At 72.5% G+C, this 43,356-nt stretch carries 41 protein-coding genes (1 of these 41 only partly in view); 24 read left to right on the top strand and 17 right to left on the bottom strand.

From position 1 onward, the window contains the following. The first annotated feature begins 170 nt into the window (after positions 1-170). Positions 171-1,823, top strand: coding sequence for a type 2 periplasmic-binding domain-containing protein (locus ACZ4E1_RS01100; RefSeq protein WP_467534628.1), 1,653 nt, complete (start codon positions 171-173; stop codon positions 1,821-1,823). An 87-nt stretch (positions 1,824-1,910) separates the two neighbouring features. Next, positions 1,911-2,981 (top strand): LacI family DNA-binding transcriptional regulator, encoded by a 1,071-nt coding sequence (locus ACZ4E1_RS01095; protein WP_467534626.1) that lies wholly within the window; start codon positions 1,911-1,913, stop codon positions 2,979-2,981. A 1-nt stretch (position 2,982) separates the two neighbouring features. Here ACZ4E1_RS01095 and ACZ4E1_RS01090 read toward each other — a convergent pair whose 3' ends face one another. Continuing rightward, positions 2,983-4,449 carry an APC family permease gene (locus ACZ4E1_RS01090; RefSeq protein WP_467534623.1) on the bottom strand — a complete coding sequence of 489 codons (1,467 nt, stop codon included), beginning with the start codon at positions 4,447-4,449 and terminating at the stop codon, positions 2,983-2,985. Between the two features lie 70 nt (positions 4,450-4,519). Between ACZ4E1_RS01090 and ACZ4E1_RS01085 the strand changes: the two genes are divergently transcribed. Further along, positions 4,520-5,005, top strand: a complete 486-nt coding sequence (locus ACZ4E1_RS01085) for a hypothetical protein (protein WP_467534621.1) — start codon at positions 4,520-4,522, stop codon at positions 5,003-5,005. Between the two features lie 168 nt (positions 5,006-5,173). Continuing rightward, a complete protein-coding gene (locus ACZ4E1_RS01080) occupies positions 5,174-6,844 on the top strand; it encodes a multicopper oxidase family protein (RefSeq protein ID WP_467534619.1) in 1,671 nt (556 codons plus the stop codon). Positions 6,845-6,986: 142 nt separating this feature from the next. On the opposite strand, the gene ACZ4E1_RS01075 is transcribed toward ACZ4E1_RS01080, so the two are convergent. The 4 genes from ACZ4E1_RS01075 to ACZ4E1_RS01060 all read right to left on the bottom strand — a co-directional run bounded on the left by ACZ4E1_RS01075 (position 6,987) and on the right by ACZ4E1_RS01060 (position 12,088). Next, positions 6,987-8,219, bottom strand: a complete 1,233-nt coding sequence (locus tag ACZ4E1_RS01075) for an MFS transporter (protein WP_467534617.1) — start codon at positions 8,217-8,219, stop codon at positions 6,987-6,989. Positions 8,220-8,309: 90 nt separating this feature from the next. Next, complete coding sequence (locus ACZ4E1_RS01070; protein WP_467534615.1) at positions 8,310-9,326, bottom strand: endonuclease/exonuclease/phosphatase family protein; 1,017 nt, start codon at positions 9,324-9,326, stop codon at positions 8,310-8,312. Between the two features lie 199 nt (positions 9,327-9,525). Next, positions 9,526-10,182 (bottom strand): TetR/AcrR family transcriptional regulator, encoded by a 657-nt coding sequence (locus ACZ4E1_RS01065; protein WP_467535388.1) that lies wholly within the window; start codon positions 10,180-10,182, stop codon positions 9,526-9,528. A 310-nt stretch (positions 10,183-10,492) separates the two neighbouring features. After that, positions 10,493-12,088 carry a DHA2 family efflux MFS transporter permease subunit gene (locus ACZ4E1_RS01060; RefSeq protein WP_467534613.1) on the bottom strand — a complete coding sequence of 532 codons (1,596 nt, stop codon included), beginning with the start codon at positions 12,086-12,088 and terminating at the stop codon, positions 10,493-10,495. 183 nt (positions 12,089-12,271) lie between these two features. Between ACZ4E1_RS01060 and panB the strand changes: the two genes are divergently transcribed. The 3 genes from panB to ACZ4E1_RS01045 all read left to right on the top strand — a co-directional run bounded on the left by panB (position 12,272) and on the right by ACZ4E1_RS01045 (position 15,382). After that, the gene (panB, locus tag ACZ4E1_RS01055; RefSeq protein ID WP_467534612.1) at positions 12,272-13,147 is read left to right on the top strand and encodes a 3-methyl-2-oxobutanoate hydroxymethyltransferase; all 876 of its coding nucleotides are present in this window, start codon (positions 12,272-12,274) and stop codon (positions 13,145-13,147) included. 391 nt (positions 13,148-13,538) lie between these two features. Next, positions 13,539-14,561: an ATP-binding cassette domain-containing protein gene (locus ACZ4E1_RS01050; protein WP_467534610.1), complete on the top strand. Its 1,023-nt coding sequence runs from the start codon at positions 13,539-13,541 to the stop codon at positions 14,559-14,561. Then, the gene (locus ACZ4E1_RS01045; RefSeq protein ID WP_467534609.1) at positions 14,558-15,382 is read left to right on the top strand and encodes an ABC transporter permease; all 825 of its coding nucleotides are present in this window, start codon (positions 14,558-14,560) and stop codon (positions 15,380-15,382) included. The genes ACZ4E1_RS01050 and ACZ4E1_RS01045 overlap by 4 nt, the downstream gene beginning before the upstream one ends. A gap of 26 nt (positions 15,383-15,408) precedes the next feature. Here ACZ4E1_RS01045 and ACZ4E1_RS01040 read toward each other — a convergent pair whose 3' ends face one another. Further along, entirely contained in the window at positions 15,409-18,693 is a 3,285-nt protein-coding gene (locus tag ACZ4E1_RS01040; RefSeq protein ID WP_467535386.1) for a BTAD domain-containing putative transcriptional regulator, read from the bottom strand. A 351-nt stretch (positions 18,694-19,044) separates the two neighbouring features. Here ACZ4E1_RS01040 and ACZ4E1_RS01035 point away from each other — a divergent pair, with 351 nt between their 5' ends. Next, the gene (locus tag ACZ4E1_RS01035; RefSeq protein ID WP_467534607.1) at positions 19,045-19,851 is read left to right on the top strand and encodes a site-2 protease family protein; all 807 of its coding nucleotides are present in this window, start codon (positions 19,045-19,047) and stop codon (positions 19,849-19,851) included. Here ACZ4E1_RS01035 and ACZ4E1_RS01030 read toward each other — a convergent pair. Further along, positions 19,835-20,029, bottom strand: a complete 195-nt coding sequence (locus ACZ4E1_RS01030) for a hypothetical protein (RefSeq protein WP_467534606.1) — start codon at positions 20,027-20,029, stop codon at positions 19,835-19,837. The genes ACZ4E1_RS01035 and ACZ4E1_RS01030 overlap by 17 nt on opposite strands. Before the next feature lie 114 nt (positions 20,030-20,143). Further along, positions 20,144-20,863, bottom strand: coding sequence for an NADPH-dependent F420 reductase (npdG, locus tag ACZ4E1_RS01025; protein ID WP_467534604.1), 720 nt, complete (start codon positions 20,861-20,863; stop codon positions 20,144-20,146). A gap of 143 nt (positions 20,864-21,006) precedes the next feature. Here npdG and ACZ4E1_RS01020 point away from each other — a divergent pair, with 143 nt between their 5' ends. After that, the gene (locus tag ACZ4E1_RS01020) at positions 21,007-21,615 is read left to right on the top strand and encodes a hypothetical protein (protein WP_467534603.1); all 609 of its coding nucleotides are present in this window, start codon (positions 21,007-21,009) and stop codon (positions 21,613-21,615) included. An 89-nt stretch (positions 21,616-21,704) separates the two neighbouring features. Further along, entirely contained in the window at positions 21,705-22,991 is a 1,287-nt protein-coding gene (locus tag ACZ4E1_RS01015) for an MFS transporter (protein ID WP_467534601.1), read from the top strand. 19 nt (positions 22,992-23,010) lie between these two features. On the opposite strand, the gene ACZ4E1_RS01010 is transcribed toward ACZ4E1_RS01015, so the two are convergent. Then, entirely contained in the window at positions 23,011-23,253 is a 243-nt protein-coding gene (locus tag ACZ4E1_RS01010) for a hypothetical protein (RefSeq protein ID WP_467534600.1), read from the bottom strand. A gap of 78 nt (positions 23,254-23,331) precedes the next feature. On the opposite strand from ACZ4E1_RS01010, the gene map reads away from it, so the two are divergent. Both map and ACZ4E1_RS01000 read left to right on the top strand, forming a co-directional pair. Further along, complete coding sequence (map, locus tag ACZ4E1_RS01005) at positions 23,332-24,198, top strand: type I methionyl aminopeptidase (RefSeq protein WP_467534598.1); 867 nt, start codon at positions 23,332-23,334, stop codon at positions 24,196-24,198. A gap of 148 nt (positions 24,199-24,346) precedes the next feature. Further along, a complete protein-coding gene (locus ACZ4E1_RS01000) occupies positions 24,347-25,009 on the top strand; it encodes a biliverdin-producing heme oxygenase (RefSeq protein WP_467534597.1) in 663 nt (220 codons plus the stop codon). 54 nt (positions 25,010-25,063) lie between these two features. Here the strand turns inward: ACZ4E1_RS01000 and ACZ4E1_RS00995 are convergent, their stop codons facing one another. After that, positions 25,064-25,732, bottom strand: coding sequence for a PhzF family phenazine biosynthesis protein (locus tag ACZ4E1_RS00995; RefSeq protein WP_467535385.1), 669 nt, complete (start codon positions 25,730-25,732; stop codon positions 25,064-25,066). Between the two features lie 242 nt (positions 25,733-25,974). Between ACZ4E1_RS00995 and efeO the strand changes: the two genes are divergently transcribed. The 4 genes from efeO to ACZ4E1_RS00975 all read left to right on the top strand — a co-directional run bounded on the left by efeO (position 25,975) and on the right by ACZ4E1_RS00975 (position 30,361). After that, positions 25,975-27,135, top strand: a complete 1,161-nt coding sequence (efeO, locus tag ACZ4E1_RS00990) for an iron uptake system protein EfeO (RefSeq protein ID WP_467534596.1) — start codon at positions 25,975-25,977, stop codon at positions 27,133-27,135. Between the two features lie 35 nt (positions 27,136-27,170). Then, positions 27,171-28,457 carry an iron uptake transporter deferrochelatase/peroxidase subunit gene (gene efeB, locus ACZ4E1_RS00985; protein ID WP_467534594.1) on the top strand — a complete coding sequence of 429 codons (1,287 nt, stop codon included), beginning with the start codon at positions 27,171-27,173 and terminating at the stop codon, positions 28,455-28,457. Positions 28,458-28,461: 4 nt separating this feature from the next. Next, the gene (efeU, locus tag ACZ4E1_RS00980) at positions 28,462-29,298 is read left to right on the top strand and encodes an iron uptake transporter permease EfeU (RefSeq protein ID WP_399125835.1); all 837 of its coding nucleotides are present in this window, start codon (positions 28,462-28,464) and stop codon (positions 29,296-29,298) included. A gap of 82 nt (positions 29,299-29,380) precedes the next feature. Further along, the gene (locus ACZ4E1_RS00975; protein ID WP_467534592.1) at positions 29,381-30,361 is read left to right on the top strand and encodes an SCO2278 family lipoprotein; all 981 of its coding nucleotides are present in this window, start codon (positions 29,381-29,383) and stop codon (positions 30,359-30,361) included. Positions 30,362-30,374: 13 nt separating this feature from the next. On the opposite strand, the gene ACZ4E1_RS00970 is transcribed toward ACZ4E1_RS00975, so the two are convergent. Then, a complete protein-coding gene (locus ACZ4E1_RS00970) occupies positions 30,375-31,100 on the bottom strand; it encodes a bifunctional DNA primase/polymerase (protein WP_467534591.1) in 726 nt (241 codons plus the stop codon). Between the two features lie 128 nt (positions 31,101-31,228). Next, a complete protein-coding gene (locus ACZ4E1_RS00965) occupies positions 31,229-31,900 on the bottom strand; it encodes a TetR/AcrR family transcriptional regulator (RefSeq protein WP_467534590.1) in 672 nt (223 codons plus the stop codon). Positions 31,901-32,062: 162 nt separating this feature from the next. Here ACZ4E1_RS00965 and ACZ4E1_RS00960 point away from each other — a divergent pair, with 162 nt between their 5' ends. Further along, positions 32,063-32,248, top strand: a complete 186-nt coding sequence (locus ACZ4E1_RS00960; RefSeq protein ID WP_399125839.1) for a DUF6243 family protein — start codon at positions 32,063-32,065, stop codon at positions 32,246-32,248. A gap of 25 nt (positions 32,249-32,273) precedes the next feature. Here the strand turns inward: ACZ4E1_RS00960 and ACZ4E1_RS00955 are convergent, their stop codons facing one another. Genes ACZ4E1_RS00955 through ACZ4E1_RS00945 form a run of 3 tightly spaced genes read right to left on the bottom strand, consistent with a single transcriptional unit; the run spans position 32,274 to position 35,737 of the window. Further along, the gene (locus tag ACZ4E1_RS00955; protein WP_467534589.1) at positions 32,274-33,284 is read right to left on the bottom strand and encodes a small ribosomal subunit Rsm22 family protein; all 1,011 of its coding nucleotides are present in this window, start codon (positions 33,282-33,284) and stop codon (positions 32,274-32,276) included. A 9-nt stretch (positions 33,285-33,293) separates the two neighbouring features. Beyond that, positions 33,294-34,466 carry a serine hydrolase domain-containing protein gene (locus tag ACZ4E1_RS00950; protein ID WP_467535384.1) on the bottom strand — a complete coding sequence of 391 codons (1,173 nt, stop codon included), beginning with the start codon at positions 34,464-34,466 and terminating at the stop codon, positions 33,294-33,296. Next, positions 34,430-35,737, bottom strand: coding sequence for a multidrug effflux MFS transporter (locus ACZ4E1_RS00945; RefSeq protein ID WP_467534587.1), 1,308 nt, complete (start codon positions 35,735-35,737; stop codon positions 34,430-34,432). The genes ACZ4E1_RS00950 and ACZ4E1_RS00945 overlap by 37 nt, the downstream gene beginning before the upstream one ends. 116 nt (positions 35,738-35,853) lie before the next feature. On the opposite strand from ACZ4E1_RS00945, the gene ACZ4E1_RS00940 reads away from it, so the two are divergent. Next, positions 35,854-36,852, top strand: a complete 999-nt coding sequence (locus tag ACZ4E1_RS00940; RefSeq protein WP_467534586.1) for a Gfo/Idh/MocA family protein — start codon at positions 35,854-35,856, stop codon at positions 36,850-36,852. Positions 36,853-36,947: 95 nt separating this feature from the next. On the opposite strand, the gene ACZ4E1_RS00935 is transcribed toward ACZ4E1_RS00940, so the two are convergent. Continuing rightward, positions 36,948-38,591 (bottom strand): alkaline phosphatase D family protein, encoded by a 1,644-nt coding sequence (locus ACZ4E1_RS00935; RefSeq protein ID WP_467534584.1) that lies wholly within the window; start codon positions 38,589-38,591, stop codon positions 36,948-36,950. Positions 38,592-38,745: 154 nt separating this feature from the next. Here ACZ4E1_RS00935 and ACZ4E1_RS00930 point away from each other — a divergent pair, with 154 nt between their 5' ends. Together ACZ4E1_RS00930 and ACZ4E1_RS00925 are read left to right on the top strand one after the other, a co-directional pair. Beyond that, positions 38,746-39,513 carry an SDR family oxidoreductase gene (locus ACZ4E1_RS00930; RefSeq protein ID WP_467534582.1) on the top strand — a complete coding sequence of 256 codons (768 nt, stop codon included), beginning with the start codon at positions 38,746-38,748 and terminating at the stop codon, positions 39,511-39,513. A 198-nt stretch (positions 39,514-39,711) separates the two neighbouring features. Then, a complete protein-coding gene (locus tag ACZ4E1_RS00925) occupies positions 39,712-40,551 on the top strand; it encodes a PhzF family phenazine biosynthesis protein (protein WP_467534580.1) in 840 nt (279 codons plus the stop codon). Between the two features lie 57 nt (positions 40,552-40,608). On the opposite strand, the gene ACZ4E1_RS00920 is transcribed toward ACZ4E1_RS00925, so the two are convergent. Then, positions 40,609-40,932 carry a nuclear transport factor 2 family protein gene (locus ACZ4E1_RS00920; RefSeq protein WP_467534579.1) on the bottom strand — a complete coding sequence of 108 codons (324 nt, stop codon included), beginning with the start codon at positions 40,930-40,932 and terminating at the stop codon, positions 40,609-40,611. Positions 40,933-41,035: 103 nt separating this feature from the next. Between ACZ4E1_RS00920 and ACZ4E1_RS00915 the strand changes: the two genes are divergently transcribed. The 4 genes from ACZ4E1_RS00915 to ACZ4E1_RS00900 form a co-directional block, all read left to right on the top strand. Further along, on the top strand, positions 41,036-41,602 hold the full coding sequence (locus ACZ4E1_RS00915; protein ID WP_467534577.1) for a DoxX family protein: 567 nt from the start codon (positions 41,036-41,038) through the stop codon (positions 41,600-41,602). Positions 41,603-41,630: 28 nt separating this feature from the next. Continuing rightward, positions 41,631-41,954 carry a MazG-like family protein gene (locus ACZ4E1_RS00910; protein ID WP_467534575.1) on the top strand — a complete coding sequence of 108 codons (324 nt, stop codon included), beginning with the start codon at positions 41,631-41,633 and terminating at the stop codon, positions 41,952-41,954. Positions 41,955-42,014: 60 nt separating this feature from the next. Beyond that, positions 42,015-42,599 (top strand): MOSC domain-containing protein, encoded by a 585-nt coding sequence (locus ACZ4E1_RS00905; protein ID WP_467534574.1) that lies wholly within the window; start codon positions 42,015-42,017, stop codon positions 42,597-42,599. 88 nt (positions 42,600-42,687) lie between these two features. Continuing rightward, positions 42,688-43,356: the 5' portion of a glycosyltransferase family 2 protein gene (locus ACZ4E1_RS00900; RefSeq protein ID WP_467534573.1), read on the top strand. It continues 237 nt past the right edge of the window; the window shows 669 of its 906 coding nt (coding positions 1-669); the start codon lies at positions 42,688-42,690; its stop codon lies beyond the right edge, outside the window.

Raw genomic sequence — 43,356 nt, 5'->3', positions numbered from 1 at the left:
CCCATCCCCCACTTTTAAATACCCACGGGGGGGGCACCCCGCGCCAAAAAACCGTTGGCCTGCAAACCCCCCCCCCCCCCCCCCCACCCACAAAACCCCCCCCCCCCCCCCCCCCCCCCCCCCCCCGCACTTCTCTGTCTCGACCTCCTTGATCCGAAGGGTCCTTCACCATGTCCGCGAACCTCTCCCGCCGCACCCTGCTGCGCTCCATCGCGATCGGCGGCGCCGCGCTCGCCGCCCCCTCCGTGCTCACCGCCTGCTCCTCCGACGGCAGCGGCGGCGGTGGCTCCGTCTCCAACGCGGGCAAGAAGGCGGCGGCCTGGCCCACGTACACCCCGGCCAAGGGCGCGACCCCGGACCTCGCGCCGACCGCCGAGGGCGTGCAGGCCGGCTACACGAAGTACCCGGCCGAGCTGGTGAAGGCGATCGCCGAGAAGCCGGGCACCGGCAAGGAGAAGATCAAGGTCCTCACCATCACGTACGGCACCCCGCCGAAGCCGGCCGCGCAGAACAAGTACTGGGCGGCGGTCAACAAGGCGCTGGGCGTCGACGTCGAGTTCACGATCGTGCCGGACGCCGACTTCCGCGCGAAGATGGCGACCCTGTTCGCCGGGGACGACATCCCCGACATCATCAATATCGGCGGCGGCTATGTGCTCCCGCGCGAGGCCCAGTTCGTGAAGACGCGCTGCGCGGACCTCACCGAGTACCTGTCCGGCGACGCGATCAAGGACTACCCGAACCTCGCGGGCATCCCGACGTACGCCTGGGAGGGCATGGGCCGGATCTCGGGCCGGATCTTCGGCGTCCCGGTGGAGCGGCCCAAGCCGCAGGACACCCTGTTCTTCAACAACGGGGTCTTCACGAAGGCCGGTTACAAGCCCGGCATGTCCGCGGACGACTTCGCGGCCCTCGCCAAGGACGCGACGGGTGCCAAGAAGTGGGCGCTGGGCGCCTCCACTACCGCGTACTTCGGCTACAAGACGCACGCCAACTGGTTCGGCGCGCCCAACGAGTTCGCCCTCCAGGACGGCAAGATGGTGCACTGGGGCGCCACGGACGAGTTCAAGGCGATGCTGGAGTACCTCGCCAAGCTGCGCAAGAACGGCTCGTACTACCCGGAGGCCACCTCGGTCTCGCAGGTCGACCTCAAGACCCAGTTCTGGAACGGCTCGGTGCTGTCCATGACGGACGGGTTCCTCGCCTACCCGGCCGCCGCGCAGGGCATCAAGAACTCCTTCGACCTCGACGCGCTCGTCCCGTACACCGCGCCGGGCGCGACCCCCAAGTACCAGCAGAGCCGCGGCATCTTCGGCTACACGGTCATCAAGAAGGCGTCCAAGGACCGCATCAAGCTGATCCTGCGCGTCCTCGACTACCTGGCCGCCCCGTTCGGCTCCGAGGAGTACGAGCTCACCCACTTCGGCGTGGAGGGCACGCACTTCGAGCGCGACAAGGACAACAACCCGATCGCGAACGAGCTCGGCCTGGTCGAGTCGAAGACGAACGTCCCGTTCATGTACCTCTCCGACGCCCCGCAGGTGCTCTACGCTCCCGGCTTCGGGGACGTCGTGAAGCGGCTGCACGCCTGGCAGCAGAAGGTCGTCCCGATGATGCAGCCCAACGCCCGCTTCGGCCTGCAGTCCGACACGTACAACAAGCAGGGCGCGGCGCTGGAGCAGCTGATGAACGACAGCGTCACCGCCGTCGTCTCCGGCCGCAGGAAGGTCTCCGACTGGGACGCCCTGTACGGGAAGTGGGAGGCGCAGGGCGGCAAGAAGGTCATCGGCGAGTTCACCACGGAGTACGCCGCGGCCCACTGACCGGGCCGGCCGGACACAGGCACACGCGATGATGGTGCGGGGCGCGCGGGACAGCGCGCCCCGCACCGCTGGACCGAGGGAGTCAGAGTGGGCGAGCGCGGCGAGACCGAGGCGACGGGCCGGGTCACCATCCGCGACGTGGCGGCACGCGCGGGAGTGTCGGTGGCCACGGTGTCACGCGTTCTCGCGGGCAACTATCCGACGTCCGCGACGTCCCGGGCGAAGGTGCTGCGGGCGGCCAAGGACCTGGACTACGTGGCGAACGCGCACGCCCGCGCGCTGGCCGGCGCGGGCCGCAAGACGATCGCGGTGCTCCTGCTCGACGTCGTCAGCTCGTACTACGCGGCGGTCGCGCAGGGCGTCGAGAAGGAGGCGGCGCAGCACGACCGGCTCACCCTGGTCGCGTCGACGGGCGCCGATCCAGCCCGTGAGCTGGCGCTGGTGCAGATGATGCGCGAGCAGACGGCCGAGGCGGTCGTGCTGGTCGGCGGTGTGGTGGAGGACGCGGCGTACCGGGAACGGATGGCGCAGTACGCGCAGTCGCTGGCCGCGGCCGGTTCCCGGCTGGTGCTGTGCGGCCGTCCGGCGCCCGCGCCGGACGTACCGGCGGTCGTGGTGGAGTACGACAACGAGGCGGGCGCCCACGCCGTCACGAGCCATCTGCTGGGCGCGGGGCACCGGAAGATCGCGATGATCGGCTACCAGCCGGGCAACACGACGGGTGAGGACCGTGTGCGCGGCTATCTGCGCGCTCTGGCGGACCACGGCGTGCCGCGGTCCGAGGCGCTGCTGCACGGGGTCGGCTTCGGCCAGCACAACGGGGACCGGGCGATGCGCGACCTGCTCGACCGGTGCGACGGGAAGCCGGAGTTCACGGCGGTGGTCGCGGGCGACGACCGGGTGGCCCTGGCCGCGGTGAAGGTCCTGCACTCCTACGGGCTCCGGGTCCCCGAGGACATCTCGGTGGTGGGGTACAACGACGATCCGGTCGCCGCCGACATGACGCCGGGCCTGACGACGGTGCACATCCCGGGTGAGGAGCTGGGCCGCACGGCGGTCCGGCTCGCGCTCGGCGACACCGGCCGCTCGGGGCAGCGGCGCCAGCTCCTCGGCACGCACATCGTGATCCGGGACAGCGTGCGGCCCGTCACTCCGTAGGTCAGACGGCCGGGTCGACGGGCCCGGCCGGGTCGCGGTGGTCGGGGTGGATCCAGCTGGGCTTGCGGAACTTGAGGAAGGCCGCGGGCGCGGCGATGCCGAGCAGCAGCAGTCCGCCGCCGACGACCAGCAGGTAGCGCCACAGCGGCCCGGTGTCGTACTGGTCCGGGGGCACGAACCCGATGACGAGGGCGAGCACGGACGCGACGAAGCCGACGCCCGCGACGATCGTGACGGCGGGCACGACGAAGCCGCGCGGCACGTCGGGGCGGGTGCGGCGCAGCACGACGACGGCCACGAACATCAGCAGGTAGGCGACCAGGTAGATCTGGATCGTGATGACGGAGAACATCCAGTACTGGCTGGAGACGCTGTCGCTGAAGGCGTAGAGGACGCCGATGAGGGTGGTCAGGACGCCCTGGGCGACCATCACGTTCTGCGGCACGCCGTACTTGTTGAACTTCTGCAGGAAGGGCGGCAGGTAGCCCTCCTGGCGGGAGAGCAGGACGAGGCCCTTGGCCGGTCCGGACAGCCAGGTGAGCATGCCGCCGAGCGCCGCGCAGACCAGCATGACGCCGACGACCTTCGTCATCCAGCCCACGTGGAAGTGGTCGAAGAACGCCTGGAAGGCCTGCATCAGTCCGGCGGTGAGGCTGAGCTCCTTGGCCGGCATGACCCAGCTGATGGCCAGGGCCGGAAGGATGAAGATCAGCAGCACGAGCCCGGTGGCCAGGAAGATCGACCGGGGGTACTCGCCGCGCGGGTCGCGCAGGGACGACACGTGGACGCCGTTCATCTCCATGCCCGCGTAGGAGAGGAAGTTGTTGACGATGAGGACGAGGCTGGCCAGGCCCGTCCACGGGGGCAGCCAGTGGTCGGCGGTCATCGGGGCGGCGGACGGGTTGCCCTGGCCGAGGAAGACGATGCCGAGGGCGACGAGCACGACGCCGGGGATCAGGGTGCCCACGATGAGGCCGAACGAGGAGAGCCCGGCGACGGTCTTCGTGCCGCGCGAGCTGACCCAGACGCCGGTCCAGTAGATGACGACGATGACGATCGCCACGTACAGGCCGTTCTCGGCGAGGCTCGGGTGGATGACGTACGCGAACGTGGACGCCACGTAGGCGAGCAGGCTCGGGTAGTAGGCGATCGTCATGGCGAACTGGCACCAGACGGCGACGAAGCCGAGCGGTTTGCCGAGCGCTTCGCTGACCCAGCGGTAGATGCCGCCCGTCCAGCCGGAGGCCAGTTCGGCGCCCACGAGGGCGGTGGGGAGCAGGAAGACGATCGCCGGGAGCAGGTAGAGGAAGATCGCCGCGAGGCCGTAGATGGCCATGGTGGGCGAGGGGCGCAGGCTCGCCACGGAGGCCGTGGTCATGAGGCCGAGCGTCACCCAGGAGATGAACTGGCGGCGGGTCCCGTCGTCCCCGCCCTCCGCGGTTCGCTCCAGTTTGTCCGTTGTCGTCATGGGGTCATGATCAACGGCGCCGGGAGGGCTCGCATGTCGTCCGATACCGGGTGGGGGTAAGGTGCGGATCATGACGGGTACGACGACGAGGGGCCGCACCGGCCGCGGACGGCTGCTGCTGTTCGTGGCGCTGCTCTTCGGGATCGTCGGGATGCACACGCTGGGACACCCGTCCGGCCATTCGGGGTCGGGACACATGACGGCCTCGTCGGCTTCGGCCTCGACTTCGGCCTCGACTTCGGCTTCCGCATCCGGTTCCGCGTCCGCTTCGGGTCCCCGGATGCCGAGTCACTCCGACGGGTCCACCGCGGGCTCGCACGCCGTGTCCGCTCCGAGCGCCGGACAGCCGATGCCCGGCGACGGCGGCATGGATCCGCTGGGTGTGTGCCTGGCCGTGCTCGGTTCGGTGACGCTGCTGTTGCTGACGGCCCTGGTGCTGCGCCCGCTGACCGCGGGCCACGGGCTGCGGGGAGCGCGCGGTATGGCGTACGCCCAGCACCCGCACCCTCCCCCGCCGCGCACGCTCCTCGCGCATTTGTCGGTCCTGCGCATATAGGCCTCGCACCGGCTGCCTCGCGCTGCCCGGAATCCGATCGGCGCCCTGTCCCGCGGAAGGCGGAGACGGTGGGAACCCGATCGGGTCGAGCGGTGTATCAGAGGCAGCAGATGAGTTCGCCCACTGCACGCAGCACGTACGACACCGACATCGAGGTGCAACTCACCTATGCGCACGACACGTTCGCTCCCCCACTCTCTTCCGGCCTCCCTTCCCGCCTCCCTCACCAGCCGCCGCACCCTTCTCGGCGCCTCGCTCGCCGTGGCCGGCACCGGCCTGCTCACCGCCTGCTCCTCCGACGCCGGCACGGGCTCCGGGCACGGCGGTCACGGCGCGGGCGGCTCCGCGCCGCAGGGCTACGTCGACCCGGCGGGCCCCGAGGTCGAGGCGGCGGAGCGCAAGCGCGGCTCCGGGCCGGTCCGCTCCGTCCGCCTGACCGCCGCGGCGACCTCCCTCGCCCTGGGCGACAGGACCGTCAAGTCGTGGTCGTACGGGGGTGATCTGCCCGGCAAGGAGGTCCGCGTCACCGCCGGCGACACCCTCGCCCTGACCCTGGCGAACCATCTCCCCGAGGCGACGTCCCTGCACTGGCACGGCCTGGCGCTGCGCAACGACATGGACGGCGTCCCCGGCCTGACGCAGAAGGCGATCGCGCCGGGCGCCGATTTCACGTACCGCTTCACGGTCGCGCACCCCGGCACGTACTGGTTCCACCCCCACTCCGGCACCCAGCAGGACCGCGGGCTGTACGCGCCGCTGATCGTGGACGACCCCAAGGAGCCCCTGTCGTACGACAAGGAGTGGGTGATCGTCCTGGACGACTGGGTCGACGGCGTGGACGGCTCGACCCCGGACGCGGTGCTGAAGGAGCTGAGGTCCGGCATGGACCACGGGAGCGGCTCCGGCGGCTCGGGCAGCTCGGGCGGCGGCCACGCCGGGCACGACATGTCGGGGATGAGCGGCGCGGACGCGTCCCCGAGCCAGGGCACCGGCACCGGCACCGGTCCGTCCCGCATGATGATGGGCGCCACGAGCGATCTGCTCGGCGGGGACGCGGGCGACGTGGCCTATCCGCACCACCTGATCAACGGGCGGACGCCTGACGCCCCGTCGTCCTTCAAGGCCCGCCCCGGCGACCGCATCCGGCTCCGGATCATCAACGCGGGCGGGGACACGGCGTTCCGGGTCGCGCTCGGCGGGCACGAGATGACGGTGACGCACACGGACGGTTTCCCGGTGCGGCCCGCGAAGACGGAGGCGCTGCTGCTCGGCATGGGCGAGCGGTACGACGTGCTGGTCACCGCCGGCGACGGGGTCTTCCCGCTGACGGCACTGGCCGAGGGCAAGAAGCAGACGGCGCTCGCGGTCCTGCGCACGGGCTCAGGATCGGCCCCCTCCGCCGGGACGCGCCCCAAGGAGCTGACCGGAAAGCTCGTCACGGCGGACCGTCTGCGCCCGGCGGACTCGGTGGCCCTGCCGTCGGCCGAGCCGGACCGCACGGTCTCCCTCACCCTGACGGGCAGCATGGAGAAGTACGACTGGGCCTTCGACAACACGCCGTACACGGGGGACCAGCGCCACCCGGTCAGCGCGGGTGAGCGGGTCCGCCTGGTGTTCCGCAACCATACGAAGATGTGGCACCCGGTCCATCTCCACGGCCACACCTTCGCCCTGACCGGCCAGGCGTCCGGCGCCCGCAAGGACACGGCGATCGTCCGCCCGGGCGAGACGGTGACGGCCGACTTCGCGGCGGACAACCCCGGCCTGTGGATGCTCCACTGCCACAACATCTACCACTCGGAGGCGGGCATGATGACGGTCCTGGCCTACCGCAAGTAGCCCCCTGCGCGAAGTCCGGCGATCGTCGCCCCTGAACGCCACCCGAAGGGCGTGCGTTCAGGGGCGCGGGGAACTGCGCGAGAAGCCCCACCGGGCGGCAGAAAGCAATGGCCCGCGACCGGCACCGGCACCGGCACCGGCCTCACCGCTCGGCAGGAGCGGCGTCCTCCAGAACCTGTCCGGCGACCACCCGCCCGCCAGAACCGGCGACCACCCCACCGGAGACGACCCGGCGTCGATCGACCAGCAGCGCCACCCCGGCGACCCCGAGCCCGAGAACGGCGAGAACGGCCCCGGCCGGCGCCGGCGACGTGACGCCCAGGCCCGCGCTGAGGGCGAGCCCGCCGATGAACGCACCGCCCGCGTTGGCGAGGTTGAACGCGGCCTGGTTGGCCGAGGAGGCGAGTGAGGGCGCGGCGGCGGCCTTCTCCATCACCATGAGCTGCAGAGGAGACCCCGTGACGAACGCCGCCGTCCCGAGGAGCAGCACCGCGAGGGCCGCGCTCCACTGCGCCCGCATCAGCACGGGGAACAGGGCGAGCACGACCACGAGAGAGGCCAGCCCGCCGAAGAGCGTGCCGCGCAGATGGTGGTCGGCGAGCCGTCCGCCGAGCAGGTTCCCGACGGTCGCCCCGACACCGAACAGGGCGAGCAGCAGCGTCACGCTCCCCGCGGCGTAGCCGGCGGCGTCCGTGAGCATGGGCGTGATGTAGCTGTACGCGGCGAACAGCGCGCCGAAGCCGGCGACGGTCGTGCCGAGCGCGAGCCACACGGGCAGCGACTTGAGGGCCCGCAGCTCACCGCGTACGCCGACGAGTTCCCCGTGCCCGTGGTCCGCGGGCACGAGCAGGGCGAGGGCGGCGATGGCGACGAGTCCGATGGCGCTGACGGCGAGGAACGTGGCGCGCCAGCCGAGGTGTTGACCCATGGCGGTGGCGACGGGGACGCCGATGACGTTGGCGACGGTGAGGCCGAGGAACATCAGCGAGACGGAGCGGGCCTTGCGCTCGGGTGCCACGAGCGAGGTGGCGACGACGGCGCCGACGCCGAAGAAGGCGCCGTGCGGGAGGCCGCTGACGAAGCGGGCGAGGAGGAGGGAGTGTTCGCCGGGGGCGGCGGCCGAGACGGCGTTGCCGACGACGAAGAGGACCATGAGCCCGATGAGGACGCGGCGCCGCGGCATGCGTGCGGTGAGCGCGGCGAGCAGCGGGGCGCCGATGACGACGCCGAGGGCGTACGCGGAGACGAGGTGTCCGGCGGAGGGGATGGATATGCCGAGGTCGGCCGCCACGTCGGGCAGCAGTCCCATCATCACGAACTCGGTCGTGCCGATGCCGAAGGCGCCCACGGCGAGCGCGAGCAGGGCGAGGGGCATGAAGGATCTTCCGGGGAGGGGCGGGCGGTGAGCAGAACTATTAAGTTTACGCCCTGAACAAATATTCCCTCACCGCGTCCGCTCCCCCCGTCAGAGCTTGACGCGGGCCGCGATCGGCAGGTGGTCGCTCCCGGTGGCGGGCAGGGACCAGGAGGAGACCGGCTCGATGTCCCTGACCATGATCTGGTCGATGCGGGCCATCGGGAACGAGGCGGGCCAGCTGAAGCCGAAGCCGCTGCCCGCGGCGCCCTGGGTGGAGCGCATCTGGGAGGTGACGGCGTTCAGGGCGCGGTCGTTCATCGTGCCGTTGAGGTCGCCGAGGAGCACGACCTTGCCGAGCTGCTCGTGGGCGATGGCGGCGCCGAGCGCGTCGGCGCTCTCGTCGCGCTGGCTGGCGGTGAACCCGGAGTGGAGCTTGACCCGTACCGAGGGCATGTGGGCGACGTAGACGGCGATGTCGCCGCGCGGGGTGGTGACGGTGGAGCGCATGGCGCGGGTCCAGCCGAGCTTGATGTCGACGGGCCGGGTGGCGCTGAGCGGGTACTTGCTCCACAGGCCGACGGTGCCCTGGACCGAGTGGAAGGGGTAGGTCGCCGCGAGGGCCTTCTCGTAGACGGGGACGTCCTCGGCGGTCAGTTCCTCGAGGGCGAGGACCTGGGCGCCGGAGGCGGCGACGTCGCGAGCGGTGCGGGTGGGGTCGGGGTTGTCGGCGTTCACGTTGTGGGTGGCGACGGTCAGGTCGCCGCCGGCGGACTGCTTGTCGGACAGCAGGAGGCCGCCGAAGAGGTTGAACCAGGCGATGACCGGGACGAGGACCGCGATCACGGCGGTCGCGGAGCGGCGCACGAGCCCGAGGACGAGCAGCACCGGCACGAAGAGGCCGAACCAGGGCAGGAAGGTCTCGGTCAACGAGCCGAGGTTGCCGATGGTGTTGGGGATCTGCGCGTGCAGCAGCATGACGAGGCCGAGCAGCACCGCGAGCACGGCGAGCACGATGCCGCGCCGCCAGTAGCCGCGGTCCTCGCGCAGCCGGACTCCCAGGCGTCGGAGCCGGGATCCGGTGCGCTCGGATTCCTGGGCGTCTGAGCTGTAGTACGCCTGCGCCATGCCGTCGTCGCCTCACTGCCTGCTGTGCCCGCCGTCCCCGCCCGAAGCACCCTAGGCGATGACGACGGCTCGCTGTTCCGTCACACCCCCGTGGGACGGGGGTGATGTGTCGTCCGTACTGCGACGAGGACGAACGGGGCGGGGCGCCGGGTTCCGGGTCGGGCCGGTGCCGGGGGTCTCTGTGACGAAACCCGCACAATCACCCGAGGGGCGGGACCTGCGGCTTTTCGGGCCGGACGCCTTCTGTTCCCGGGGCGTTGAGGAGGCCGGCGAGGACGGTGTCGACGACGCGGGCGGCGAGGTCGTCGGCGAGCGGAGCGTCGGGCCGCATGACGGTGCGCAGCAGCATGGGGCCGCTGAGGAGGTCCCCGGCGAGCTCGATGTCGGTGCCTTCGGGGAGTTCGCCCTCGGCGACGGCGCGGCGCAGCACGCCGTGCATGGCGCGGCGGCGGGGTTCGACGACGACCTCGTGGTACGCGTCCCAGAGCTTGGGCAGGGTCTTCATCTGGGCGAACACGTTGTGGAGCAGGGCCGAGGTGCGCAGGTTGAGGCCGCGCCTGCGCATGTGTTCCAGGAGGCGGACGAGGTCGTCGCGCATGGAGGCGCCCGGGAGTTCGGGGTCCGGTCCCTCGATGGAGGCGACGACGTCGACGAAGAGTTCCTCCTTGCCGCTCCAGCGCCGGTAGATGGTGGCCTTGCCGACGCCTGCGGTGCGGGCGATGCGCTCGATGGACAGCTCGGCGAGCGGGACGCCCTCTTCCAGGAGCTTCACGACGCCTTCCACGATGGCGAGTTCGGCGGCCTCGCTGCGGGGGCGCCCCCGCGCGGGCGCGGGGCAGTCGGCGGCCCCGCGCAGCCGATAGCGCTGATACGACCGCGCAACCGCCCCGACCCCACCCAACTCCGAACCACCGGGGAGTTCCTCCCCCGGGCCCGTAGCGAGGCTGGCCGCCGAGTCCACCGCCGGGCCGTCCGCCAGGGCCGGTGCCGGGGTCGGTCGTGCGCCGGTCGACACGCCGCCGGTGCCCGATTCCGTGCCCGTAGTCGTGCCCGTGTCCGTGCCCGTCTCCACGTGTCGCCTCCGCTTCCGCCGCACCCCGGAACCCGGTCGTCCGGATGGGGTCCGGGGTGATTCTCTCAGCGTCGTCAGCCCCCGTGTGCGGTGATCAGTGCCGCGCGCCCACCTTCTCCGGCGCGCCGCTCTGCCCCTCCGGTGTCGCGGGGGGCCGGCCGGGCAGGAAGAGGCCGGTGACGATCGCGCTGACCAGGGCGACCCCGGCGCCCCACAGCGCGGTGACGTGCATGGCGTGCAGGAACGCGTCGTTGGCCGGGCCGATCAGGGCCTCGCCGCGCGGGCCGAGCTTCTCGGCGACCCCGAGCGTGGCCTCGATGGAGCCGCCCGCGGCGTCACGCAGACCCGGCGGGAGCAGGCCCAGCTTGTCCTCGATGCCGCCGCGGTACGCGGTGGAGAGCACGGAGCCGAGGACGGCGATGCCGAGCGCGCCGCCGACCTGGCGGAACGTGTTGCTCAGCGCGGACGCCGAGCCGGCCTTCTCGCGCGGCAGGGCCTGCATGATGACGACGCTGGTCGGCGTCATGACGTGCGCCATGCCCGTACCCATCAGGAAGAACATGACTTCCAGGATCCAGATGGGGGTGTCGGCGTCGAGGATCGTGAACGCGGCGAGCATGGCGGCGAGCAGCACCAGGCCGCCCGTCGTGGTGGCCCGCACCCCGAACCGGTCGACGACGAGCCGGGCGCGCGGCGCGAAGATCAGCTGGGCGACGGCGAGCGGCAGCATCAGCGCGCCGGTCTGCAGCGGCGAGTATCCGCGCACGCTCTGCGTGTAGAAGACGGAGAAGAACGTGACGCCCATGAGGGCGAAGAAGACCAGGGCGATCGCGGCGATGGCCGCCGAGAACACCTTGTTCTTGAAGTAGTCGATGTCGATCGACGGGTGGTCGCTGCGCTTCTCGTACAGCACGAAGCCGACCAGTACGACGAGGCCGGCGGCGATCGTGGCCAGGACCTGCGGGCTGGTGAAGTCGCCCTCGTCGCCGCCCTTGATGATCCCGTAGACGAGGAGGACGAGGCCGACGATGGAGAGCGCGACGCCGACGAGGTCGATCCGGCCGGGCTTCGGGTCCTTGGAGTCGGGCACGAGCGCGAGCATCAGGACGACGGCGAGGATGACGATCGGCACGTTGACCAGGAAGACGGAGCCCCACCAGAAGTGGTCGAGCAGCAGGCCGCCGGTGATCGGGCCGATGGCGATGGCGAGGCCGACGCCGCCCGCCCAGATGCCGATGGCCTTGGGCTGCTCCTCGCGCTCGAACACGTTCATGAGCACGGCGAGGGTGGCGGGCATGACGAACGCGGCGCCGAGGCCCATGAGCGCGCGGAACGCGATGAGCTGGACCGGGGAACCGGACTCGGCGGCGAGCGCGGAGCCGATGCCGAAGACGACGAGGCCGCCGATGAGGACCTTCTTGCGGCCGATGCGGTCGCCGAGCAGGCCGGCGGTGAACAGCAGGCCGGCGAAGACGAGGGTGTAGGCGTTGATGGCCCACTCGAGCTCGCTCTGCGTGGCGCCGAGGCCCGTCGGGGCGGGGGTCGAGATCGTCTTGATGGCGACGTTCAGGATGGAGTTGTCGAGGACGACGATCAGCAGGCTCAGCATGAGCACGCCGAGGATGGCCCAGCGACGGCGGTGCACCGCCTCGGGTATCCGAGGGGCCGCGGGAGCGACGGGAGTGGTCATGCGTAAGAGCCTAGTCCTATTTCGATACGGCACCGTTCCGTATTGGAAGTCCGGGAGACTTCCCTTACCGAGGCTTTACCGGGCTCGTGTGCTCTGGCGCGGGGGCTGCACGCGGTGCCACCATGGGAGGTGATCCGGGGACGCCGTCAGGGCGCCTCGAGACGAATTGAAGGAGCCGTTGCGATGACGCAACCCGTTCAGGCTGCCCAGACGCAGCCCGCCGACAGCAGCAGTCCCAAGGCGCTGTACGGGGGCAAGGGCACCCGGCGCATCACCGTGCGCGACATCACGCTCGCCAAGGAGCGGGGCGAGAAGTGGCCCATGCTCACCGCCTACGACGCCATGACGGCGTCGGTGTTCGACGAGGCCGGCATCCCCGTGATGCTGGTCGGCGACTCCGCCGGCAACTGTCACCTCGGCTACGAGACCACGGTCCCGGTCACCCTGGACCAGCTCACCATGCTCTCCGCGGCCGTCGTGCGCGGCACGTCCCGCGCGCTGATCGTCGGCGACCTGCCCTTCGGGTCGTACCAGGAGGGGCCGACGCAGGCCCTGCGCTCCGCGATGCAGCTCGTGAAGGAGGCGGGCGTCGGCGCGGTCAAGCTGGAGGGCGGCGAGCGCTCGCACGCCCAGATCAAGCTGCTGGTCGAGGCCGGCATCCCGGTCATGGCGCACATCGGCCTGACCCCGCAGTCGGTCAACACGCAGGGTTACCGGGTCCAGGGGCGCGGCGAGGAGGCGGCGCAGCAGCTGCTGCGCGACGCGAAGTCGGTCCAGGACGCGGGCGCCTTCGCGGTCGTCCTCGAACTGGTCCCGGCGGAGCTCGCCGCGGAGGTCACGCGGATGCTCCACATCCCCACGGTCGGCATCGGCGCGGGCCCCGAGACGGACGCGCAGGTCCTCGTCTGGACGGACGCGCTCGGGCTCACCGGGGGCAAGATGCCGCGCTTCGTCAAGCAGTACGCGGATCTGCGTACGGTCATGTCCGACGCGGCGAAGGCGTTTGCGGAGGACGTGGTCGGCGGAACGTTCCCTCAGGAGGAGCACTCCGTCCACTGAGGCGGGGCCCCTCCTGAACACATCTGAGCCATAGCGGCACCATCGCAGCCCGTCGATCTTCCCCCGTCGACGGGCTGCGTCGCGCTCCGCTGGGTTGAGCCGCACTGTGTACCCGGGGTTTCCCATGGTGGCTGAGGTCCGGTCCCGGGTGCGGCCCGGTGGGGCTTCTCGCGCAGTTCCCCGCGCCCCTGAGGGCACACTTCGTGCGCCCCAGGGGTCAGCCGGACTGATCGCGCCCCGCGACGGAGTCGCTGAACGGGTACAGCCCCGCGCCCCTGAAGGCGCACTCCGTGCGCCCCAGGGGGCTGCTTGTCGGTGGGGTGTCGGTGGAGCGGGTGGGGTGTCGGTGGGATGTCGGTCGGGTGTCGGTGGGGTGCGTCAGGTTGGGGGCATGACGCGAATCGATGTGAACCCCGAAGGCGGCCGAGGAGTCGCCGTGGCCGTGCGGGGGCTGGTCAAGCACTACGGCGAGACCAAGGCCCTGGACGGTGTCGACCTGGACGTGCACGAGGGCACCGTGATGGGTGTGCTCGGGCCGAACGGCGCCGGCAAGACCACCCTCGTACGCTGCCTGTCCACCCTGATCACGCCCGACGCCGGCACCGCGGTCGTCGCCGGTTACGACACCGTGCGCCAGCCCCGGCAGCTGCGCCGGGTGATCGGTCTCACCGGCCAGTACGCCTCGGTCGACGAGAAGCTCTCCGGGCGGGAGAACCTCTACCTGATCGGCCGGCTGCTCGACCTGTCCCGCAAGGACGCGAAGGCACGGGCCGACGCGCTGCTGGAGCGGTTCTCGCTGACCGACGCGGCGGCGCGGCCCGCCCGGACGTACTCCGGCGGCATGCGGCGCCGGCTCGACCTGGCCGCCTCGATGATCGGCCGGCCGCACGTCCTCTACCTCGACGAGCCGACGACCGGGCTCGACCCCCGGACCCGTAACGAGGTGTGGGACGAGGTCAAGAGCATGGTGCGGGACGGCGTGACCGTGCTGCTCACCACCCAGTACATGGAGGAGGCCGAGCAGCTGGCCTCCGAGCTGACCGTCATCGACCGCGGCCGCGTCATCGCGAACGGCGGCATCGACGCGCTCAAGGCGAAGGTCGGCGGCCGCACGCTGCGGATCCGCCCCGCGGACCCGCTGGAGCTGCGCCCGCTGGCGAACACCCTGGACGACCTCGGGATCACCGGTCTCGCCACGACCACCGTCGACACCGAGGCCGGCGCCCTGCTCGTCCCGATCCTGAGCGACGAGCAGCTGACCGCCGTCGTCGGCGCGGTCACCGCGCGCGGCATCACGATCGGTTCGATCACCACCGAACTGCCCAGCCTGGACGAGGTGTTCCTGTCCATCACCGGCCAGAAGGCGACCGTCCCCCAGGACGCCAGGCCCGAGCTCGAGGAGGTCGCCGTATGAGTACCGCCACCACCACCCCCACCATCACCGTCGCGGCCGACCCCCGGATCGGGCTGCGCGGCCACCTGCGCCACACCGGCGCCCTGGTCCGCCGCAATCTGCTGTGGATCAAGCAGGACCCCGAGTCGATGATGGACGCGGTCCTGATGCCCGTCATCTTCACGCTGCTGTTCGTGTACGTCTTCGGCGGCTCGATCGGCCAGTCCCTCGGCGGCGGCCAGCAGCAGTACGTGCAGTACGTGATCCCCGGCATGGTCGCGATGATGAGCATGAACATCGCGCAGGGCGTCGGCACCGGCTTCAACGAGGACTTCCACAAGGGGATCATGGACCGTTTCCGGTCCCTGCCCATCGGCCGGGGCTCGGTCCTGATCGCGAAGATCTCCGTCGAGCTGCTGCGCCTGCTCGTCGCCACGACCGTGCTGATGGTCGTCGCGGTCCTGGTCGGGTTCGACATCACGAACTGGGGCGGTCTGTTCGCCGCGCTCGGCCTGTCCGCCCTGTTCGGCTCCGCCATCATGTGGATCTTCCTGGTCCTCGGCGTGACCATGAAGAACGCCCAGTCCGTGCAGGCGATGGGCTTCCTGGTGATGATGCCGCTCCAGTTCGGCTCGTCGATCTTCGCGCCGACCACGTCGATGCCGGGCTGGCTGGAGAGCTTCACGAAGTACAACCCGATGTCCGGGCTCGCGGACGCCGCCCGCGGTCTCATGGTGGGCGGCCCGGTCGCCCACGGCCTGTGGGTGACGCTCGCCTGGTCCGCCGGCCTGACGGTCGTCATGGCTCCGGTCGCGATCCGGAAGTTCACCAAGAAGGCCTGATACCGGGTGAGTTCACCCGGCGCGCGTCAGAAGAGGGCGGCGGCCTCCTCCACGGAGAGACCGCCGCCCTCGGCGTGCTCCCGCTCGTAGGCCGCGTCGTCGAGCCCGGCGCGTACGGCCGCCTCCGCGTCGGCCCGCCACTTGCGCTCCATCCCGTTCGGGATGTGCCCCTCCGGCAGCGAGGCGTCCGCCGCGCCGATCAGCCGGGCCGCACGGCACGTGTCGCCGTCCTGCCCGCGCAGGGTGAGCGCGCGGGCCGCGGTGAGCAGCTGCATCGCCATCAGGTGCGGCATGATGATCACGGCCAGCGGGTCGGCGGCGAGCTCCACGGCCCGCGACACGTTCGCCAGCGCCGACTCGGCGCACCCCTCGGTGACGTCGATCATCGCTTCCATGCCGGTCAGCATGGAGTGGAAGAAGTTGACCTCCTGCCCGGCGAACTCCACGCGCAGCAGCTCCAGTTGCTCCCGCGCCTCGGCGATCCGGCCGGTCGCGGCGAGACGGCCGACCAGGATCATCCGGGCCACGGGCCGGGCCTCGTTCGCCGGCCGCCGCGCGGAGTCGAGCGCCTGCCACAGCATCCGCTCCCCCTCCTCCGCCTCCCCCAGCTCGATCAGCACCTGTCCCAGCCGCACCTGGAGGATCGTCGACTGGGCGTGCGCGCCCATGTCCTCGGCGACCTCGCGGGCCCGCCGGAAGTCGGCGGCGGCCTGCGCGAACCGGCCGAGCTTCTCGTGCGCCTCGCCGCGCGCCGACAGCGCCTCGGCGACGCCCCACTCGTCGCCGAGCCGGGTGAACAGCTCGATCGACTCGTCGGCGTCCGCGATCCCGGTGGCGGCCCAGGAGGCCCGGTTGGCGTGCAGGTTGGCGCGCAGTTGCAGGACGAGGGCGAGCTCCCACTCGTAGCCGAGTTCCCGGCAGGTCGCGACGGTGATGTCGGTGAGCCGGTGCAGCCGTTCCAGGTCGCCGGTCATGACGACGGCGAAGTACCAGATGTTGCCGGGCGGGCGGCAGGCCTGCGGCAGGTCGGCCCGGTAGGTGTCGACGATGATCCGCAGCCGGGCCTGACCGGCCTCGGAGCGCCACTCGTCCATCTCCATGTCCATGGTCGAGAAGCGGCACAGGTGGAGCTGGCGGCGGGCCTCGTCGAGGAGGTCGCCGGTGAACGGGGGCGGGGCGTCGGTGCAGCGCTCCAGGATCGGCGGCGCGGGCCGGGCGGGCCCGGCGAACGGGTCGGGGCCGAGAGCGGCGACCTCCCGCGTCCAGGTGCGGCCTTCGGTGCGCAGGTCCCGCATCTGCCAGAACCAGGCGAGCGACAGGACGAGGCTGAGCCCCTCCTGCTCGTCCCGCGCCGCGACGGCGTGCCGCAGAGCGGTGCGCAGGTTCTCGTAGTCGCGCTCGATCCGGGCGACGGCGGCGCGCTGGTGGCGTCCGCGCAGCAACGGGTCGGTGGTGCGGGCGAGTTCGCGGTAGTACGTGAGGTGGGCGCGCTCGGCGCTCTCCCGGTCGGCGGCCTCGTCGAGGCGGTCGCCCGCGTACTCGGCGACGGTCTCCAGGAGCCGGTAGCGCATGCCGCCGTCGTCGGGGGCGGCGACCACGAGGGACTTGTCGACGAGCGAGCCGAGCGCCTCCAGCACGTCAGGGGTGTCCGCGCCGGCGCACACGGCCTCGGCGGCGGCCAGGTCGCAGCCTCCGCTGAACACGGACAGGCGGGCCAGGACGGTGCGTTCGGGCGCGTCGAGCAGGTCCCAGGACCAGTCGACGACGGCGCGCAGGGTCTGCTGGCGGGGCAGCGCGGTGCGCGCGCCGGAGGTGAGCAGCCGGAAACGGTCGTCGAGCCGGTCGGCGATCTGGCGCGGGGTGAGCATCCGCAGCCGGGCGGCGGCGAGTTCGATGGCGAGCGGGAGTCCGTCGAGGCGGCGGCAGATCTCGCCGACGGCCTCCGGGGCCTCGTCGACGGTGAACCCGGGGCGCACGGCGGCGCCGCGCTCGCCGAACAGGCGCAGCGCGTACGGCTCCGGGAGCGGCTCGACCGGCCGGAGGGACTCGCCGGGGACGCCGAGGGGTTCGCGGCTGGTGGCGAGGACGGTGACGCCGGGGCAGTGGGCGAGCAGCTGCTCGGTGAGGGCGGCGGCCGCGTCGATCACGTGCTCGCAGTTGTCGAGGACGATCAGCATGCGACGGTCGGCGCAGTGCTCGACGAGGCGGACGAGCGGGTCGTCGCCGTGCCGCTCGCTCGCGACGCGCAACTCCTCGGCGCCGGCGCCGCGCAGCACGGTCTCGCGGGCGCCGAGCGCGCTGACGACGGCCTCCGGCACGGCCGCGGGGTCGCCGACGGGGGCGAGCTCGGCCAGCCACACCCCGTCCGGGGCGGCGTCGCCGCCGGCCAGGCCGTCGGCGGCCTCCTGCGACAGCCGGGTCTTTCCGGCGCCGCCGGGGCCGAGGAGCGTGACGAGGCGGGCGCGGCCCAGTTCGGCGCGGATCGCCTCGATGTCGTGCTCGCGGCCCACGAAGGAGGTGAGCCGGGCGCGCAGGTTGCCGCGCACGCCGGCCGCCTGCCGTACGGGCTGCTCGACGGGGCCGGGGTCGAGCAACTCGGCGTGCAGGGCGCGCAGTTCGGGCCCCGGGTCGGCGCCGAGCCGGTCGGCGAGCCCTCGGCGTACGTCCTCGTAGGCGGCCAGGGCCTGGGCGGCGCGGCCGGTGTCGCGCAGGGCGCGCAGGCGCAGCGCCTGGAGCGGTTCGTCGAGAGGGTGCGCCTCGCACAGGGCGGTCAGCTCGGGCAGCGCGGACTCGGCCCGGCCGAGCGCGAGCAGGGCGGTGAGGCGGGCGCGGCGGGCGTCGAGGCGGCGGGTGTCCCAGCGGGCGGCCTCGGCGGTGCGGTCGGGGAGATCGGCGAGGGCGGGGCCGCGCCACAGGGCGAGTGCGTCGTCGAGGGCGTCGGCGGCCTTGGCGGGGTCGTCGTCGGCGAGGGCGCGCAGGCCGTCGGCGGTGAGCCGCTCGAAGCGGAACAGGTCGATGTCGTCGGTGGTCGCCGCGAGCCGGTAGCCGCCGCTGTCCGCCGAGGCGACCGCGTCGGCGCCGAGGGTGCGGCGCAGCCGTCCGACGAGGGCCTGCAGTGCGCCGGGGGCGTCGGCGGGTGGTTCGGCGCCCCACACCTCGTCGACGAGGAGGGCGGCGGGGACGGTGCGGCCGGGGCGCAGGGCGAGGGTGGTCAGGAGCGCGCGGAGTCTGGCTCCGCCGACCGGGACGGGGGTGCCGTCGTCGCGGAGCGCCTCCGTCGGGCCTAGCAGGCGATAGCGCACGGGGCCTATTGTCGCCGGTCCTGGGTGTGGGGTCAGCGCGGGGTTGTCGGGGTGCGGGTTCGTCGTGGTTCGGCGGCCTGTCGCCGTGGCGGGTTGCGGGTGCGTCGCCGCCTGCGGGCGGTGGGGCTTCTCGCGCAGTTCCCCGCGCCCCTGAAGGCACACTTCGTGCGCCCCAGGGGCACGAAGGTCGCGCCCCCGCGGCGGAGCCGCCGATCAATACAGCCCCGCGCCCCGCGGCGGAGCCGTTGGTTGGGAACTCCTTGGGTCGGGCGGGGCGTTTTTCGGGGGTGGCCGGGTACGTTCGGTCACGCCAGTGATCACCGGCGCCATCGAATCCGCGACACCCTGGAGTGCCCGTTCATGAAGTCCGCCTCCGCCCGGCGCGGCGACCATCGGATCAGCCCCGTGTTTCTCGGGATCGCCGCCGTCACGGCCGTGGCCGGCTGGGGGGTGTGGACGGACTTCGCGGCGGCGCCGGGTGTCGCGGTGTTCCTGTTCGTCACGGGCGCGTGGATCGTCTCGCTGTGCCTGCACGAGTACGCGCACGCCCGCACGGCCCTGCACAGCGGCGACCTGTCCGTCGGCGACAAGGGCTACCTCACGCTGAACCCGCTGAAGTACACCCATGCCCTGCTGAGCATCGTCCTCCCCGTGATCTTCGTGATCATGGGCGGTATCGGTCTGCCCGGCGGGGCGGTCTACATCGAGCGGGGCCGGATCCACGGGCGCTGGAAGCACAGCCTGATCTCGGCGGCGGGGCCGCTCACGAACGTGCTGTTCGCCGTCGTCTGCACCGCCCCGTTCTGGCTGAACGCGCTCGACGGGGTGCCGGACACCTTCCGGTACGCGCTCGGTTTCCTGGCGCTGCTCCAGGTGACCGCGGCGATCCTGAACTTCCTGCCGGTCCCGGGCCTCGACGGGTACGGGGTGATCGAGCCCTGGCTGTCGTACAAGATCCGGCGTCAGGTGGAGCCGTTCGCGCCGTTCGGGCTGCTCGCGGTCTTCGCGATCCTGTGGATCCCGTCGGTCAACGGGTGGTTCTTCGACGCGGTCGACGCCCTGCTGCGCGGCCTGGGCGTGACCGAGTGGGACACGTACTGGGGCCGGCGGTTCTACGAGTTCTGGCAGGGGACGCCGGAGATCCCGACCGTCACGCTGCCTCGGTAGCGCGCGCGGCGTCCTTCTCCATGCGGGCCTTGCGGACGTAGAACCACGTCATGTTCGACGTGATGCCGGCGATCAGGACCCACACGACACCCAGGAAGCTGCCCTGGACGAAGGAGACCACCGCGGCGGCGACGGCGAGGACGCAGAGCACGAGGGCGAAGAGTGCGATGCGGGGCATGGGGGTCGGCTCCAATACGGCACGTACGGCACGGCGGCGTTTCGCCGTTTCGCCGACCAGTGTCCCCCATGCCCCGCCCACGCCGGAACGCGCCCCGATTGCGTGGGCGTGTGGTTATACGTCCGTGACGCGCAGGCCCGCGTGGGCCTTGTAGCGGCGGTTCACCGAGATGAGGTTCGCGACCAGGGACTCGACCTGGTGCGCGTTACGGAGCCGGCCCGCGAACACGCCGCGCATGCCGGGGATGCGGGCGGCCAGCGCCTGCACGGTGTCCGTGTCCTCGCGGGACTCGCCGAGCACCATCACGTCCGTGTCGATCTCCTCGATCTCCGGGTCGGAGAGCAGGACGGCGGACAGGTGGTGGAAGGCGGCGGTGACCCGGGAGTCGGGGAGCAGGGCGGCGGCCTGTTCGGCGGCGCTGCCTTCTTCCGGCTTCAGGGCGTAGGCGCCCTTCTTGTCGAAGCCGAGCGGGTTGACGCAGTCGACGACGAGCTTGCCGGCGAGGTCCTCGCGCAGCGCCTCCAGGGTCGCGCCGTGGCCGTCCCAGGGGACGGCGACGATGACGATGTCGCTGCGGCGGGCGCACTCGGCGTTGTCGGCGCCCTCGATGCCGAGGCCGAGCTCGTCGGCGGCGGCCTGGGCGCGCTCGGCGGCGCGGGAGCCGAGGATCACCTTCTGTCCGGCGCGGGCGAACCGGTAGGCGAGACCCTTGCCCTGGGGTCCGGTGCCGCCGAGCACGCCGACGACGAGCCCGGACACGTCGGGCAGCTCCCACGGGTCCTTGGCGGGGGCCTTCGCGGGGGCGGCGGGCTGTGCGCTGTCACTGGTAGTCATGGGGCGACCTTACTCATGGGTAGTCATGGGGCGACCTTACTCATGCGTACGGTCCTGGTCAGCACGGTCGGTCGTGACTCGTACGGGCGGTCTTCGGGCGAACGGGCCGGACGGGGGCCGTGGTTCGGGCACCATGCGGGGCCATGGACGCCGTACGAGTAGCCCTGCTGCGCGAGGTCCTCGCCGGAACGGGGTGGCCCGCCGCCACCCGCCGCTTCGCCGGGGCGCTGCGCTCCTCGGTGTCCGCGCACGGGGGCGGGCTGCTGCTCGTCGGCACCGCGTCGTACGAGCCGTGGCATCTGGCGGCGCACCTGGTGGACGAGGCGGCGTGGTCCGGGACGCCGGAGCTGGCGCCCACGCTCGTCCGGCACGCGGCGCGGCCCGACGATCCGGCGCATCTGGCGGTCGGGCTCGGACGGCTGGAAGCGGCGCGGCGCGGGGAGACGCTGCTGGTGGTGACGCCGGACGAGGCGGGGGCAGGGCTCCTTGAGCGGGTGCACGACGCGCGGCGGGCGGGGGCCACGGTGCTGGCGCTCGACGCGGAGGGGTCGGGCGGGGAGCTGCGGGCGATGGCGCACGACGCGCTGACCGTGCCCGGCGACACGGACCTGGACCTCGACACGGTGCAGCATCTGGTGAGCGCGGCGGCCGGGGAGAACGCGGTGCCGGCGCCCCGCGCCCGCCGGGGTTTCCGCGACCGCCTCTCCCGCCTGGCCGACCACCTGACGGCCCCGCCCCCGGGCCGGTGGTGAGCGGGCCTCGCGGTAGGTGCCGAGCCTCGTCGCCGGGTGCGACGTAAATGCGTTGCCGACGCCGCGGGACGCGTCGAGCATGGGTGGTCGTGTCTGATCAACGCCCGCTTTCCGCGAAGCTGTCCGCTCTGCTGCCCGATCTGACGCCGTGGCGTTCCGTGCGGGACTTCCGGCTGCTGTGGGTGCAGGGGCTGGTGACGTACTTCGGCAGTTTCATGGCGATGGTCGCGCTGCCGTTGCAGATCAAGGAGCTGACGGACTCGCCGCTCGCGGTGGGCGCGATGGGCGCCGTGGAGCTGGTGCCGCTGGTGGTGTGCGGGCTGTACGGGGGCGCTCTCGCGGACGCGGTGGACCGGCGCCGGGTGATCCTGTGGACGGAGGCGGGGCTGGGCGGCCTGGCCCTGATCCTGTTCGTGAACGCGGCGCTGCCGAGCCCGCTGCTGTGGCCGCTGTATCTCGTCGCGGCCGGGGTCTCGGGCCTCGCGGGGCTCCAGCGCCCGGCGCTGGACTCGCTGCTCGCCCGGATCGTGCCGCACGACCAGCTCACCGCCGCCGCGGCGCTCAACGCGCTGCGCTGGAACGCGGGGGCGATCGCGGGCCCGGCCCTGGCAGGCGTGGTCGTCGCGTACGCGGGGCACGCCACCGCGTACGCCGTGACGGTCGTCGGGTTCGCCGTCTCGGTGGCGATGTGCGCGCGCCTCGCCCCGGCGCCGCCCGCGCACGACGCGGTCAAGCCGTCGCTGCGGGGCCTGGCGGAGGGTGCGGCCTACGCCTGGTCACGGCCGGTGCTGCTCGGTACGTACGCGGTGGACATGGCGGCGATGTTCTTCGCGTTCCCGAACACCGTGTTCCCGTTCCTCGCGGACGAGCTGGACGCGCCGTGGTCCCTCGGCCTGATGTACGCGGCCGGCGCGGTGGGCTCCCTGCTCTGCTCGCTGACCAGCGGCTGGACGTCCCGGGTGCGGCGGCACGGGCTGCTCGTGGTGGCCGGGGCGGCGGGCTGGGGGCTGGCGATCGCGGCGGCGGGGTGGTTCTCGAACGTGTGGCTGGTGCTGGTGTGCCTGGCCGCGGCCGGCGCGGGCGACATGGTGAGCGGCCTGGGCCGCTCCACCATCTGGAACCAGACGATCCCGGACGCCCTGCGCGGCCGCCTCGCCGGCATCGAGGTGCTGTCCTACAGCGTGGGCCCGCAGCTGGGCCAGCTGAGGGCGGGCGCGGCGGCCGGCTGGACGGGGACGCGGACGGCGATCTGGACGGGCGGCGCGGCCTGTGTCCTGTCCGTGGCGGCCCTCACCGCCGCGCTCCCGAGGCTCCTCACCTACGACGCCGACACCGACGAGGACGCCGTGCGGCGCCGCGACTCGGCCGCGGTCTGATCCGCACGAGAGGCCCTGGTCAGTCCTCGTCGTCCGGAGAGCCTGACGTGCCCGCGGACTTGTCGTGCCAGCGCGGGTCACCCTCCCATTCGAGGTTCCGCTCACGCGCCGTCTCCATCGCGTGCGACGCCTCCTCGCGGGTCGCGTACGGCCCGAACCGGTCCTTGGCGGGGCACTCGGGCCCCTCCTCGACCTTCTGGTGCTCCAGGCAGTAGTACCACTCACCCGGTTTACCGACGGTCCGCTTCTTGAACAGGGCCACGGCCGACTCCTCTCCTCAGGATCTCCTCAGGGCGCTCAGAGCCATGGTCCCCCACTGCCGCTCGTTACACTCGCTGGCATGTCAGTCCCGTCGCAGTCGTCGCTTCTCGTCCCCGGGGAACAGTCCCCGATCCGCTCCGTGCCGGGGAACATCCGGCGCCCCGAGTACGTGGGCAAGCCCGCGCCGACCCCGTACAAGGGTCCCGAGGTGCAGACGCCCGAGACCATCGAGGCGATGCGGATCGCGGGCCGGATCGCGGCGCAGGCGATGGAGGAGGCGGCCAAGGCGATCGCGCCGGGCGTCACCACGGACGAGCTGGACCGGATCGCGCACGCGTACATGTGCGACCACGGCGCCTACCCGTCGACGCTGGGCTACCGCGGCTTCCCCAAGTCGCTGTGCACGAGCGTCAACGAGGTCATCTGCCACGGCATCCCGGACTCGACGGTCCTGCGCGACGGCGACATCGTGAACCTGGACGTGACGGCGTACATCGGCGGCGTGCACGGCGACAACAACGCGACGTACCTGGTCGGCGACGTGGACGAGGAGTCGCGCCTGCTGGTCGAGCGCACCCGCGAGTCGCTGAACCGGGCGATCAAGGCCGTGAAGCCGGGCCGCCAGATCAACATCATCGGCCGGGTCATCGAGTCGTACGCCAAGCGCTTCGGCTACGGGGTGGTGCGGGACTTCACGGGGCACGGCATCAACTCGTCGTTCCACAGCGGGCTGATCGTCCCGCACTACGACTCCCCGCACGCGACGACGGTGATCCAGCCGGGCATGACGTTCACGATCGAGCCGATGCTGACGCTGGGCACGCACGACTACGACATGTGGGACGACGGGTGGACCGTCGTGACGAAGGACCGCAGGCGGACGGCTCAGTTCGAGCACACGCTGGTGGTCACGGACACGGGCGCGGAGATTCTGACCCTGCCGTAGTCCCCCGCCGCTGCCGTTTTGTGAGCCCGTCCCGGAGATCCGGGGCGGGCTCTTCTCGTGCCTGCTTCTTATGTTCGGCTGAACGGGGAAGGGGTAGGTTCTTTTACCGACACACTGTCGGGAAGATGAATCGGCTCGCGGAGGCCTCATGGACACCCCGTTCTCCACCCCGTTCTCCACCCTGATCCGCACGGCGTCGCACGAGCAGCACACGGAGGCGGAGACGTCGACGTTCATGGGTGACCTGCTCGGCGGGGCGCTCGGCGTGGAGGCGTACGCGCGGTACACGGAGCAGCTGTGGTTCGTGTACCGGGCGCTGGAGGCGGACGCGGAGCGGCTGGCGCGGGACGCGGTGGCGGGTCCGTTCATCCGGCCCGAGCTGCTGCGGGTGCCGGAGCTGGAGCGGGATCTGGCGCATCTGCGGGGCGCCGGATGGCGTTCCTCGGTGTCGGCGCTGCCGGCGACGCGGGAGTACGCGGCGCGGGTCGCGGAGTGCGCGGCGTCCTGGCCCGGCGGTTATGTGGCGCACCACTACACGCGCTACCTGGGCGATCTGTCGGGTGGGCAGATCATCCGGGACAAGGCGGAGCGGACGTGGGGCTTCGCGCGCAAGGGCGACGGTGTGCGCTTCTACGTGTTCGAGCAGGTCGGGAACCCGGCGGCGTTCAAGCGGGCCTATCGCGAGCTGCTCGACGGGATCGCGGTGGACGATCTGGAGAAGCAGCGGGTCGTCGCCGAGTGCAAGCGGGCGTTCGCCTTGAACACGGCCCTGTTCGCGGCACTGGGTGAGGAGTTCTCCTCGGCCGCGTGATCGTGCGGCGGCGCCTGGCTCACCGTCTCGGGGCTCCGCCCCGGACCCCGCTCCTCAATCGCCGGAGGGGCTTGAGCCGGTCAGCCTGACGCGGCCGCCCACCTCGATCCAGCCCTCGGGCTGGGGCGCCGTCAGGATCTGGGAGCCGGCGCCCTGGCGGATGTTCAGGGCGCGGCCCAGCCGGTCCGTGAGGAGCAGCGCGGCGGCGCCGGTGGCCTCGTCCTCGACGATGCCGTCGTCGCGGCCGGGGAAGCCCCGGGCGCGGACCCGTCCGGCGGCCTCGTCCTCCCAGGCCCAGGTGTAGATCCACTCCCCGCGGGGCGGCACGGGCAGCGCGTCGACCTCGGCGGCGGACCCGTACTGACGCAGGGTGCGCGGCGGGGCCCACTCGGCGCGGGCCTCGATCCAGCTGAACTCGCCGTCGAGGCGGGCGCCCACGACGCCCGCGGGCACGCTCAGCTCGGGCACGTCGAGGAGCCAGGCGGAGCCGACGCAGGGGTGGCCGGCGAAGGGCAGGCGCAGGGTCGGGGTGTAGATGTCGATGACGCCGCGCTCGGGGTCGTCGACGAACACGGTCTCGCTGAAGCCGAGCTTGCCCGCGAACGCCTGCCGCTCGGCGCGGCCGGGCAGCAGGGAGCCGTCGCGCACGACGCCGAGTTCGTTGCCGCGCCGGCCGTCGGGTCCGCAGAAGACGCGCAGCACGTCATAGGGCACGTCGTCCATGTTCTCCATGCGGTTCTCCACGTCCCGCAGTGAACCACGGTGTCCGGGCCACCAGCCGACTTGACCGTCTCTTGACCATTTCCTGGGTCGCTGGAGGGTCGGTCGTGTCCGGGTCGCTACCACCCGCTCCCACATGAGAGCTGAATCACGGGACAGAGGGGTAGAACTGAGGTAAGCCTCATATAAGTTAGGGCCGCCTTAGTCGTTAGCTGACGCACGACCCGTACTTACCTGGAGCCCGCATGCGAGCCGTCCGACTCACCGTCGCCACCGCCGTCGCCACGGTGGCGGCCCTGACCGCCGTCACGGGCTGCACCGAGAAGAGCGACTCCAAGGACAAGGGTTCGGACGCGATCAAGGTCACCGCGACCGACGACAGCTGCAAGGTCTCGACGACCTCGTTCCCCGCCGGCCACGTCAAGCTGGCGGTCGAGAACAAGGGCGCCAAGGTCACCGAGGTCTACGTCCTGTTCCCCGACGACCGGATCGTCACCGAGCGCGAGAACATCGCCCCCGGCACCAAGGCGACCATCACCGCGGAGATCAAGGCCGGCGCCTACGAGATCGCCTGCAAGCCCGGCATGACGGGCAAGGGCATCCGCCAGAAGGTCGAGGCGACCGGCGGCAAGGCCGCCGCCAAGCGCGACCCGCGCCTCGACAAGGCCGTCGCCGCGTACCGCACGTACACGCAGACGCAGGCCGACGAGACGCTGCCCAAGGTCAAGAAGTTCACGGACGCGATCCGTAAGGGCGACGTCGAGGGCGCCAAGAAGGCCTACGCCGACTCCCGCATCGGCTGGGAGCGCACCGAGCCGGTCGCCGAGTCCTTCGCGGACATCGACCCGAAGGTCGACGTCCGCGAGGACGGTCTGGCCGACGACCAGGACCCGAAGACGGACTGGACCGGCTGGCACCGCCTGGAGAAGTCGCTGTGGAAGAACGGCAAGATCGGCTCCCGTGAGAAGGAGCTGGCCACGCTGCTCGACAAGGACCTCAAGGACTGGCAGCAGCGCGTCGGCAAGGCCGTGATCACGCCGACCTCGATGGCGAACGGCGCCAAGGAGCTGCTCGACGAAGTCGCCACCGGCAAGGTCACCGGCGAGGAGGAGGCCTACTCGCACACCGACCTCGTCGACTTCAAGGCCAACGTCGAGGGCGCCGAGAAGGCGTACGACCTGCTCAAGCCGGTCGCCTCCGAGAACGACGCGGCGCTCACCAAGGAGCTCGACCGCCAGTTCGCCGCCGTGGACAAGCTGCTCGACCGGTACCGCAAGGACAAGAACTCCTACGACTTCACCTCCTACGACAAGGTCGGCGAGGCGGAGAAGAAGGAGCTGTCCGACGCGGTGAACGCGCTGGCGGAGCCGCTGTCCAAGCTGGCCGCGGCCGTCGTCGTCAAGTAACCGGCGAACGTACGAGAGACCTGAGGAGGCAGCCCATGACCGACACCGACACGGACCAGGTCAAGGACACGGGGACGGCATCGTCCCCCGCCCCGTCCCGGCGTTCGCTGCTCGCCGCCGGAGGGGCCGGGCTCGCGCTCGGCGCCGCCGCGGCGGGCGGGGCCGTCGCGCTGACCCGTACCGGGGCCGACGACCTGCAGCCGGCCGCCGACACGGGCGGCTCCGTGCCGTTCCACGGCGCGCACCAGGCGGGCATCGCGACCCCGGTCCAGGACCGGCTGCACTTCGCGGCGTTCGACGTGAAGACGGACGACCGCGAGGCGTTCGTCCAGCTGCTCAAGGACTGGACCGAGGCCGCCGCGCTGATGTGCGAGGGCCGTACGGTCGGCGACGGCGCGTACGGCGGGCTGCCGGAGGCGCCGCCGGACGACACGGGCGAGGCGCTCGGCCTCAAGCCGTCCCGGCTGACCCTGACGATCGGCTTCGGCCCCTCCTTCTTCGACAAGCACGGCAAGGCGTTCGGGATCGCGGACCGGCGGCCCGAGGCGCTCGTCGAGCTGCCGAAGTTCCCCGGCGACAACCTCGACAAGGCGCGCAGCGGCGGCGACCTGTGCGTGCAGGCCTGCGCCGACGACCCGCAGGTCGCGGTGCACGCCATCCGCAACCTGGCCCGGATCGGCTTCGGCAAGGTCGCCATCCGCTGGTCGCAGCTCGGCTTCGGCAAGACGTCCTCGACGACGCCGGACGCGCAGACCCCGCGCAACCTGTTCGGCTTCAAGGACGGCACCCGCAACATCGCGGGCACCGAGAAGGACCGCCTCGCCGAGCACGTGTGGGTCGGCGACTCGACGTGGATGAACGGCGGCTCGTACCTCGTGGCCCGCCGGATCCGGATGAACGTCGAGACCTGGGACCGCACGTCGCTGCAGGAGCAGGAGGACGTGTTCGGCCGCGACAAGCGCGAGGGCGCGCCCGTCGGCAAGGCGAAGGAGCACGACCAGCCGTTCCTGAAGGCGATGAAGCCGACCGCGCACGTGCGGCTCGCGCACCCGGACGCCAATCACGGGGCGACGATCCTGCGCCGCGGCTACTCGTTCACGGACGGCACCGACGGGCTCGGCCGGCTCGACGCGGGCCTGTTCTTCCTCGCGTACCAGAAGGACGTGCGCAAGGGGTTCATCCCGGTGCAGCGGAGTCTGGCGGCGGACGCGCTGAACGAGTACATCCAGCACGTCGGTTCGGCCGTGTTCGCCGTGCCGCCGGGGGTGCGGGACAAGAACGACTGGTGGGGCCGCGGCCTCTTCGAGCGCACGGAGGCGTGAGGGCATGTTCGCGAACTATCTGATCGGCCTGCGTGAAGGCCTCGAGGCGAGCCTGATCGTCTGCATCCTCATCGCCTACCTGGTGAAGACGGACCGCAAGGACGCCCTGAAGCCGGTGTGGCTCGGTGTCGGCGTGGCCGTGCTCGTGGCCTTCGGGTTCGGCGCGGCGCTGGAGTTCGGCTCGCAGGAGATGACGTTCAAGGCGCAGGAGGCGCTCGGCGGTTCGCTGTCGATCGTCGCCGTGGGCCTGGTGACGTGGATGGTGTTCTGGATGCGGCGCACCGCCCGGCACCTGAAGTCGGAGCTGCACGGCAAGCTGGACGCCGCCCTCCAGATGGGCACGGCGGCGCTGGTCGTGACGGCGTTCCTCGCGGTGGGCCGGGAGGGCCTGGAGACGTCCCTGTTCGTGTGGACGGCGGTGCACGCCACCAGCAACGGCACGTCGGAGCCGGTGATCGGCGCGCTGCTCGGCCTCGCCACGGCGGTCTTCCTGGGCTGGCTGTTCTACCGGGGCGCGCTGAAGATCAACCTGGCGAAGTTCTTCACGTGGACCGGCGGCATGCTGGTCGTCGTGGCGGCGGGCGTGCTCGCGTACGGCGTGCACGACCTCCAGGAGGCGGACTTCATCGGCGGTCTCAACAACCTGGCCTTCGACATCAGTTCGACGATCGCGCCCGACGGCTGGCTGGGCACGCTCCTGAAGGGCGTCTTCAACTTCCAGCCCGACCCGACCGTGCTCCAGGTCGCCGTGTGGTGCGCCTACTTGGTGCCGACGCTGGCGCTGTTCTTCGCCCCGCCCGGCCTGTTCTCGCGTCGTACGCGGCAGCGGGTCGAGGCCTGAGGCCCGAGGGCCCCGGCGGAACTACGGCCTGCCTCTTCCCGGTAGGGTTCGGCCCCGGGAAGGGGTAGGTGAGGTCAAGGTCATGAGCGAGGTCAGGAACAGGCGCGGGCGCCCGGCCGCGGCGGTCGTGGCGGCGGCCCTGCTGTCCCTCACGGCGAGCGGGTGCGTGACCGTGCACGGGGAGCTCGAGGTCGTCCCGACGACCACGAAGGCGGAGGCCGCGCGGGCTCTGGGCACCTTCGTGACCGCGTACAACAAGGCGGACCGGACGTACGACCGGTCGGCCGACGAGAAGTACGTGACCGGGCCGCTCGCCGCGATCGACACGGCCAAGCTGAAGGCGGGTCACGCGCTGCAGCCCGAGGGCAATCCGAAGCACGCCCCGCTGGAGCTGACCGACGCGAAGTTCACCGTGCCGAAGAAGGCGGGCTGGCCCCGCTGGTTCGTCGCGGACACGGACAGCAACCGCGGTACGGGCACCCGTTGGCTCCTCGTCTTCACCCGTGACGCGGAGAACCGTCCGTGGGCGGTGTCGTACCTGACGGTGTTCCAGGAGAGCCAGGTCCCCGCGTTCGACGTGGACGCGGACGGCTGGGGCGAGGCCGTGGACGCCGACGCGTCCGGTCTCGCGGTGCCGCCGCAGAAGCTGCCCGCGCGGTACACGGCGTACCTGAAGGACGGCGGCTCCGGGTTCGCGCCGGGCCCCTACACCTCGGTGTGGCGCGAGACCCGGAAGAAGAACGAGTCGCGGCCCGGGCTCGCGACCCAGTTCATCGACGAGCCGCTCACCTCGGGCGACTACGCCCCGGTCGCGCTGCGTACCAAGGACGGCGGGGCGCTCGTCTTCTTCACGACGCGGCGCTACGAGAAGCAGACCGCGTCCCAGGGCAGCGACCTGCCGGCGATCAACCCCAGCGTGAAGGCGCTGATGACGGGCGAGCCGAAGCAGTCGGCGACATACGGCTACGTGTCGAACCAGGCGGCCCTCACCCCGGCGGGCTCGTCCGGCGCGGTCCGAGTACTCGGCCGCGTCCAGGGCATCACGACGGCCGAGGGTTCCTGAGCGAGTACGGCGTCTACGGCCAGGCGCTGGTGTAGTCCGGCTCGTCGGCGCCCGTGTGGCGGGCGCAGGCGTCGGTGAGGGCTTCCAGGAGGGTGAGCGGGTCCGGCAGCGGGTGCTCCGGGCCGCGCAGCCAGGTCACCGCGCGCTCGCCGGGCAGGCGGGCCGGCGGGACCAGGACGTAGGAGCCGCGGCAGTGCCAGCGCAGGCCGGGGTGCTCGTCCATCGTCTCGGGGTGGCAGTCCAGCTCGCAGGGCCACCACTCGTCCTCGTCGGCCGGGGTGCCGCGGGTCGCCGTGAAGAACAGCATGCGGTCGCCGCCGGACTCGGCGACGGGCCCGACGTCGACACCGGTGGACAGCAGCCGCTCCAGCGCCTCCCGGCCGGCGGCCAGCGGGACGTCCAGGACGTCGTGGACCACGCCGGTCGCGGTGACGAAGTTGGCCTGCGGCTGGTGCCGGGCCCAGCGCTCGATCTGGCCGCGGTCCGTCGTGGACTGGGTCTGCCAGGCGAACGAGAGGGGGTGCCGGCCCGGCGTCGGACAGCCGATGCGGTTGCACGAACAGCGGTAGTCGGCGGGGTGCGCGGCCGGGGCCAGCGGGAGTCCGGCCGCGGCGGCGGCCAGCAGCAGCGCCTCGCGGTCGGGGTCGACGGGGGCTTCTCTGGGCACCCGGGAGGCCTTCAGCCACCGGGTGAACCGGCCCAGGCCGCCGTGTCCGCTGCCGTCGTGCACCGCGCCCATCTATCCCCTCACCATCGCCGTCGTGCCGAGTGACCGGATGAATCCCGGACCAACATGGTCCCACCATCCTGCGCCCCGGGTGGCCACAGTTCCCATCCGGGGTCCCCCGGGCCCGTGCGGACAGGCGTTCAGGGGGTGGCGGGGCGGGCCGCGATCCCGTACAGGGCGTACTCGACGAGGCGGTCCGTGTACGCGTGATCGAGCGGTCCCGTGCCCTGGAGCCAGCGCTGCGCGATCGGCGAGACGAACAGGTCGCGGGCGGTCTCGGCGTCGAGGTCGGCGCGGAGCTGGCCGGCCTCCACGGCGGCGCGCAGCCGGGCGGTGTAGAGGTCGAGGCCGGGCATGAGGAGGCGGCGGACGAAGCCCTCGGCGAACTCGCGGTCGGCGAGGCCCTCGGCGGCCAGGGCGCGGGCGGGGGCCTCGAAGCGGGGGTCCTGGAGTTCGTCGACGGTGGCGCGCAGGACGAGCTTGAGGTCGGCGGCGAGGTCTCCGGTGTCGGGCAGGCCCGAGCCGCCGACGGGGACGCCGGGGTGGTTCGCGGCGGCGGCGCGCGCGTTCTGCTCGTTGAGGTCGATGAAGGCCTCCATCAGGACCTCGGCCTTCGATCCCCACCAGCGGTAGATCGTCTGCTTGCCGACGCCGGCGCGGGCGGCGATGCCCTCGATGGTGGTGCGGGGGTAGCCGATCTCGCCGACGAGCCCGAGGGCGGCGTCGTAGATGGCGCGCCGGGAGCGTTCGCTGCGGCGGGCCGAGTCGGGGGCCGCCTTCTTGGCGGGGGTGCTGGCTGGCTTGGCTGACATGGGTCGAATGTAGCAGCGAAGCGAGGCGAGACGTACCGTCTCACAACCTTCCGGGCGACCCTCGAATCCTCTTGACAAGACGTTGCGTCTCGCCCAGAGTGGAGCAGGTTCCGATGACGAGACGATACGTCTCGCCTAGTTGGTCGATTAGTGGAGGACACCATGACCCGAGGTGGATCAGGCAACATGCTGGGCGTCGGCGGCACTCGCAGCAACCTCTCCCGCAAGGCGCTGCGCGGCGGTGGCCGCGGCGGCCGTACCGGCGGTGCGGGGGTCGACGCGGCCACACAGAAACGGGAGCTGCTCCGCAGGTTGCGGGATCAGCGGGGCGAGTCCGAGGCGCCGTGACGACCGTCGCCGGGTGACGCCGTGCTCAAGCCGAGGCCGGGGGCCAGGGGTCGCCCCACTCCGCGTCCCGGGCCTCGCGATAGAGCGCCCCGTGCTTCTTCGTCACCGTGACACGGTCGAGCCCGGGGACCGGCTCGCACAGGTCGAGGAGGACCTGGCCCTTGCGGATCTGGGGCTTGCGGACGATGCGGGACGCCCCCCGCTCCGGGTCGAAGCGGACGGCCGCCACGTACGCGAACTTCTCGTCCTCGTACGCCAGCGAACCCCCCTTGACCCGCCGGTGCAGGGAGGACCGGGCGACCCGCGCCGAGAAGTGGCACCAGTCCGTACCGGCCACGATCGGACAGGCCGCGCTGTGCGGGCACGGCGCCGCGACCTGGAAACCGGCCGCGATCAGCCGGTCGCGGGCCTCGATGACGCGGAGGTAGCCGTCCGGGGTGCCGGGCTCGATGACGACCACGGCCCCGCCGGAAGCGTCCGAGGCCCCGGCCGCCGCGTCGACGACCGCCGCGCGATCCGCCTCCGTCAGCTCCTTGAGGACGTAGGAGATGGTCACCAGGTCGGCGCCGGGGAGCGGATCGCCCGTACCGATGCGGCCGCGCTTCCAGGTGACCGAGGACTTCAGGCCGGCGTCGCGGGACGCGAGTTCGCGGCCGAGGGCGAGCGCGGGCTCGGACCAGTCGAGGACCGTCGTGGGGCGGGTGCCGGGCAGCACGTCGTGCGCGGCCCAGACCGCCGCGCCGGTCCCGCCGCCGATGTCGAGGTGGGAGCCGGGCAGCCAGTCGGCCGGGGCCGCGTCGCGCAGTGCCCCCAGCGCCGAGCGCACCGCCTCGAACGTGGCCGGCATCCGGTACGCCGCGTAGGCCGCGACGTCCGCCCGGTCCCGCAGGATCGGCGCGTCGGTCGGGGTGGTGCCCCGGTAGCTGGCGATGAGCCGGTCGACGGCGCGGGCCGCCTGCGTGGGCGGCAGGCCGTCGAGGAGACCGGCGAGGGCCGAGCGGAGGGTGTCGGCGGAGGACGGGATCGGGGCGTTCACCCGGGAATTTTAAGGGGCGCCGAGCGGGATCACCGCGCGGGCGAGACAGGTGGCCGCCACGGCGCGCGGCGCGCTGTCGGCGGGGCGGCGGCGCGGGTGGACGGTGTTGGCGAGCAGGACGAGGAAGGTGTCCGTGGCGGGGTCGACGACCAGCGACGTGCCGGTGAAGCCGGTGTGCCCGGCCGCGCCGTGCCCGGCGAGCTCGCCCATGAACCAGGGCTGGTCGACGGCGAAGCCGAGCCCGGGCGCGGCCAGCATCAGGTCGACGAAGTCGGGGCCGAGGATGCGCGCGGTGCCGTAGGAGCCGCCGCCGAGCAGGGTCCGGCACAGGATCGCCAGGTCGGGCGCGGTGGAGAAGAGGCCGGCGTGGCCCGCGACGCCGCCGAGCGCCCAGGCGTTCTCGTCGTGCACCTCGCCGCGCAGCATGCCGCGGTCGGCCTTGGCCCAGGGGCGGCCCTGGTCCTCGGTGGCGGCGGCGCCCGCCCGGGGCCCGAACGAGGTGGCGGTCATGCCGAGGGGCCGGGTGATGCCGTCGCGGATCAGCACGTCGAGCGGGCGGCCGGTGAGGCGCTCCAGGACGTGCTGGAGCAGCAGCATGTTCAGGTCGGAGTAGCGGTGTTCGCCGGGCTCCGACGAGGGTCGCTCCGCGCGCAGGACGGCGAGCCGGGCGGCCCGGTCCCGGGCTTCGTACAGCGGGAGTTCGGGGCGCAGGCCGGAGGTGTGGGTGAGGAGCTGGCGGACGGTGATGCCGTGCTCGGCGGCGGCCGTGAACTCGGGGACGTAGGCGCCGACCCGGGCGTCGATGCCGAGGGTGCCGCGCTCGATCTGCTGGACGGCGGCGATCGAGGTGAACAGCTTGGTGAGGGACGCCAGGTCGAAGGGGGTGTCGAGGGTCATGGGGACGCGGGCGGCGGGCGGCAGTTCCACACCCCGGTCGGTGCGCTCGTCGTAGGCGGAGTAGCGCACGGCCCAGCCGCAAGCGGCCTCGGCGGCGATCACCGGGCCGCGCCCGGCGAGCAGCACGGCGCCCGCGCACCAGGGCCGCTCCCCCTCGGGCAGCAGCCGTACGTCGCGTACGAGGTCGGCGAGGTGCACGGCGTCGAGCCCGGCCCGCTCGGGGGTGCCGCGGCGCAGTCTTGGCGTGCTCAGCTTTCCCGCACCTCCTCGGCGCGCTGCTGCCAGGGGCGGCACAGCGTGACGAAGGCGAGGGCGGCGGCGAGCCCGCAGCCGAGCTGGACGACGGCCATGGGCACCGCGGTGTGCTCCCCCGCGATGCCGACGAGCGGCGAGGCGACGGCCCCTATCAGGAAGGAGGAGGTGCCGAGGAGCGCGGAGGCGGAGCCGGCGGCGTGCGGGGTGCGCATGAGGGCGAGCGCGTTGGTGTTCGGGGTGGTCAGGGCCATGGAGGCCATGAGCGCGAAGAGCCCTGCGGAGACCGGTACGAGGCCGAGCCGCTCGGGGCTGCCGAGGACGCCGGTGGCGACGAGGAGCAGGAATCCGGCGGCGAGGACGATGAGGCCGATCCCGGTGCCGAGGACCTTGTCGAGGTCGACGCGGCCGACGAGCAGTTTGCCGTTGAGCTGGCCGACGGCGATCAGGCCGACCGAGTTCAGCCCGAAGAGCAGGCTGAAGGTCTGCGGCGAGGCGCCGTAGATCTCCTGGATGACGAACGGCGAGGCGCTGATGTAGGCGAACAGCGCGGCGAACGCGAAGCCGCCCGCGATCATGTACCCGGCGAAGACGCGGTCGGCGAGCAGGCCGCGCATGGTGCGCAGCGCCTCGCCCACTCCCCCGCCGTGCCGCCGCTCCGGCGCCAGCGTCTCGGGCAGGCACTTCCACACGAGTGCGGTGAGCGCGAGGCCGATCGCGGTGAGGACGACGAAGACGCCGCGCCAGTCGGTGACGCGCAGCACCTGGCCGCCGATGAGCGGGGCGACGATCGGGGCGACGCCGGAGATCAGCATCAGGGTGGAGAAGAAGCGGGCCATCGCGACGCCGTCGTAGAGGTCGCGGACGACGGCGCGGGCGATGACGATGCCGGCGGCGCCCGCGAGGCCCTGGAGCAGCCGGAAGGCGATGAGCAGGGCGGCGTTCGGCGCGAGGGCGCAGATCGCGGTCGCGGCCACGTAGACGAGCAGGCCGGCCAGGAGCGGTCCGCGGCGGCCCCACTTGTCGCTCATCGGGCCGACGACGAGCTGGCCGAGCGCCATGCCGGTGAGGCAGGCGGTCAGGGTGAGCTGGGCGGTGGCGGCGGAGGTGTGCAGGGCGCCGGTGACCTCGGGCAGCGCCGGGAGGTACATGTCCATCGACAGCGGCGGCACGGCGGTGAGTCCGCCGAGCACGAGGGTGACGAGGAGGCCGGTGCGGGCCGCCGCGCCGGGCGGCCCGGTCCGGGGTGGCGGTGGCGCTGTCCCGGTGCTCTCTGCCGTCCCGGTGCTCCCGCTCTCCGCCATCCCGAAGCTCCCCCGTTCCCGTCCTGGTGTCCGCCGACTCTCCCGGTCGTGCGTGCGATTACCTATGCTCTCAGCTCGGCGGAGTGGTCGGGACCGGGAACCGGGGTGGGGCTGGGATGGCTGGGGAACGCGTGCGCTGGGGGATCCTCGCGACGGGCGGCATCGCGCAGCAGTTCACGGCGGAGCTGCTGGATCTGCCGGACGCGGAGGTCGTGGCGGTCGCGTCACGCACCGAGGCCGGCGCGAAGACCTTCGCCGAACGCTTCGGGATCGACCGGGCGTACGGCGACTGGGCCGCGCTCGCCGCGGACGAGGACGTCGACGTGGTGTACGTGGCCACGCCGCACTCCGCGCACCGCGAGGCGGCCGGGCTCTGCCTGGAGGCGGGGCGCGCGGTGCTCTGCGAGAAGGCGTTCACCCTGAACGCGCGGGAGGCCGAGGAGCTCGTCGCGCTCGCCCGGTCGCGGGGGCTGTTCCTGATGGAGGCCATGTGGATGTACTGCCATCCGCTGATCCGGCGCCTGAAGGCCCTCGTCGACGACGGTGTGATCGGTGAAGTCCGCACGGTCCAGGCCGACTTCGGGCTCGCCGGTCCCTTCCCTCCCTCGCACCGACTGCGGGACCCCGCGCAGGGCGGGGGCGCGACCCTCGATCTCGGCGTGTATCCGGTGTCGTTCGCGCATCTGCTGCTCGGCGAGCCGGAGTCGGTGACGGCGCGGGCCCAGCTCTCCCCCGAGGGCGTCGACCTGCAGACCGGGATGCTGCTGTCCTGGTCCGGCGGGGCGCAGGCGCTGCTGCACTGCGCGGTCAACTCCGGTACGGGGGTGACGGCTTCGGTGACGGGTTCCGCGGGGCGGATCGACGTACCGGGCGGCTTCTTCTACCCGGACCGCTTCGTGCTGCACCGGGACGGGCGGGAACCGGAGGAGTTCGTGGCGGCGGCGGAGGACGGGCCGCGGGATTCGATGCGGCACGAGGCGGTCGAGGTCATGCGGTGTCTTCGGGGCGGGTCGGTCGAATCGCCGCTGGTTCCTCTGGACGGGTCGCTGGGGGTGATGCGCACGCTGGACGCTGTGCGCTCGGCGATCGGGGTGCGGTATCCGGGGGAGGCGTGATCGGTTGCGTCGCCGGGTGCGCGTGAGTGGGAACTGCGCGAGAAGCCCCACCGGGCCGCGGTCGGCGACGGACCACGACCCGGCAGACGCGACACCTACGCCGGGTGCAGGCCCGGATTTCCGACCGGCACGATGAAGGAGGCCGCGGTCGAGACCGGCGCCCCCGGGACGGTCACCGCCGAGACCACCTTGAAGTCGGCCCGAGCCTCCCGCTCGCCCAGGGCGACCGTCGCATACCCCCGCTGCCCCCCGTAGTGCTTCATGTGCGGGTTCCGCTCCAGATAGCCCGCCCAGTTCGCCGGCCGCGCCGCCCCGTCCTTCCCGCTCGTGATCGACGTGGTCACGATCTCCGTACCGACGGTCCGCGACCCGGCGTCGTTCGCGTCCCGGTGAATGTCCATCGCGTACGAGACATGCACGTCACCGGTGAGCACCATGAGGTTCTCGACGCGGGCCGCCTCCGCCCCGGCGAGGACCCGCTCGCGCGAGGCGGGGTAGCCGTCCCAGGAGTCCATGGAGAGCGTGGTGTTGCCGGCGGCGGGGTTGTTGCGGCGGGCGAAGGTGACCTGCTGGGGCACGATGTTCCACAGGGCGCGGGAGCGGCGCCAGCCGTCGGTGAGCCAGCGCTCCTGGGTGAGGCCCGGCAGGGTCTGGGAGGCGGCCTCGGACTCGGGCGTCGGGGACTTCCAGCCGTCTCCGTTGGCCTGGTCGGTGCGGTACTGGCGGGTGTCGAGGATGTCGAACTGGGCGAGCCGGCCCCAGTGCAGGCGCCGGTAGAGCCGCATGTCGGGGCCGTCGGGGCGCTGGGGGCGGCGCAGCGGCTGGTTCTCCCAGTAGGCGCGGTACGCGGAGGCGCGGCGCAGCAGGAACTCCTCGGGCGGCACGTTGTTCTCGGGGGTGTCGCCCGCGTAGTTGTTCTCGGTCTCGTGGTCGTCCCAGGTGACGACGAACGGGTGGGCGGCGTGCGCGGCCCGCAGGTCGGGGTCGGACTTGTAGAGGGCGTACCGCAGTCGGTAGTCCTCCAGCGTCATCGTCTCGCGGTTGAAGACGGCGGGCAGGACGCGGTCGGTGTACTTGCGGGCGCCGCCCGCGGAGTTCACGGCGTACTCGTAGAGGTAGTCGCCGAGGTGGAACACGACGTCGACGTCGTCCTGGGCGAGGTGACGGTACGCGGTGAAGTAGCCGTCGTGGTACGCCTGGCAGGAGACGGCGGCGAGGGTCAGCGCGGCGGTGCGGCTCGACGCGGCGGGGGCGGTGCGGGTGCGGCCGGTCTCGCTCGTCCAGTCGCCGGCGCGGAAGCGGTAGTAGTAGACGCGGCCGGGCGCGAGGTGCTCGATCTCGACGTGCACGGCGTGGTCGAACTCGGGGTGCGCGGTGGCGGTGCCGCGCCGCACGACCTGGCGGAACCGCTCGTCGTGGGCGAGTTCCCAGCGGACCTCGACGCGCTCGGCGGGCAGCCCGCCGCCGGGTTCGTACGGGGCGGGGGCGAGCCGGGTCCACAGGAGCACGGAGTCCGGGAGCGGGTCGCCGGACGCCACGCCGAGGGTGAACGGGTTGTCGGTGATGGCGCGGGCGTCGAGTTCGGCGGCGGCCGCGGCGCCGGCGGCCGGCAGGTTCACGGCGAAGGCGAGCGCGGCGGCGGCGCCGGTGACGGTGAGGAAGCGGCGGCGGCCCAAGTGGCGGGCCGCGGCGCGGAGTTCCCGGGTGTACTGCAGTGCGTGTGAGCCTTCGTACGACATGTGCCCTCCCCTGGCGGCCGGCCGGCGCCGGCGTCAAGGGAGATTGGAGTGGCCGGGGACTAAGCCGGGACGAAGCCGCACTGTCGCGGACACGACAGCCACATGTCGGATGGGTGATGTCCACGTGGCGGTACGCCCCGTACGCTGCGGCCCCATGAACGTTTCGCACCCCACCGCGCCGCGCACCGCCGTCGTCACCGGAGCCGGGTCCGGCATCGGCCGGGCCGTCGCCCTGGAACTGCTGCGCGGCGGCTGGCGGGTGGCCCTCGCGGGCCGGCGCGTGGAGACCCTGGAGGAGACGGCGGGGCTCGCGCCCGGCACCGAGTCCCTCGCGGTCCGCACCGACGTCTCGGACCCCGGCGCCGTGGCCGCGCTCTTCACCGCCGTGCGGGAGCGCTTCGGGCGGCTCGATCTGCTCTTCAACAACGCGGGGACCTTCGGGCCCGGCGGCGTACCGGTGGAGGACCTCGACTACGCCGCCTGGCGGCACGTCGTCGACACGAACCTCAACGGGGCGTTCCTGTGCGCGCAGGCGGCGTTCCGGCAGATGAAGGAGCAGGACCCGCAGGGCGGCCGGATCATCAACAACGGCTCCATCTCCGCGCACGCGCCCCGGCCGCACTCGGTCGCGTACACGACGACGAAGCACGCGCTGACGGGCCTGACGAAGTCCCTGTCCCTGGACGGCCGCCCGTACCGGATCGCCGTCGGCCAGATCGACATCGGCAACGCGGCGACGGACATGACCGAGCGCATGCAGAGCGGGATCCTGCAGGCGAACGGGACACTGGCCGCGGAGCCCGTGATGGACGTGACGGACGTCGCCCGCACGGTCCGCCACATGGCCGAACTCCCCCTCGACGCGAACATCCAGTCAGCCACGATCCTGGCCACGAACATGCCCTACGTCGGCCGCGGCTGACCCAACGCCTACCGGCGGGGGCGCGCCCCCTGGGATGGCGCACGAAGTGCGCATCCCAGGGGCGCGGGGAACTGCGCGAGAAGCCCCACCGCCCCGCACCCGGCGACGACTCCCGCAACCGCCAACGGCGCACCCCCAGGGGCCCCCGCTCCGAAAATCGCCGGAACCAACGCCCGGGTCCGAGAGAGAATGCGCGGCATGACAGACGTGCTGCGCTACACCGCCTTCGCCACCACCCCCGCCGGAGGCAACCCCGCCGGCGTCGTCCTCGACGCCACCGCGCTGAGCGACGACGACATGCTGAAGATCGCCGCCGACCTGAACTACAGCGAGTCCGCCTTCGTGACCCCGGCGGAAGCGGGCGCGGGCCACACCGTCCGCTACTTCAGCCCCCGCGCCGAGGTCCCGTTCTGCGGCCACGCGACGGTGGCCACGGCGGTCGCCCTCGCGGAGCGCCACGGCACCGGCGACTACCTCTTCCACACCCGGGCCGGCGAGGTCCCCGTGAGCGTCCACGAGGACGGCGGATCCCTGCGCGCCACCCTGACCAGCGTCGCCCCGCACACCGAGGACGTCGCCCCCGCCGATCTGACCGAGGCACTCGCCGCGCTCGACTGGCCGGCCGCCGACCTGGACCCGGCGCTCCCGCCCCGGATCGCCTACGCCGGCGCCCGCCACCTGATCCTCGCCGCGGCCACCCGCGAGCGGCTCGCCGACCTCGCCTACGACTTCGACCGGCTCGCGGCGCTGATGCACCGCCTGGACCTGACGACCGTACAACTCGTGTGGCGGGAAGCGGAGTTCACGTACCACGTACGGGACCCGTTCCCGGTGGGCGGAGTCGTCGAGGACCCGGCGACGGGCGCCGCCGCCGCCGCGTTCGGCGCGTACGCGCGCGAGCTCCGTCTGGTGCCGGACGAGGCCGTGCTGACCCTGCACCAGGGCGCGGACATGGGCCGCCCGGGCGAGCTCACGGTGACGCTGCGCGCGGGCGACCCCCGCGTCCGGGTGAGCGGAACGGCGGTCCCGATCCCCTGACCCCCGCCCCGCGGGGGACGCGGGGACGCGGGGACGCGGGGACGCGGGGACGCGGCCTCAGGCCTGACCGGTCTCGAACCGGGTGACCTTCCCGCCGTCGACGTCGAACCGCCACGCGGTCCGCATCTCGCCCCACGTGTCGTTGCGGTACCGGGCGACGAGACCGCGGCCGCCCGCGGTCTCCTTCTCGATCTCCATGTGGCCGTGGGAGTCGAAGATCTCGCGGGACGTCCAGTCCTCGAGATCCCGCTCGCTGCCGTCGTCGGCCATGGTCGCGCCGGGCGCGAGCGCGTCGCGGAAGGCGTCCCGGTCGTGGGAGTTGAGCGCCGTGACGAAGGCACGGACCGCGGGGTCGCTGAGCTTGGCTGTCTGGATGGGCATGGGCCCAGGCTGGCACCGGCCCCCGGGCCCCGCCACCCGGCCCGCCACCCGAACGGGCCCCGTACGCGTGGTGCGACGCCCTCCGCTGCCGGACGGTGGAGACATGACCTGCACACGATTCCGTACGTCCTGCGCCCCCCGTTCGAACCGCGTCGACCTGGGCCTGCTCGCGCTGCGCCTGGGCACCGGCGGGGTCCTCGCCGCGCACGGCGCCCAGAAGCTGCTCGGCTGGTTCGGCGGTGGTGGCCTGTCCGGCACGGCCGCCGCGATGGAGTCCATGGGCTACAGCCCGCCGAAGGCCAGCGCGCTCGCGGCCGGGCTCGGCGAGGCGGGCGGCGGCGCCCTGCTCGCCCTGGGCCTCGCGACTCCGGTGGCCGGCGCCGCCGCGGCCGGGACCATGGCGGGCGCCGCCGCGGTGCACGCGCCGAACGGGTTCTTCGCGATGGGCGGCGGCTACGAGTACCCCGCCTTCCTCGGCTTCGTCGCGGCGGGCCTCGCCGTGACCGGACCGGGCCGCTACTCCCTCGACCGCGCCTTCGCGGGCGTCCTCGACCGGCCCTGGATGGTGCCGGCGGCGCTCGTCGGGGCCGGGGCGGCGGCGCTCGCGGTGGTCGGCTCGCGCAACAAGCGGGTGGCCGAGCCGGCGGAGGGCGAGACCGGCGAGGAGTGACCCGCCCCGGCCCGCCTACCCTCGTCCCATGAAGGACGACGAACTGTGGGCGACCATCGGCCGGCTGTGCGCCTGGCTCGACGAGAACAGCGAACAGCCGCCCCGGGAAGCCCTGTTGCTGCGCATGCTGAAGCTGTCGGAGGAGGTCGGCGAGGTCTCCGAGGCGGTCATCGGGGCGATCGGCCAGAACCCGCGCAAGGGCCTCAGCCACTCCTGGCAGGACGTCGAGTCGGAACTGTGCGACGTCGTCGTGACGGCCCTGGTCGCCCTGAGCACCCTCACCCCCGACCCGCGCGCGAGGCTCTCCGCCCATGTCGCGGGCGTCGCCGAACGCTCGCTGGGCGGCGCCTGACCGGCGGCGCGCACCCCCTGGCTAGGGTGTCCCCGGATCACGAGACACAGGGGGCAGATCATGCAGGAAACCCACGAGACGCAGGGGACCCAGACGGCTACAGGGCTCGTCACGGCGGTCAGCAGCAACGGCACGTACTCCTTCACCAAACCGAACCGGGACAGCATCACGCTGCTCGCCGGGCTCGGGGTCGAGGGTGACGTGCACGCGGGGGTCACGGTCAAGCACCGTTCCCGGGTGCGCCAGGACCCGACGCAGCCGAATCTGCGGCAGGTCCATCTGATGCACGAGGAGCTGTTCGCGGAGGTCGCGGGCGAGGGCTTCGCGGTCCGTCCCGGCGACCTCGGGGAGAACGTGACGACGCGCGGCCTGGACCTGCTGGCCCTGCCGACGGGGACGCTGCTGCACCTGGGGGACGGCGGCGCGGTGATCGAGGTCACGGGGCTGCGCAATCCGTGCGTGCAGATCGACACGTTCCAGGACGGGCTGCTCAAGCAGTGCGTCGGGCGGGACGAGGAGACGGGCGCCGTGGTCCGCAAGGCGGGGATCATGAGCGTGGTCCGCGAGGGCGGCGTCGTGCGCCCCGGCGACACGATCCGCGTGGAGCTGCCGCAGGGCCCGCACAAGCCGCTGGAAAAGGTCTGACGCGCCTGACGCGTCCGGGGGACGGGCCTCGTCGGCCGCCGTCGAGGCGGCCACGAGGTGAACCAGGTGAACGACTACCATCGCCGCCATGACTGACAGGCGCCGCACGACCGAACAGCCCCGCCTGGGCGTGGCCATCATCACGATGGGCAACCGCCCCGACGACGTGGCCGCCCTCCTCGACTCGGTCGCCAAGCAGGGCGTCGCCCCGACGCGCGTCGTCCTGATCGGCAACGGCACGGTGCTGCCCGCCTACGACACGTACCCCTTCGAGGTCACGACGGTCGAGCTGGACGACAACCTGGGCTGCCCCGGCGGCCGCAACGTCGCCCTGGCCCGGCTGCGCGCGTTCGGCGACGTGGACGTGGCCGTCGAGCTGGACGACGACGGTCTCCTCGTCGACGCCGACGTGTTCGGCACGATCCAGAAGCTGTACGCGTCCGACCCGCGCCTGGGCATCGTCGGTTTCCGGATCGCCGACGAGCACGGGGAGACGCAGCGCCGGCACGTGCCGCGGCTGCGCGCGAAGGACCCGATGCGCCGCGGCCTCGTCACGTCGTTCCTCGGCGGCGGCCACGCCTTCTCGATGGACATGCTCGCCGAGACGGGCGACTGGCCCGCCGACTTCTTCTTCACGCACGAGGAGACGGACCTGGCCTGGCGCGCCCTGGACGCGAACTGGAAGGTCCTCTACGAACCCTCCCTCCTCCTCCAGCACCCGAAGACCTCCCCCGCCCGCCACGCCGTCTACCACCGC

Source organism: Streptomyces sp. NPDC025806, from assembly GCF_055558275.1.
This window is presented reverse-complemented; position numbering and strand designations above follow the sequence as displayed.

Excerpts from the sequence above, each read along its gene's own strand:
- ACZ4E1_RS00945 (WP_467534587.1), bottom strand. The coding sequence starts at position 35,737 with ATGGCGGAGAGCGGGAGCACCGGGACGGCAGAGAGCACCGGGACAGCG.
- ACZ4E1_RS00995 (WP_467535385.1), bottom strand. The coding sequence starts at position 25,732 with ATGGACGACGTGCCCTATGACGTGCTGCGCGTCTTCTGCGGACCCGAC.
- ACZ4E1_RS01020 (WP_467534603.1), top strand. The coding sequence starts at position 21,007 with ATGGACGCCGTACGAGTAGCCCTGCTGCGCGAGGTCCTCGCCGGAACG.
- ACZ4E1_RS00925 (WP_467534580.1), top strand. The coding sequence starts at position 39,712 with ATGACAGACGTGCTGCGCTACACCGCCTTCGCCACCACCCCCGCCGGA.
- panB (WP_467534612.1), top strand. The coding sequence starts at position 12,272 with ATGACGCAACCCGTTCAGGCTGCCCAGACGCAGCCCGCCGACAGCAGC.
- ACZ4E1_RS00965 (WP_467534590.1), bottom strand. The coding sequence starts at position 31,900 with ATGTCAGCCAAGCCAGCCAGCACCCCCGCCAAGAAGGCGGCCCCCGAC.
- ACZ4E1_RS01080 (WP_467534619.1), top strand. The coding sequence starts at position 5,174 with ATGCGCACGACACGTTCGCTCCCCCACTCTCTTCCGGCCTCCCTTCCC.
- ACZ4E1_RS00915 (WP_467534577.1), top strand. The coding sequence starts at position 41,036 with ATGACCTGCACACGATTCCGTACGTCCTGCGCCCCCCGTTCGAACCGC.
- ACZ4E1_RS00975 (WP_467534592.1), top strand. The coding sequence starts at position 29,381 with ATGAGCGAGGTCAGGAACAGGCGCGGGCGCCCGGCCGCGGCGGTCGTG.
- ACZ4E1_RS00905 (WP_467534574.1), top strand. The coding sequence starts at position 42,015 with ATGCAGGAAACCCACGAGACGCAGGGGACCCAGACGGCTACAGGGCTC.
- ACZ4E1_RS01045 (WP_467534609.1), top strand. The coding sequence starts at position 14,558 with ATGAGTACCGCCACCACCACCCCCACCATCACCGTCGCGGCCGACCCC.
- ACZ4E1_RS00940 (WP_467534586.1), top strand. The coding sequence starts at position 35,854 with ATGGCTGGGGAACGCGTGCGCTGGGGGATCCTCGCGACGGGCGGCATC.
- efeO (WP_467534596.1), top strand. The coding sequence starts at position 25,975 with ATGCGAGCCGTCCGACTCACCGTCGCCACCGCCGTCGCCACGGTGGCG.
- ACZ4E1_RS01070 (WP_467534615.1), bottom strand. The coding sequence starts at position 9,326 with ATGGCGCAGGCGTACTACAGCTCAGACGCCCAGGAATCCGAGCGCACC.
- ACZ4E1_RS01075 (WP_467534617.1), bottom strand. The coding sequence starts at position 8,219 with ATGCCCCTCGCCCTGCTCGCGCTCGCCGTGGGCGCCTTCGGCATCGGC.
- ACZ4E1_RS01000 (WP_467534597.1), top strand. The coding sequence starts at position 24,347 with ATGGACACCCCGTTCTCCACCCCGTTCTCCACCCTGATCCGCACGGCG.
- ACZ4E1_RS01035 (WP_467534607.1), top strand. The coding sequence starts at position 19,045 with ATGAAGTCCGCCTCCGCCCGGCGCGGCGACCATCGGATCAGCCCCGTG.
- ACZ4E1_RS00920 (WP_467534579.1), bottom strand. The coding sequence starts at position 40,932 with ATGCCCATCCAGACAGCCAAGCTCAGCGACCCCGCGGTCCGTGCCTTC.
- ACZ4E1_RS00960 (WP_399125839.1), top strand. The coding sequence starts at position 32,063 with ATGACCCGAGGTGGATCAGGCAACATGCTGGGCGTCGGCGGCACTCGC.
- efeB (WP_467534594.1), top strand. The coding sequence starts at position 27,171 with ATGACCGACACCGACACGGACCAGGTCAAGGACACGGGGACGGCATCG.
- ACZ4E1_RS01100 (WP_467534628.1), top strand. The coding sequence starts at position 171 with ATGTCCGCGAACCTCTCCCGCCGCACCCTGCTGCGCTCCATCGCGATC.
- ACZ4E1_RS01030 (WP_467534606.1), bottom strand. The coding sequence starts at position 20,029 with ATGCCCCGCATCGCACTCTTCGCCCTCGTGCTCTGCGTCCTCGCCGTC.
- ACZ4E1_RS01050 (WP_467534610.1), top strand. The coding sequence starts at position 13,539 with ATGACGCGAATCGATGTGAACCCCGAAGGCGGCCGAGGAGTCGCCGTG.
- npdG (WP_467534604.1), bottom strand. The coding sequence starts at position 20,863 with ATGACTACCAGTGACAGCGCACAGCCCGCCGCCCCCGCGAAGGCCCCC.
- ACZ4E1_RS01085 (WP_467534621.1), top strand. The coding sequence starts at position 4,520 with ATGACGGGTACGACGACGAGGGGCCGCACCGGCCGCGGACGGCTGCTG.
- map (WP_467534598.1), top strand. The coding sequence starts at position 23,332 with ATGTCAGTCCCGTCGCAGTCGTCGCTTCTCGTCCCCGGGGAACAGTCC.
- ACZ4E1_RS00970 (WP_467534591.1), bottom strand. The coding sequence starts at position 31,100 with ATGGGCGCGGTGCACGACGGCAGCGGACACGGCGGCCTGGGCCGGTTC.
- ACZ4E1_RS00910 (WP_467534575.1), top strand. The coding sequence starts at position 41,631 with ATGAAGGACGACGAACTGTGGGCGACCATCGGCCGGCTGTGCGCCTGG.
- ACZ4E1_RS00935 (WP_467534584.1), bottom strand. The coding sequence starts at position 38,591 with ATGTCGTACGAAGGCTCACACGCACTGCAGTACACCCGGGAACTCCGC.
- ACZ4E1_RS01060 (WP_467534613.1), bottom strand. The coding sequence starts at position 12,088 with ATGACCACTCCCGTCGCTCCCGCGGCCCCTCGGATACCCGAGGCGGTG.
- ACZ4E1_RS01090 (WP_467534623.1), bottom strand. The coding sequence starts at position 4,449 with ATGACGACAACGGACAAACTGGAGCGAACCGCGGAGGGCGGGGACGAC.
- efeU (WP_399125835.1), top strand. The coding sequence starts at position 28,462 with ATGTTCGCGAACTATCTGATCGGCCTGCGTGAAGGCCTCGAGGCGAGC.
- ACZ4E1_RS00930 (WP_467534582.1), top strand. The coding sequence starts at position 38,746 with ATGAACGTTTCGCACCCCACCGCGCCGCGCACCGCCGTCGTCACCGGA.